This window comes from Streptomyces sp. CB00316 (assembly GCF_001905595.1).
GTDB lineage: Bacteria > Actinomycetota > Actinomycetes > Streptomycetales > Streptomycetaceae > Streptomyces.
Map to the genome: position 1 here is coordinate 115,343 of NZ_LIXI01000015.1, position 56,359 is coordinate 171,701.

Below are 56,359 nucleotides of genomic sequence, written 5' to 3' on the forward strand. Positions count from 1 at the left end.
TCCGGAGCGTTTGCGGTCGGCCAGGGCCCGCAGCCCGCCGCGGGCGAAGCGGCCGCGCCAGACGCGGACCGTGTCCAAGTGCAGGCCCGTCTCGTGGGCGATGCGCGCGTTGGAGCGTCCCTGTGCCGCATGCAGGACGACCTGCGCGCGTATCCGCAGCCGGTGCTCAATCTTGTGGCCGTAAGCCATCCTCTTCAACCGCTCACGTTCGGTGGCGGTCGGGACTATCGGGCAGGCCGGGGCAACGGGCATGGCAGACCGGCCGATCGGGAGAAGCGGATCACGACGGGCCGCAGCCCGCCGAAACCCGTGCCAGGATCCAACAGAACTCAGCGTTCCGCGACCGCCGACTCAAGCAGGGACAGGGTCCGGTTGTCCGCGTCCACGTCTGCGCGGACGCCGAGGGGCAGCGGCAGGTTCGGCGAGGTGTGGCCGAAGTCGACCTGGGCGAGGACGGGGATGTCACGCTGCGCCAGGACGTCGAGCACAACGTCGCGCAGACCGACCTGGTCTCCGCCGCCCTCGTAGGGCGTGACCTCACTCGGGATGCCGACCACCATGCCCGCGATCCGGTCCAGCACACCGGACAGCCGCAAGGTATGCAGGTCGCACCAGATCCGCGTGACCGGCCGCTGTACCTCTTCCCAGAACAAGACGGCGCCGTCGAACCGTTCGGCGGTCAGTGCGAATGGTGTCGCCTGCAACTGGACCAGGCGGTTCAGCAAGCCGCCGACCAGTGGTCCCTGCGCGCGGCCCGGCTGCCAGGTTTCCCAAGTCCCCCTTGCCGGCAGCACGCCCGGCGCCTCGGCCTTGGTAAGCACACGGGCGTAGAGGTCGACGAGTTCGGACCGACGGGCCTCGTCGCCCAACGTGTACCAATCGCTGCCGAAACCGTGGGTGACGATGTCGGCGTGGAAACCGACGAGGCCGGTCTTGGCGTACAACGCCATGTGCAGCAGCGAGATGTCGCTGTAGCCGAGGATCGGCTTCGGGTCGGCCCGGACCGCATCCAGATCGATCAAATCGAGATAACCAATGGTCGCCTGGCCACCGGTGTGCGCGACGATGGCCCGCACCTCCGGATCCCGGAGCAGCGCATTGAGCTCGGCAGCCTGCTCCGCCGGAGCGCCCGCCGCCCACCAGCGGCTCCGCGCGGGGTCGACCATCGGGCTGACCCGCACGCGGAAACCCATCCGCTCCAATATCGCCACACCGCGAGCGAGCAGCGGCTCCTCACCGGGCTCGAGCTGGCCCGAGGGCGCGGTGACGACCACGAGATCGCCGGAACGCAGCGCACGGGGACGACGGATCGTAGGCATAGGGCCTCCTTGTTGATCGACAACGGCGGACAACCACGCAGGTACCGCCGGTATTCCGCCTCCTCAACGCGATCAAGCCAGGCCCCGGAATCCCGACAGGAGGCCAACGGTTGCCGACCACCTCCACGCTGACATGACGGTGACCCAGGGATGGCTGGTGCCGAGGAACGTTCACCGGCACCCCGAGGACGCCCTCGACGGTGCCTGCCAGCCTGACCTCGCCGCCCCAGACCTCTAACGAACCGACACAGAATCGGGCCTCGGAGTCAACCCCCGAAGGATTTCCGGAGCCGACCACTTAGGAAGGACCCTCACCCGGTTCGGTCGGTGGGGGCCTTCTGCTTTACGGCCGGGGGCGCTCGGGAGCCGGCGGCTGCCCCAGTGGTACGGACAGCTGCCGACGGTGGTGCGGTTTGGTGCCAGCCGTCACGAGCGCGCCCGCGAGGACGGTCCCCGGGGGACAGGCGTCCGGTCCGGCACCCTCGCCGCCAGTCCGGCTGTCCCGTCGGAAACTAACTTTCTCGGTTTCTCGTGTCACATTTGGCCGTCTGCGGGACCTTGGGCTGGGTATGACGATCACGCTCAGGTCCAGCGCCCCGGTGCGCGCTCACGCGTTCCGGCTCGCTGCGGGGGTGGCCCGGTGAGCCGCTTCCCTTCCAGTTCGCACCGCCCCGCGGTCAGCCGCCCCGGATCCACCGGGCTCCGGTTCGGGATGTTCGCGGTCTGCGTGACCCGTGATCCCGATCCCGGCCTCAACGCGGGCAAGGCCAAGCCGCTCTACGACCTGCTGGTCTCGTTCGCGGATGTCAGTTCACGGGACACCGGCCAGGGCTACCCCTACCGCGAATCCCTGGCCACGTGCCTGGACTGCTCGAAGCAGACCGTGGACCGGGCGGCCGACTATCTGGAGAACGAGATCGGGCTGGTGAAGGTCCACCGCCGCAAGGTCGAGGGCAGGCCGGAGGAGAACGATGCCAACCTCTACGAGATTTTCGACGCCTGGCTCATCCACGGCGTTCCGCCGCCGGCCCGCACACCTCCGCAGCTGGTAGCCCGCTATGGGTACACCGTGCCCGGCCTGGACGTCATGCCTGGATCGGCGAGCACGCGCCCGACTTCGACCTGCAGGCCTGGCGCTCCGCCCACGAGGAGCGTCAGCAGGCTCAGGCGGCCAAGCGCGAGGAGCAGCGGCGCAAGGAGCGGGCGCGGCGCAAGAAGCCCAAGGCCAGGACACAGGAAGGGGGTGGCGTCATCCATGACGCCACCCCACGGGAGACCGAGTCGCAGGGGGGTGGCGTCATGGGTGACGCCAGGGGTGACGTCACCGATGACGCTACGGGTGGCGTCATGGGTGACGCCCTGTCTAGAGCCTCTAGTCGAGAAACGTCGTCCAGAGAAGATCAAGCGCCTGCGGCGCGTAGCGCTGCTGACGTCCGTAGGACTGGTGCAGGTAGTAGCGCGCGCGGGCCCGCGAAGAGCGGCTGCGCCGCGCCGGATGAGAGTTCGCCGCCGGAAGTGCGGGACGAGTCGGGGCCGGGGACGAGTGTCCCGGCCCAGCGGGTGCAGGGCCTGGAGCTGTCGGGTGAGCAGGTGGCGGTTGTGAAGCGGGTGGTGGCCTCGCTGCCTGCCGAGCTGGTGGCGCTGCTGCCCTACGGCGGTCTGCCGAAGCGCAACCGGCGCCAGGTGCTGGAGGCGATGGCCGGGCGGACCACCCAGCAGGTGATCGAGCGTGCCGCGCGGCGCTGGGTGGAGCACGGATATGCCGACGCGTTCCACTCGGCCGGCGGCAAGGGCATCGGCAGCGCCGTGGGCGTGGTCGTCGCGCTGCTGAAGCCGGGGGAGTGCGCGTACGCCCGGTGTGAGGACGGCACCGACATCGACACCGGCCGCCCATGCCCGGCGTGCGTGGAGCGGCGCGCCGAGCGCCGTGCCGCACAGAGGGCGGCAGCAGAGGCCGGGCAGCGGATGCCGGTGGCCCGCGCGGCTGCCCGCCGGCCGGGGTGGTGGGTGTGCACCGTCTGCGAGAACCCGGGCAAGGGAACTGCTCCCGCCAGGGGCGAGTGCGGCCACTGCCGGGCCGAAGCGGAATCGGCCGCCCACAAGCTGGCCCTTCAGCTGGAGCAGGAGAACGCGGCCCGTCAGGCCGAGCAGGCGAAGGCCGCGGCCTTCGCCGCCGACCTCGACCGGGAGGCCCGGGAGCGTGCCGAGGCAGAAGCTGCCGAGGAGCGGCGCGCTGAGCTGGAACGTGCGGCCCGGCGCCGGTCCGAGGAGAAGGAGACCGCCCGGATCCGTGCGGAGCTCACCGAGCAGTACCCGGAACTCGCCGCGATGTCGGGATCGGTCGCCGAGATCCGGGAGGCTCAGGAAAGCACCCCTGCGCCTTTCTGAGCGCCGATCACTGCCCTGGATGACCCCCACGGCATCCGGGCGGGAATCAGCGCCCATGGGCCCGCTTCTCGATCTTCCTGTTGGCTGGGGACGGGCGCGTCCGGGGCACCGCCGTATCCGATCAGCCGACGGGCTTGCGCCCTCGGTCGGGTCCGCCGGGTCCGGAGGACCGGTGCTCACCCTGCCCGGCTCCATGGTTGTGGGCCGGTGGGCTCAACAGGCCGGTCTCGTAGCCGCGGGCGACGGCGTGGGGCAGCGTCCGGGCCCGCAGGAGGATGCGCGCACGGTTCAGCAGCCGGCCCACAGTCTCCGGCCGGATCCGCAGCGCCTTGGCGATCTCGACCTGTGTACGACCCTGAGCCAAGAGGCGGAGCACGGCCAGCTCGTGCTCGGTGAACAGGTCCTTCACGTGAGAATCGGCCGGTCGACGTGCCGGTGCTCAGTCTCCACGCCGATCCCGGCGGCCAGCAGCCGAGCGGCAAGTTCCTCCGCTACGACGACCGAGCGGTGGCGGCCGCCGCCGCACGTGACGTGGATGTCGACGCGGAACCGGCGGCCGGGCAGGGCCAGGAGAGCCAAGGCGTGGTCCAGGCCGCGCTGGACGATCCGCTCGAAACCGGGGGTGGCACGCACGTACGCCTGGACGTGGGGGTCGAGGCCGGTGGAGTGCAGCATCCGCTCACGCACGTCCGGGTCGGTGGGCGGATTGCGCAGCGGCCGGGTGTCGATACGCAGCGCGTCACCGCGAGGAGTGTCGTGGTGGCCGTCGCCGTAGCTGACGATCACCGTCTGGACCAGGCCGGGGGAGGGCCACCGGGGCCCTAAATGTGTCTGGGACATGACTTCACCTTCCCGCCTGAACCCGCGCTGCGTAAGGGGTTTCATGTTGCGCACCTGACGCCGGTGGCGCGCTCGTTCCGTTTCGCTGGCAGGGCTCCGCGGCTGCACCAGTAGCTCACCGGCCGTACGCCTGACGGCAGAGCTGGGAGACCGCCCCGGATACGACTCCTCCGGCACTCCGGCACAGCGCCCGCATCTGCGGGACGGGGCCAGGGGTGCGGGGCCGTACGGCCGGTCGCCGGGCCGGTGCCGGGCGACGCTGCTGCGGCTGGAGGCGGGGCGGCCCGGGTCGAGGAGCCGGCGCGGCCACGCGACGCTGGGGGACAGCGGCGGGCGGCCGGGACGACGGGCCGCTACGGGCGCGCTCGGCGCGCTCGGGGTGTTCGGATTCGATCCGGACCAGGACGTCCGATCCGCCCGCCGGCTGGACGTCGGGCGCCGGTACGGGCGAAGCGGTCGTGACGGCCTGGTTGGGGCGGGGCGCGGGGGAGCCCGCCGGTACGGACACGCATCCGGTGAGGAGCGCCGCGGCGGCCAGGAGGGCGGGGAGTGGTCCGAGGCTCATCCGGCGGGTGGTGATCACGGTGTCCATGCCCGGTCAACGAGCGGGGTTGGGGTCGGCCACGGAGCTATCCGGCCAACCAGTCGCTTTGCGTCATCATCCGGTGACTGCCGGGCATGGCGGGGCGCGGGCCGGTACACAGGGGGCCGGACCTGACGCGTTGACCTTGGGGGAGCTGTGCTGACGATCAATCTGGGGGTGCTGCTCGCGGTGATCGTGTTCTTCCGGCTGCGTCGCCGTACCGAAGCACGCAGCCGCAACGACGAGAAGTTCACCGTGGTCATCGTCCTCGCCCTGGGTGTCGTGATCGCACCGACGCCGGTCGGCGAGGGAATCCTCGAATTCCTGGGCCAGCTCGCCTCCGGCATCACCGACTCCAGCCGCTGAGCCCATCCCCTTCCGGAGCTACTGACGATGGCGAACCGCCGCCCGCCACCCCGCCGCAGGCCTGCGGCACGCCGCCCCACGCGCCGCCGCACCCCGCGCTACCGCCAGACCCGTACGCGTCGCTCACGCCGGCAACAGCACCGTGACACCCAGGTGCTCCTGCTCGCGGCCGGCACCGCCGCAGGCCTCGCTCTGGTCTGGGCGGTGATCTCCTGGCTCCTGGTGAACTGGTGGATCCTCATCGTGCTCGGCGCGGCCGCGGCCGCGGGCGGGGCGGTGTGGGTCCACCGTCTCCAGCAGCAACGTGCCTGGGACCGCGTACGGCAGCAGGCCCTGCGGTACGGCCTGCCTCAGCTGGATGCCCTGCACCACCGCGACTTCGAGTACGCGATCCGCGACCTGATGCGCCGCGACGGGTGCACCGACGCCCGCCAGATCGGCGGCGCCGGCGACAACGGCGCCGACGTCCTGGCCACCGACCCCCTCGGCCGGACCTGGGTCATCCAGGCCAAGCACCGCAAGGACGGCGACCGCGGGTCCGCCGTCGGCACCCCCGACCTCCAGCGTGTCAACGGCACCGCCCGCCAGCTGTATGGCGCCGATGTCGTCCTCGTCGTCACCAACGGCCGCTTCTCCACCCGCTGCGCGCCCCTCGCCCAGCAGCTGCACATGCACCTCGCCGACCGGCGGGTCCTTGCGACGTGGGCGAGTGGCGGGCGCCCGCTGTGGGAACTGCTCCCGAGGATTCCCGCGCCCCGCAACGGCCGGTAAGGGGCAGCCTCCATCGGGCCAGGTTCGCCCGTACAGGGTCCGGGCGGGCGACCTCGGCGCTACCGTGGGGGCACACGCCAGATGACAGCCAGGAGCCCCCGGATGAGCGAGCAGCCGGCCCTCGTGCCCGACCGCCAGCCCCTCGATGAGCACGCCGCGGCTTCCGCCCGTGCGTACGCGGCCGACCAGCGCGCGCGGGTCGATGTCCTCGCCTCGGTGCTGGAGGACATCGCCGCCAACGGCTACCCGTCCCCCGAGACGGGCGTGCTGTGGGAGGAAGCCCGCGACGCCCACCTGGAGCACCTCGCCGGCGAGCAGCCCCGCCGTGTCGCCTGAGCACGCGCCGCGCCGGTCCCAGGTCGTCCTGGTGGAGCCCGCGCTGAGCCAGCTGCCGAAGCTGTCGGCGAGCGAGACGCACCGCCTGGACCGCGCGATCGTCGCGATCAGCGTCAACCCCGACCTGGGCACCCCGGTGCCTGACACCCTGCTTCGCGACTACTCAGATGACGTGGACGGGGTCCGCGTCATCTACTACGTCACGGCCCTCCGGCAGATCACGATCGTCGCGTACGTTGAGGCGTAGGAGCCTCCCGAGCATCCCTTCAGCGCCCCGGATCGCAAAGGCTTGGGGCGCTGGTGTGCGCTGCTCAACGGTTGGGCGCCGCTGCTTCTGGTGGTGGGTGCGCGTCCCTCCGAGAGGGCTACAACCGCCGGTAGGTACGCCGGCCGTGCCGGGGGAGGACTGCTGGGTGGTCTGCGGCGGCTGCCGCAGACCACGTGACACCACTACCCCTTCCACGGGAGACGGGCGCCCTCCCTCCCCAGCTACGGGGTGTCGTAGACCTGCAGCATCGGGATCTCGCGGATTGTGTGCTGGGCACTTGGTGGCCGAAGTGTCTGGGTGCTGATGATCTGTGTGCCTGTGACGTGGGCGGCTTCGGCCAGTTCTACGAGCGCCTGCTGCACGACGCTGGCGGCGATCCCTTGTTGGTAGGGGTTGTCGAGCAGGAGCAAGCCAGGGAAGGCACATTCCTCGTCGAGGTCCGATTCGAGGAAGAGGGTGGCGTAGCTGTAGGCCAGGAAGAAGAGAACCTTTGCCTCTGCGCCCAGCCCTTGATCCCACGGCTTCGAGCCGACGTAGAAGGTGAGGTCGGTGTCCCTGATCGAGACTTGTCCGGCCACCCACAGTGTGTCGCGGTAGCGGGCGAGAAAGTCGTTCATTCGGTCAGCGAAGGTGGAGCACCGGTTCATGGGACTCAGCCCGGACACCGTTGCGTTCGTCTGTTCCTTCTCGATCTGTTCAACCAGCAGCTGTGCGGACAGCACGCTGCGATGCGCATCAGTACGCCGCTGGAAGATCTCTTCCATCGCGGGAAAGGCCGTCAGCTTGTGCTCCAGCTGAGCGATTTGTGCGGCGAGTCCTTCCAGCGTGGCCATGAAGGGAGCAAGTTCCGCCGCGCGGCGCTGGTTCAGTTCCTGGGCCAGTTGAGCCTGCTGCGCGTGCAGCTGCTGCTGATGGGTTCGCGCGGACTCCAGGTCGTTCCGGGAGCGCGCGATGACGTCGTCGAGATCGTCCAGCTCTGACTTCAGGGATCTGATCTCCACCTGTGCTCTGCGCTGACGCTTGTCGTCGTCCACGGGCTGGAAGCAGAGGTAGCAAGCATCCTCGTCGTGGTCGCGGTGCGGGTCGACGTTCTGCTCGCACGCTGGGCACAGCCGGACCGGGAGAGTGTCGAACACCTCGATGGAGGTCGCCAGGCGCTCCATGCGGCTCACCTCTGCGGTGACCGTTCGAGCTGAGCGCTGGTGCTCCTCCAGCAGATGTCCGAGATTGGACACTTCCTCGGTCGCTTGGCGGAGGAGGTTGGTGACCTCGCTGTACGTGTCCGTCAGAGAGGGGTTGTACCCGGCAGGGGAGCCGGCGGCAGGGGCCCCGGCTGTGAGGCCCTGGATCTCCTCTGTCAGGAGCCTGCGGCGCTCGTACACGGCATCGAGCTCGCGACGGACTTCTCTCCGGGCGCCGGCAACCTCTTCGGTTGAGCGGACGAGGGGGAGACCCAGGTTCTGGGAGATCGCTGTGACGGCCTGGAGCGTGCTTTCCCGGACCTCTCGGTCGACGGCCTCAGCATCGTTCAGGCGCCGTTTTGCTTGCGCCAGGTCGAAGTCCCGGTTCGCCTGAGCAGTCCGTGACCGGACGAATCCCAGGAGCTGGCTGACGACGGCTCGCCGCGTGAACTCATGCTCCTTGTCGGCGAAACTCGTCCAGGAGTCCTCATTCCGATAAAAGTGCCGCAGGGTGTTGCGGAAGGACAGAGGGGTCTTTTCGGTGGCTGAGGTCGCATGGAGGCCTTTGGGGATGAGCAGGTTGGGCCAGCCCAGCTCGTTCAGGATCCAGTCGGAGAAGTCGGCGGCTGCGATCTCGTCGCCGTTGATGCCGATCTTGCCCATTCGCCCACGAGTGAAGTGCCTCGTGAGTGTGAACGGCCGACCATCGACCCGGAGGTCCGTGCTGACTTCGACGTGCTCACTGGCGACGGCGGCCGTGAGGGCATCGGCTGGGCTTCCCCGGTCGCCCAAGCAGTAATCGATCACTTTGAGGGTCGTGGTCTTCGAGCTGTTCCGGACACCGGTGAGGACGTTAAGTTTGCCCGACTCGAAGGCGTACTCGTCCAGCTCGCCGCCGTGACGGACCAAGGACACCTTCTCGATCCGCAGGCCGCGCTCGGTTGTACGGGGCTCACTCATGGTCGGATCTCCTGATGGAACGTCGCGTTGCCGACCTCGTCCGGGAACAGGTCGTAGATGAGTTCTTTCAGATCGGAACCCGACATCGTCGCCAGGTTGCCCTGCATGGCTTCACAGCGGCGTACCAGGGGCTCGAAGTGATCCATTGCCGCGAAGCGTGCTGCTGCGGCCTTGCCGGCCGCGGTGAGCTTCACGCGTTCGGGGTTGTAGGACACGGTGATGGAGACGAGACCGCGGGCGGAGAGGAAGGAAAGAAACTGGCGGTACCGGTGGTCCCAAGGTCCGTATCGGTAGCGCACCATCGGCGCCTCGATCTCGGCAGCGTCCGAGGCGACGTACCCGCCCTGCTGGTCGTTCATCCCGGGCAAGGCGGCGTGAGCTCGCTCAAGGAACCCCGGGTAGCGCAGAAAGAAGTCGAGCTTCGCGAACTTTGTCCGCCCCGCGATGTACGGACCAGAGCCCTCTCCGCACAGGTGGATGAGGAGCAGCAACCGGGAAGCGTGGAAGTCGACCGAATCGTCGGGATCCCAGGCCCTGTGGGCGGGCGGCACAGCCTGCCTGCCGATCTTATGAGGCATCTTCGTACCTGTTCTGACAGCGCGCAGTGATGTCGCTCAGGACCGCCACGGCCTGGCTGAAATCCACTTCCCCGGACTGCACCTCTGGTAGCTGGAAGAGCGCCTCCAGGATGGCTGCGTAGGCCAGCTGACCCGTAGCGATGGAGCCGCTACGCCTTCGGGCCGAGGTCAGCTGACAGACGGCGTAGACCTTGTCTGCGAAGGCGGCAAGGCGTTGACGGCCAAGCCCTACGGTGCTGCGCTGGGCCTGGCGGAAAGCGAGCATCGACTCATGCTGGCGCTCGGCCTCCGCCTCGGGTACGCCGGCGGGACGTAGCTTCTGTTGGAGGGCCATCAGGCGCTCGGTGGAGCCGTCACTGCGCAAGCCGGTGACCTTGCGTATACAGCCGTCCAGGATGGTTCGGAAGTCCTCAGCAGTGTGACTTCGCGGGCGTAGCCCGGCCGCGCTCCGAGCGATGTACTGGACCAGCCCGCTCAGTACCTCGTCGACCTCAGGTATCAAGGGTTCCTGCCCGAGGTAGTCCCTGATGAGCGGGTACAAACGCCGGAAAGCCTCGCTCTCGACGTCCTCCGTGGTGCGGGCCGTGATGAGGACATCAAAGCGATCGACGCACCATCCGACGTCCCGGCCGTCACGCAGACTCAGCCCCGCGAGCTTCCCGACTACCTTGGTGTGGGTCGCGCTGCTCACCGGCTCACGCTTGCCATCGCGCTCGCAAGCGAAGGAGTACAGGTCAGCGAGGGGCGTCTCGTTCACGATGAGGGTGAACCGCGTGCCTTCGGGGAGCGGTTTTCCCATGAACAGCTTGCCGAGGTAGCTCGACTCCGCCGTTCTGTTCGCCTTCTCCTTGGACATGTCGGGACGGCAGACGTCAGCGATGCTGTGGCGCTTTCCGGGGCCTTCCACCGTCTTCACCTGCCGGTAGAAAGGCACGTCTCCGCGAAGGCAGAGGATGTCCTCCAGATCCTCCCAGGAGACCTCCGTCCAGTGGCCATCCAGCATGTCGAGACAGTCCAGCAGGGTGACCGCGTCCTGGTAGAGAAAGCCGCGCCGACTCCGACGCCCCCCATCAGCAGGTGCAAGCGTCACCGGCGCTCCTGCTGCGTCGCCGACCGGCTATAGCCGCAGAAGCGCTGCAAGTTCCTATTCGCATGATGCCCCCAACTACATATGGAGAGTGCAGTAGATCACCCAATGCACACGGATCACAACGATCCGTTCAGATGCATCCGCCCCCCATGCCATCGCCTCGGCCAAGCAACAATCACCGACTCCTCTTGCCGCCCCGCCGCAGGCCTGCGGCACGCCGCCCCCGTAAGCCGCCGCACCCCGCCCTACCGTCGCTCCCGTACGCGTCGATCGCGCAGCAGCAGCGCCGTGATACTCAGGTTCTTCCTGCTGGTGGCCCGGCCGCTCCGCCGCCCGCGCGTTCATCCAGCGGCACCGAGACGCCGACCGCGACCCGAAGGCGCTACCGCAGCTCTTCGAGGACTCGGAGACCGAGAAACGCCACCGTTCTTGTGGCGCGCGTCGGCTGAGGCTCAGGGTGGCCATGTGCGCAGTAGGTGGCGGATCTTCTCTGGTGGGCGTCCGGTGGTCTTGCTGGTCAGGTCCAGGGTGCAGGTGGCGATGTGGTGGAGGACGACGGCTTCGTACTGCAAGCGGCTGGTGGCCGGGATGGGGATCCGGTCGGCGCAGGTATGGACTGCGGTGGTGAAGAGGTCCCATGCGTACGCGGCGGGGTCGGTGCGCAGCATGATCTGTGACCAGTGGGCGGCCAGTTCACCGAAGGCGCGGCCCAGGACCAGGCTGCTGTCGGCCGGGGTGGTGTGGGCGTCGACGTACGCGCGGTAGGCCGGTTCCTGCAGGGTGTGGAAGGCGCGGAACGCCGCAGGCAGGACAATGCTCGGGACGCCGTGGGCGCGTGGCTCGGGCGGCGCGGTCACCCGAAAGCTCCGGCGGAGATGGTGCAGGTGGAGCTGGCGGCAGCGCGGGTGGAGAGCACGGCCGCGCGGGCGGCATTCCACAACGGGCGGATGAGTTCGTGCTGTCCGCGGAGCGCGCTGACGAGGGCCTGGGTGGTGTCCCAGTCCGGGAGGCCCGGGCCGGTGAGTGCATGGTTGATCTGGTCGGTGGTCAGATGGGTACGGGCGGCCAGGGTCTGGACGTCGGGGTGGGCGGCGGCGGTGTGCAGGCCGCGCAGCGCGGCCTGGACGTCGGTGGTGCCGGCCAGGTTGTAGCCGCGGGCTGCCCGCCACAGGGGCAGGATCTCCTCGGGGTCGGTCTCCAGGGCCAGGGCGAGCTTCCGCGTGACGGGCCAGGAGGGGATGCGTTCGCCGCTGACGGCGCGGGAGATGTAGGAGGGGTCGACCCCGACCTCGGCGCCGAGCGCCTTGTACGTAGCGCTGCTGCGGCGGTGCAGGTGGGACAGCGCGCTCGCGAGCGTGGCGGCCGGGCCGCAGCCCGGCGCCGCACCGTCCATGTCCCCGGTGCCGCCCTGGGGCCGGCGGGCGCGGGGCGGGCCGGGCGCCGGGTGCCGCCGGGGCCGGGACTGCTCGGGGATCCGTACGTCGGCTTCGGGGGACAGGCGCCGCTCGCGCCGGCCGGGTGCGCCCTCCAGCGACCTGGCCAGGGTGGTGGTGCTCATGTGGAGCCGCTGCGCGATCTCCGGCATCTTCATCCGCCCGTCGCGGCTCTGGAGGACGACGGCGGACTTGAGGTCCTTCCAGACCTTCTCGCACTCCACGAGCAGGGCCAGGTCCCGCTCGGGACTGTCGCCGCTCAGATCGAACAGAGCGGTGAGGCGGGTGAGTTCGGTCAGGGACGCCTCGGCGAAGGCACCGTTGTCGGCGGCGGGGCGTACCGAGCGGCGGTAGCGGGTGCCGCACGGGTCCGAGCAGTAGTGACGGCGGCGGCCGCGGGGGCTCTGCTTCACCAGGTTGAAGCAGCCGGGACCGCGGCAGGTGGTGGATTCCGACTGGTCGCGCGGGGACACGGGCATGACCCTTCTGAGAATGCGTGTCAGGAAAGGCAGGGGGAAGAAAACGTCAGCTTTCGGCCTGCGGAGCAGGGCTCGGGACAGTGCGCACCATGCGGTACGACATCCCGGGCATCCGGGAGGTGGGCCGGGGCCGGGGGAGGGACGGAAGCGCTCGGCTTCCGCCCCGGCGCGTCAGGTCCGGTGAATGTGCTGGTAGTGGGCGCGGGAGTGGCGCAGGGTGGCGATGGCCAGTACGGCGCACGCCATGATGGCCTCGGCCGCCTCGGGCCGCAGAACCAGCGCAATACCGGCCAGTGGCATAACCACCAGGGGGCCTACCTGAATGCTGACCTGCTTGTCACGCAGCTCACGGGTTTCAATCACCCGTGCCGGAGGGATGCTACGGTCTGGAAGCCCGTTCAGGGGGCCCTCCAAGGCCGTACTGGAGACGTGGTCGGGAGGCATAGAGCCCTCCTTGATCATGGAGCGATGGGTTGAAGCCGGCTCTGGAGATTGGTTGACCGCCGCACCGGAGCCGGCACCTGCCCCGCGAACGTACAGGCTCACTCAACCGGCCCTCCACCGCTACCGTCCGTTAATTGGACGAACGGCGTTGCCGGTCCCACTTCACCCCGCAAGGTGATCCGAGGCGGTCACAAACGGGCCCGTCTCGCTCACGGACGCCCTGATGGTGACGGCTGTGCACATGAACCGGGCCTCTGCCCGACAGGCAGTTCGAAGCGGGCGGGCGGAGAGCTCCGCTGGCCGCACGACCGTACGGCCAGCGGACGCCCGCAGGATGAGCGGAAGCGCCGGTCGACCAGCACGGGCTGACGCCCGCCTCCCCGGATGCCACCACCTGAGATAGATGCGTCCGCACGGTGGCCGAGCCGGGCGGGGTGGCGTCGGCGGCCATGGCTCGTGCGGATTCGCTGGACATCACCCAGGCCACAGACGACTCAATGCCCGCGCCGTACCGCCGCCACGCGGGACGGCGCCCCGTCCGCGTGCGCGCCGGCCGCCGCGCACGCCGACGATCACCACCGCGGCCAGGCGTAGGGCCGTTTCCCCGTCAGGCAATCCTGGATCCGTGGAGCCGAGGGCTTGCAAATTGGTAACCAAAAGCTTACCAATAAGGGGTGGACCCGTTCATCGCCCTGGCCGACCCCATACGCCGTGACTTGCTGCGCGCCCTCGCCTCCGGCCCGGCCCGGGTGGTCGACCTCGCGGCACGGCACCCGATCAGCCGGCCCGCGGTGAGCAAGCATCTGCGGCTACTCACGGAGGCAGGGCTGACCACCGTTGAGGACCGCGGTCGCGAGCGCCACTACGCGCTTGCCCGCCCGGGCCTCGCCCCGGTCCGCGCCCTGCTCGACGAGCTCGCCGGGCGCCGCCCCCCGATCCCCGAGAGCGCCTTCGACGCCCTCGACCTGGAGGTCCGTAGAACCGTCCACGACCGCCGGGCCGGCACAGACGCCGCTCCCGGAAGACCGCAGGAGGAAACGGCATGACCAGCACCCCCACCGGGCGTCGCGTGACCATCGACGGCCTGGACAGCATCGCCTTCGACCGCACTTTCCGGGCTGGCATCAAGGATGTGTGGGCGGCGGTCACCGAACCGGACCGTCTGGCCCGATGGATCGGCGAATGGACCGGCGATCCATCGACCGGCTCGGTCGACTTCCGGATGCTCTACGAGGGCGACGAACACCAGGCCGAGCTCCTCACCATCCAGGAGTGCCAGGCCCCCCACCGTCTGGTCCTGAAGTCGCAGGTGCCCGGCCAGGAACTCATCTGGCACATGACTCTCACGCTCGTCGAGCACGTAGGCACCACCACGCTCACCTTCACCCAGTCCGTCGGCGACGACCCGGCGATGGCGGGCGGAGTCGGCCCCGGCTGGGACTACTACCTCGACCGGCTCGTCGCCGCCGAGACCGGCGGTGACCCGGCATCCGTCGACTTCGGCGACTACCATCCGATCCACGAACAGCACTACCTCGACATGTTCAGCAGTTGAGCCCGACAAGTCACCGAGTACGGCGGTTTCGTTCCTCCGTCCCTCCTCCGAGAAGGGCGGCCTTGTGGGAGGGTGCTGACGGGGTGCGGGCATGACGAAGGGCAAGAGAGCCCGCGTGACGCGGTTCTGATCGGGACGTACCTCAGCCCTCTGTGCTCCCTCGTGGACGGCCGAGCGCCAGCCTCTCGACGAATGTCCTGCGGCTTCCGCCCTGCCTGGAACGTCCGCCCAGCGCACTCAGGCCAGGTCGTCGGGAGTGAGGTCGGGGCGTAGCCGGTGCCAGGAGGGATTGCGCAGGCGTCCGGCGCGGGTGCGGGAGGTGTAGCGAACCTCGCCGACAAGGCGGGGGAGTACCCACCGGGCCCCGGTCACCGGCGGGACCTGCGCGAAGGGGCAAGCATCGATGGCCGTGGCCTGGAGGAGATCGGCGAGACGAGTGCGGTCGGCCTGGCTCCAGCCGGTGCCGACGCTGCCCGCGTAGTGCAGGAGTCCGTTGCGCCGCTCGCCGACCAGGACGGCCCCGGGCAGGCCGGTCAGCCGGCCTCGCCCGGGTACCCACCCGCCGATCACGACGTCGGCGATCCGGTGGACCTTGATCTTCACCCAGGTTTTCGACCGTGCCCCGGGTTCGTACCGTGAGGTGAGTCCTTTCGCGATCAGCCCTTCCAGTCCGGCGTCCCGGGCCATTTCCCACGCCTGGGTCCCGTGTCCGACGATCGCCGAGGGTGTCGACCAGGCGGGCCCGGCCAGCTTGAGTCCTGCCAGACGTTCCCGTCGCTCCGCGTACGGCAGTTTGGTCAGGAGCCGGCCGTCGAGGTGCACGACGTCGAAGAGCATCAGGTGCGCGGGTACACGGGCCGCCATGCGCGCGGCCTCGGCGGGGGAGCCGGCGAGGCCCATTCTCTGCTGGAGGCGCTCGAAGTCGCTGCGGCCCGTCGAGTGCCACGATCTCCCCGTCCAGCACGACGAAGGAGAACAGCATCACCGCGCAGCCGTACCGTGCCGTACCGCCGTGTGGTGGAGGGCGGTGTGCACGGTCGTGGCGTGGGGTCAGGAGACGGGGCGTACCTGGCGGTGTCGCTGGGCGTCGATGGAGGGGCGGCCGACAAGCACATCGGGCCCGAGCGCGTACAAGGGCAGCGAGCGGGTGGCTCGTCCCGCGACACCGCAGCGTCCGGCACGGCACGTCAGCCACCTTCGCCCGCACAGCGATAGTGGAAGCCTGGACGCGCGCGCTGCGGCGCTGGCTGGCGGGAATGGGGCGAGCGGGTTCGGGAGCCCCACCGAGTGGCTACGGTCTGCTTGTGGTCGATCACGCGACGGCGTTTCGGTCCCTGGACGGTACCGCGTTGGTCGGCACGGTCTGCTCGGCGGAGACGTCGGCCGGGATGGCGGTGCTGGTCCACGGGGCAGGGGTGACCCGGGAGGAGGGTGGCTTCTTCACGCGCCTGGCCGTCGGCCTGGCCGCCTCCGGGGTGACCAGTCTGCGGTTCGACCTGCGGGCACACGGGGCCGGCGGCGGGCGGGAGTCGGAGCTGACGATCGCCTCGGTGACCAACGACATCCGCGCGGCCTGTGACCACCTGCGTGCGCACACCGGCCGACCGCGCCCGGTGCACGTGATCGCCGCCTCGTTCTCCGGCGGCGCCGCCGCACTGCACGCCGCCCACCGGCCCGATGATGTCGCCAAGTTGGTGCTGCTGAACCCGCGGCTGGACTACAAGGAGCGGTACATCACCTCCCGGCCGGGCTGGTCGGACGACTACCTGTCCAGGGAGATGGCCGTCCGGCTGGACGAGCACGGTTTCACCGAGAAGTCGCCGTTCGAGCTGAACAGGGCCCTGCTGAACGAGGTCTTCTACCTGAACACCCCGGCGATCCTGGCCGGGGTTCGGGCGCCGGTGCTGATGGTGCACGGCACCGCGGACACCTTCGTGCCCGTCGGGTCCTCCCGCCGTCACCGGCCGATGTTCGGCGGGCCGGTGGAACTGGTGGAGCTCGACGGTGCCCAGCACGGCTTCGCCGTCCACGACGACCCCCAGTACCTGCACCCGCAGTCGCAGGCATGGCAACGTGAGGTGATCGGGAAGGTCAGCGCCTTCCTGGGTTAGGCCACCGCCAGCTCGTCCAGCCGCTGCCGGAATTCGCGTACGGCCGGGCGCTTGGCGTACGGCGTGAGGTCGTCGGCGGTGCGGTGGAGCTCGGAGAGGGCCTGTCCGAAGCGAGCGCCGGCGGCGAGCGCCAGTGAACCCAGCGCGGCGGTGGCGGCTTCGTCCGGTTCGCCGGCCGCGACCAGGGCGCCGGAGTACTGGGCGGTGAAGAACGCGCGGTCGCGGGGCGCGAACACGTCCGTGGCAAGGTGTTCGCCGAAGAGGCCGACGGCCCGTTCGCTGTGGCCGGCTTCGCGGTAGCAGATCGCGCTCTGCACCATCAGTCGCTCTCTGGTGTAGCTGTCGCCGAGCGGGCCGGTGCAGGTGGCGAGCCCGGTACGAACGGTGCTGAACACGCCTTCACGATCTGCTCGATAGACGCTTCGCCCGAAACGCTTCCTGGACAAAACGTTCGCCTCCGGGCCGTCCCTCTGTTCAAGAAGGTGTTCACGGAGAAAGTTAGGGCCGCGTCACCGCTCCTCGACGTACGAACCTTCGCCGACGAGTATCCCGCGACCCGCATGATCACTTCTGGATTCCCGTGAAGACGGCCGGACATGCGGCGTCCTTGCCTTGCTCCTGGTGCTCGGCACGCTGCGGGACAAGCTGCTCACCGACGAGCTCATGCTGATAACGCTGGCCCGCTCTGACGTCCGTGGCGTGCGGCCGCCAGCTCGGCGCGCAGCGCGGCCACGTCGTCCTGGTCGTGCTCGTGCTCCTGGTGGCGCTTGTCTGTCCCGGCCGGGTAGGCCTCGGGGTCGGGACCGGCGGGAGTGTTCAGCCGGGTCCCGGCCGCGAGCAAGCCGCCAACAGGGAGGAGCCACTCGCGCGGACGGGACCCGCGGGGCACAGACGGGCCGACGGCACACATCGAGGCCAGGAAGTCCAGCGGCCGCGGTCAGGGCCGCCAGTAAGGCGCGCACAGCAGGTCCTTGTAATTGCCGTCGTCCAGACAGATACGCACGAGCCGGGCTCCACCGACTAGGTCTGCCGGAACGACGAAACTGAAGGTTCTGGTCGTACCGCAGGCCGTGTCACTGGGATCGGAGCCCTTTGTACCCACTAGCCCACGGTTGGCGTCGTAGGTGCGCCCCCAGGTGAGGCGGCAGTACTCGCGGCCGGCCGAACTCACCGACTTGTGTGTCCCCTCCACGAGGACCGACCGGTTGTACCAGGTCAACTTGCCGTCGGTCCATGTGTTTCCGACCTCGACGCGGAACGGGCTGACGGGGTAGTCGGCTGCCTGGGCGTTGACGGTGGGAGCGCCGAGCAAAGCGCCCGCTGTCAGTGCCACGGCACCGAGGGCGGCGGCGAGTTTCGTACGCAATGTGACCTCCAGGATGTGAGCCGGTTGCGGCTTCACATGTTCCAGGAGGGGGATGCCCGAGGCCCAGGCCCGATCTGGCCAACTCCCCGCCTACAGGGGCGATCCGGACGATCCACGACCAGTGCGGGCGGAGTGTTCGTGGCGGCCCGGGTGGGTGGGGCGTGGAGGAGCCCGCCTGGCCCGCAGCCGTAATCCGTAGACAAGCGAAAATTCGACCTGATTAGCCCTTATAGGGTGGCTTTGACTGTCGAATCATGGGCAGTGCTGGTGCTAGTAGGGCAGCGACTCTGTGCAGTGCTCGCGTGGACGTCGTGGCCTGTGATGTCCCGGCCTGCACGAATTGGAAGGACAGACGAATGAAGCCTTCACGCATCTCACGAGGTCTGGGAGTCGGCGCTGCGGCGTTAGTCCTGGCTCTGAGCGTGACCTCCCCGGCGAGCGCTACGCCGCCGCTCTCCGCCCCACAGGCGCACGACCCCTGCGGAAACCACACCCATCAGGTCCTGGACACCCAGGTCCGATACTGGCGCAACTGCATCACGAAGAGCGAAAAGATCAACATCGACAAAATCTTCTGGCCCGACGAGAAGATCTGCGTGGGGGCCGGCTCCGACACCTACCTCGGCGGAGTGACTGAGGTTCGTGGAGCCTCCCGGGTCGGCGACTGCTGAGACCGTATCGGTTACATGAACTCACGAGCAGGGCCGGACAGGAACCCCCTGTCCGGCCCTGCTGTGCATAACCGAAGCTCGTCAGCCGACTACGTGCAGCGAACCCCGCCTCCTTGCGGCCACGGCCTTCTTCGCGGCGGCGGCTGCGCGCTTCTTACGGTGCTCGGCCAGCTGGTCGTGGTACGCGGCGACGGCCCGGTGGTAGTCCGACACGCAGGTCTGCTGTCCAGCCGGTCAGCATTCGGCATCGCCTTGACGGCGTCCAACGCGTCCTCGCGGCAGTCGTAGCCCGCCAGCATCGGGTTGATCTGGTAGACGCTTGGCCAGCTCCCGCTCCCGCAGTGCGGCGTTCGCGCTGGGGCGGCTGAGCCCCAGGAGCTTCCTGAGGGTCCCCTGGTCCATCGCGATACGGCCACCGGCCTCGCTGGCTCCCCCGCATCTTCAGCAACGCCCGGTAAGCGGCGGCGGCAGATCCAGATCGGCGAGAAGACCGTCGGCGTTGGTCGCCGACCACTGCAAAATACTCACTGGACTGCCCCCTCCTCCTGACGCCGCGCCCAAGCCAACCGGCGTGTTGCGCGTTCCGGAGCGTGTGTGGGCTTGAGTCGCTTGAGTCGCTGGGGTGGTCAGCGACTGAACCTGAGCGACTGACAGCTACTTCGGTCGCTCAGTCAGAAAGCGAAGAAACCACAGCTCAGAAGGGGGGGAGCGCAGTTGAACAGCGACCGAAGCGACCGGACTTCGGCATATATCAGGAACTCCTGTGTGCGCGTGTGCGTCATATATAGCGAGCTTCAGTCGCTTCAGTCGCTGTTGCTGCAGTTGCACGCCCTTGAGCTGCATCTTTCTGGAACCTCGTACGCAGCGACCGAAGCCCCCGGTCGCTGCGTTGCTTATTCAGTCGCTGTTCAAGCAGCAGTGCCAGTAGCTCACCGTCGAGAGACGCGCCCTTCCCGCCTCGGCAGCGCCAGTACCGGGCAGCAGTTCGCTAAGGTGTGTTTGTTGTTCAGTCGCTTCAGTCGCTTTGAGGGGGTGTTGATGCCTGCTGACCTGCATATTTACCCCAGCGACTCACAGGATGAAGGCTTGCTTCCTTCAGTCGCTGATGTGCCACTTGCTACGGCAAGGTGGTGCGCCCGACAGGGCTGGCCTGTGCACCCCCTGGCTCCCGGCCGTAAGACTCCTGCGGCGAACTGTGAAACCTGCCGCCGGCCCGGACACTCCCATGCAGGATGCACCTGCCCGTCCGAGGGGCGCTGGTGCCACAGTTTCCACGCGGCGACGCTGGACCAGCGCCGCATCGACCGCTGGTGGGGCAACAACCCCCAGTTCGGCACGGGCGTTGCCTGCGGCCCCGCAGGGCTGGTCGTCATCGACATCGACGCCCACGCGACGAAGCCTCCCAGCCGCGACAGGATCCTGCCGGGCATCCCCATCAGCGACCAGGTCAACCTGGCCGGCCTCACCAACGGCTTCCACACCATCGCGGTGCTCGCGGCCCTGCGAGACATGCCCAGCCCGGCAGACGACGCCAGCACCCTGCGCGTGCGGACACCATCCGGAGGGCTCCACGTCTGGTACCGCGTAGGGGACAACCGCAGCTGGCAGTGTTCCAGCGGCTCCAGCCCAGGGCGTGCTCTGGCCTGGCAGGTAGACGTCAGGGCCAACGGAGGCTACATCGTCGCGCCCGGCACCACCACGGCCGCCGGGACCTACACTCCGCTCGGCGCTGTCCGGCGTCCTGCAGTCCTCCCCGATTGGCTGGCCCAGGAACTCGAACGCACCGGTCACCTACCTCCCTCGGACGTCCCAGCCCCTCGCGCTGTGCCCCCGCGAGCGCAGCAGGCCGTCATTGCTGCGGGCGGCGGCCACCACCACACTCACAACCTCCTCGCCTCCGTACTCGCCCCCCTAGAAGCCTGCGGCCAGGTCACCGAAGGAGCGGGATTCTCCGACACCCTCAACCGCGCTGCCTACACCCTCGGCGGCCTCGTCGCCGCAGGTCGTCTTCCTCAGCAGGAAGCCGAGGATCTTCTCCTGCAGACGGCTGCCGCCGCCCGTCCCGGCCAGGAACGCCGAGCCGAACAGATCATCCGCAGCGGCATGGCCGCCGGGCTCAAGCGCCCCCTGTACCCCGGGAGCGTCCGATGACATCACCCGGCAACGACAACATGCTCTTCCACTTCGACCCGCAACTCGTCGCCGCACAGATCCGCGAACAAGCCCCCCTGCCGCTGCCGGCCCAAGCCCTCGCACCACCCCCGGCTACTAGCTCAGGGGAAGCGACCAAGCACGGGCTGCTGCCCGACACTCTCACCGACCGAGGCAACGCCAAACTCTTCGTCAAGCTCTATGCCAACGACTACCGGCACGTCCCCGGCATGGGCTGGTACAGGTGGGACACCACCCGCTGGCAAATCGACGAGGACGACACCGTCGTCTGGGCCGCAGGCGACCTCGCCGAAAGCATCGCGTCCAGCGACCCCCGCGGCATCTACACCACCCAAGCCCTTCAGCAGCACCGCCGCCGAGCTCTGTCCACCACCGGCATGAACGCCATGCTCAGCCAGGCCAAAGCAGCCCCGGGCATGGTTCTCAACGCCGCACGGCTCGACGCCGACGCCTACGTCCTGTGCACCCCCGACGGCATCGTCGACCTGCGCACCGGCCTGCTGAAAACCCCCGACCCGAACAAGGACTTCCACTCCCGTTCCACCTCCGTCGGGCCCCGCCCCAGCCCGACCCCCCGATGGAACCGCTTCCTCACCGACACCTTCGGCGACGACGCCGAAGGCACCGAGATGATCGCGTTCCTCCAACTCCTCCTCGGCTACTCCGTCACCGGCGACGTCGGAGGACAAGTCCTGCCCTTCCTCTTCGGTTCAGGAAAGAACGGCAAGTCCGTCCTCCTCGACGTCCTCATGAAGCTCCTCGGCGACTACGCGGACGCCGCACCACCCGGCTTCCTCATGGCACGACCCTACGAAGGGCACCCCACCGACCTCGCCGAGCTCCACGGACGACGCGTCATCGTCTGCTCCGAGGTCAAGCACGGAGACAAGTTCGACGAAGCGAGGGTCAAGCTGCTGACCGGCGGTGACCGCATCAAGGCCCGCCGGATGCGCCAGGACTTCTTCAGTTTCCAGCCCACCCACAAACTTTGGCTCCTTGGCAACCACCGGCCCGAGGTCGGCACCGGCGGATTCGCGTTCTGGCGGCGGATGCGCCTGATCCCCTTCACCCGCGTCGTCTCCGACGACCGCAAAATCGACAACCTCGCCGACATCCTCGTCACAGAAGAAGGCTCCGGCATCCTCGGCTGGCTCATCGACGGCGCCCGCCGCTACCTCGCCGGCGACAAAGACCTCACCGGACCCGAACGCGTACGCATCGCCACCACCGCCTACGCCGAAACCGAGGACCACACAGGCCGCTTCTTCGAAGAATGCTGCACCCTCGGCCCCGAACTGCGGGCCGAGCAGACCGGCCTCTACGCCGCCTACCGCACCTGGTGCCAGGAGGAAGGAGCCCCGGCCATGACCTCACGCGCCTTCGCCGCCCGCGCCCGCGAACTCGCCGGCCTGGCCTCCCCGAAGGAAATGATCCTGTCCAACCAGCGGAAGTACTACCCGGGTATCGGACTGCTCCCCGAGCAGGAGAGGCAGGCGAACGCATGAGCTCCCTGATCACCGAGGACGAGATCAGCCACGAGATCGAACTCGTCTGGCTCGAAGAAACCACCGACCTCGACTACGTCCGCCAGAGCCTGGACCGCCTGCCCACCCGCCGCGGCAAGCCCCCCTACCACCGCGACGGTCGCATGATCGGCTACGCCCTCCTAGGCCCGAAGGCCAAAGCCTCTCGCTCCTCCGGCACCTTCCGCCGACGCGTCTTCTGGCTCCTCCCACACGACCGCGACACCCAGCCCGAAGGCCTCTACGCCACCGGCGCCCCCGCCGAAGCTGTCGATCCCCGCACCCTGGCAGCTGGCACCAAGGGCTACAAGACCGAACGCTCCGAAGGCGGACCACCCTCCACCGCCATGCAAGAACTCGGCATAACCCTTCCACTCTGACCCCCACCACGGACCGTCCCCGTTCCCAGGCTTCGGGCAGCATGTTGACTACGTGTTGGATGTCGGCGGTGGGGGACCGCGACGGCGAGCACAGCAAGCTGTGACCAATTCCGGGATCGCCGTCGTCCCGAACACTCACATGCGTAGCAGGCTTGCCAGGCCGTGTCGACGTCGCTCGGTTACATCGTGCATTGACGCGACTCAACGGCCCAGGGCGGTCACCGGTCGAGCGGCTCCGGGTACCGCTCTCCGTCGGCGGTCGGGGCGTGTCGGTGCCGAGTCGTACAACTCTTCACGAGTCAGGTGCAGGGGCGGAACCGGCTCCCTGGGGGGACGTGTTCAAGTCTCGCTCACGGCCTGGGGCAGCAAGCTCTCAGACGCCGGGGCCCTTGATGCCGGTTGGCCCAGACGTCGACGTCGCAGCCGTTCACGGTGACACCCTTCGAGATGTCGGTCAGGCAGTACCAGGCCGTGATCACGACGGCGTCTGTCTGCGGTTCAAGCGTCGTACGGTGAGGTACCCGCCTGCCAAGGCGGCCCCGGCGACCATGGTGAGGCCTATGCCCTGACTGAGACCGGACGGTCCGGGTGCTCCGCCGACCCCGGCCTGGGTACCGCGACTCGGAACGGTCGGATCGACGGGGGCCGCTCGTTGAAGGGTGGGGACGCTCGGGCTCACCGGCGGTACGCCTGTGGCGCTTGGGCCTACCGGCGGCACCGTGTCCGCGCTGCGGCGGCGGGGCAGTACTTCGCAGGCGATGCCGTCGTCGGGTCCCCGGTCTTCGTCGAGCCGGTTCGGGTCGCTCGGGTCCCGGTTGAATTCGGCCTGGGCGTCTTCCTGGAAACGGAAGTCCGAGCAGTTGAGATCCTGAGCATGGGCGACGCCGGACAACGGAGCGACGGAAACGATCGCCAGGGCTATACCCGCGACGATGCTGCCACTTCTCATCAGAGAACCTCCTCAGTGACCTGCAAGAGCCCTCTCACGCTAAGAGTGTCCTCCGCGCGGAGCGCGTGACGCTAGGCCGAATGGGAACTACGGTGTGTAGCTCAGAGGTCGTTCTCGTCCCGATGTTTCATCCCGGGAGGACAGGTTCTGTGATCTTCTTCGGGTCGCGCCAGGAGATGGTGTGCTCCCTGGTGGGTCGTGAGGTCGGTCGTGGCGATGTGGATGATGGCTTCGAAGTGGGTGGCAGGGTTTCGTAGTCGCGGGCGAGGCGGCGGTGGAGCATGAGCCAGCCGGTTGCCCTCTCGACTGCCCAGCGTTTCGGGATCGGTGGTGGTTTCCATGTCGATGCCGAGGGCGGCTGCATGCTTGACGAGGTGTCGGCGGTAGCCGCCGCCGACCCAGGCCTTTGCGGGTTCCAGGCTGGTCGGCGGCGACCTGGTCGATGAGCCGGGCGGCAGCGACGGAGTCCTGCACGTTGGTCGCAGTGACCAGCACCGCCAGGACAAGACCGAGTGTGGCGGTGAAGATGCTCCGCTTCCAGCCAACTCTCCTTCTCCTGCAGGAGCTGCCTGGTCACCGTTGATCTGGGCGACGTCCTCGTCGGCCCATGGGCATTGGCGAAGTACCCGTAGACGCTGTTCCAGTGCGGGAAGTCGTACGGGAGGTAGCGCCGTCGAACCCCGGCCCGGTCCACGTACAAGATCGCGTCCATTATGTCGCGCAGCTCGTATTCGGACAGCTGGCCCAAGCTCAGAGCCCGGATCCGACGCTCGAGACGCCAGACAGCAAGGACCGGCTCGATCGAGCGGTGCGCGTAGCCCGGCTGCGCCGTCCCTGTGGCGTCGCGCTCCGACTACGGCGAGCGTGGAGACGGCTTGTGGACCCCTGTGGGCCGTCTCGAGGTGAGGAGCAACGATGTCGGAACGCAATACCGTCCTGCGCAGTGTTCATGATCTGGGCCTGGCGGCCTGGTTCGGCGGGTCGTTGATGGGCGCTGTCGGTCTGAACGGCGCTGCCGGGAACGAAGGACCGGGGGAGGCCTCAATGATCGCCAGCGTGGGCTGGGCGAAGTGGACACCGGTGAACGCAGTGGCCATCGGCGCGCACCTGATCGGCGGCACCGGGCTGCTGGCCGCCAACGCCGCCCGGGTGCAGAACCAGCAGGGAGTCGCCGCTTCGACACTGGCCAAAACCGTGCTGACCGGGGCAGCGCTGGCCGCAACCGCCTACAGCCGAGTGCTGGGCAAGAAGATCGAACTTTCCGCTTCCGGCGACCCGGAGGACCTGCAGAAGGCGGGCAGCCACCCCATCGACCTGGAAAAGGCTCACAGCCACCTGACGCTGATGCAGTGGGCCATCCCGGCCCTGACCGGTGCCGTCGTCGTGCTCAACGCCCTGCACGGAGAGCAGCAGCGCCCCCTGCAGCAGAAGGCCGGCATGGTGCAGAGGGTCGCGTCCCAGGTGCACGTGCCTCACCTCGGCCACCGCTGCTAACCCTCTCCCGGCCCGCCGCGCTTGCGCGAGACTAAGACGGAACCGGGCAAGCCCTCGCTCTGTCGGCAGAGCCTGGAAGGCTTGGGCACATGAACAGAAATGAGGAGTTGCCGCGCGGCCGGATCTACGGACAAGACCACCCCCGGTCCGGTCCGGTGCCCGGCCGGAACTACGCCGAACTGGTCGGCGGCCCGCTGGACGGCATCCTGCTCGACATCACCGGCTGGGCAGCCGCTTTCCTCGCAGGGGGCCGTACGTGCCGCAGCGGGCATCGCCATGATCGCGATCGGCGCCACGGCCGGCGGCGCTTGGTGGATCCTGGCCGCCGCGGGACTGCTGCCGTTGGCGGCCGGAGTGTTCGACTTCTGCCTGATCGGCCCGCTGATGAAGCTGCCGCTCAACGGCACCGCCCTGCGCCGGCGCCTGGCCCAGCGCTGACCTCACCACCGCCCGCCCGCCCGACCGGCGTGCGCACGCACCCCCGCGCCGGCCCCGGCCGCGATCGTCACAGCACCGCGGGCCGGGCCGCATCCGACCGGCGCATGGCGGGCTGCTGGCGCCACGTCGCTACCAGGGCGACGGCCAGGAGCAGCTCGGCGATGTCACCGCCGTAGTACATGATCTGAGCGCCGCCCTGGACCTGGTCGACGGGGGCGTGGATGTTGATGCCGAAGCCGCCGTACATGAGCTGCGAGATCACCGCATGTGCGGCGATCGCCACGCCCAGCACCACCAGCCGCACCGGAACACTGGGCGGGCGGGGGCCGGGTCGGGGCCGGCGATGACGTAGGCGAACAGGCACCCGGCGAGCAGGAAGTGGGCGTGCAGCCAGTGCAGCCCCGTATTCGCCGACATCGTGTTGTACAGCGGCGTGAAGTACAGCAGCCCCAGCGTGCCGAGGCTGAGCATCAGCGCGGTGACCGGGTTGGCCAGCACGTGCACCGGCCGGCTCTGGACCAGGCGTGTCAGGCGCCGCCCCTGTTCGGCGGGAAGGTTCCGCAGCAGCGGCGTGACGGGTGCCCCGAGCACCAGTCCCAGCGGCGCGTACATGCCGATCAGCATGTGCTGGAGCATGTGGCCGCGGAAGCCGCCGTGCGCCCACGGCGCGATCGGGGGCGGCAGCAGGGCCGCCAGCAGCGTGCACCCGGCCAGGAACCATCCGGTGCGCCACCAGTTCCACCCGGCCTGCGGATTGCGCCGCCGCGCACGGCCCGCCAGCAGAACGTAGCCGTCGGCCAGCAGCACCACGAACACCGCCGGCAGCAGAACCTCCAACGGCAGGCCGCCGGTTTCCTGGTGGTGATGTGCCGGATGCCCGGTCATGTGCGCCGCGCCTCCCGTACCGGCCCGTCACCCTCCGGGTCGAAGGGCTTGCCCGGCGCTGGATCAGCCAGCCCACCGCGACCAGGATGGCACCCAGCAGCAGGAACCCTAGGTCCCACCAGATCTGCTGGTCACCGGCGTAGACGGCCCGGTTCTCGTATAGCTGCCGCCAGGTGGTATGTAGCGCTGTGTGACTGCTGCGGTCCTCGTTTCCCTGTACTGACCGCCTCGTTGAGCTGAACGAGTGACTCCGAGGGGTGGGTAGATGCGGCAGGACTGGGAGCCGGAAGACCTGATCGAGGTCTGGACGCTGCTTGAAGACGACATGAAGAAGGTGCGAAACAAATCCGGTGCAACCCGGTTGGGCTTCGCACTGTTGCTCAAGTTCTTCGAGGTGGAGGCCCGGTTCCCGGAGTCGCCCAGGGAGATGCCCGCGGCGGCGGTTGAGTACGTGGCCCAGCAGGTGAAGGTTCCCGCCGGTGCGTGGGCGGACTACGACTGGCAGGGCGACCGAATCAAGCGGCACCGCAAGGAGATCCGTGAGGCGTACGGATTTCGGGCGAACACCGAGGAGGACCAAGTGCGGCTGGCCGAGTGGCTGGCCGCTGAGCTGTGCCCGGTGGAGCTGTCGCGGGAGCGACTGGCGGCGGCGGTGGTGGCCCGGTGCCGTAACGACCACATCGAGCCGCCGGCCCCGGGGCGGGTCGGGCGGCTGGTGGGTAAGGCCGTCAAGGACTTCGAGGCCCGGTTCTGCCGCAGCAGGGTGGAACGGATGTCGCACGCGACACGCTCACGCCTGGAGGACCTGGTCGCCGGCAGCGAGGACGACACGGGCGAAGGCGGGGAGAGTGAGGGTGCGGTCTCGGGCGGCGGTCGGTCGCACTTCGCCGAGCTGAAGGCCGACCCGGGGGCGCCAGGGTTGGAGAGCCTGCTGGCGGAGGTGAACAAGCTCCAGCGGGTGCGGCGGCTGGAGTTGCCCGCGGACCTGTTCGCGGACGTGTCGGAGAAGCTGGTGGACGCGTGGCGGGCGCGGGCGTCGAAGGAGTACCCGGCGAACCTGGAACGGATGAAGCCTCCAAGGCGGCTGACACTGCTGGCCGCGCTGTGCCATGTGCGGCAGACGGAGATCACCGACTCGCTGGTGGACTTGTTCATCCAGCTCGTGCTGAAGATCAACACGAGGGCGGAACGGAAGGTCGACAAGGAGCTGAACGCTGAGCTGAAGAAGATCCGGGGCAAGGAAGGCATGCTGCTGCGGGTCGCGGAGGCGGCGCTGTCCGAGCCGTCGGGCACGGTGCGGCGGGTGATCTACCCGGTGGTCGGCGGGGAGAGGACGCTGAAGGCGCTGGCGGCGGAGGCCGCGGCGAACGAGGCCCGCTACAAGGCCCGGGTCCGCACGGTGCTGCGCTCCTCGTACTCAGCCCACTGGCGGCGGATGCTCTCGCCGCTGCTGGGGGCGCTGGAGCTGAAGTGCAACAACACCTCGTACCGGCCGGTGATGGACGCGATCGACTTGCTCCAGCGCTACCTGGACCAGCCTCTGAAAGAGGGTGCGTTCTTCGATCCGGCGGAGAGCGTGCCGCTGGCGGGGGTGGTGCCCGAGCACTGGCGGGTGGCGGTGGTGGATGACAAGGGCCGCATCGAGCGCGTCCCGTACGAGCTGTGCGTGCTGGTCGCTTTGCGGGATGCGGTGCGGCGCCGGGAGATTTGGGTGGTGGGGGCGAACCGGTGGCGTAACCCGGAGGACGACCTGCCGGCGGACTTTGAGGACAACCGGGACGTGCACTACGCCGCGCTGAGGCAGCCGCAGGACGCCGGGGAGTTCATCGCCGCCCTCCAGGGCAAGCTCCGCACCTCGCTGGATCGCTTCGACCGCGCCCTGGCGGAGGGCACGACGGGTGGGGTGGCGATCGTCAAGAAGCACGGTGAGCCGTGGATTCGGGTCTCGCCGCGGGGCAAGCAGGAGGAGCCCGAGTCCCTGGTGGCGATCAAGGGCGAGATCGAGCGGCGCTGGGGCACCATCGACCTGCTGGACATCCTGAAGTACGCCGAGTTCGACACCGACTTCATCTCCGAGTTCACCTCGGTCGCCACAAGAGAGAACCTGTCCAAGGACGTGCTGCGGCGCCGCCTGCTGCTGGTCCTGTTCGGGCTGGGCACGAACATGGGGATCAAACGGGTCGCGGTGACCGGCAAACACGGCGAGAGCGAGGCGACGCTGCGCCGGGTGCGGCACCTATTCGTCAACCGCGCCAACATGCGCGCGGCACTGCGGAAGCTCGTCAACGCCACCTTCGCCGTCCGGGATGAGATGTGGTGGGGCACCGGCACCGCGTGCGCCTCCGACAGTCGCAAGTTCGGCGCCTGGTCCTCGAACCTGATGACTGAGTGGCACCAGCGCTACCGGGGCCCCGGCGTGATGATCTACTGGCACGTCGAGCGGAAATCCGTCTGCATCTACTCCCAGCTCAAGTCCTGTTCGGCCTCCGAGGTCGCCTCGATGATCGAGGGCGTACTGCGGCACTGCACTGACATGGACGTCGACCGGCAGTACACCGACACGCACGGCGCCTCCATCGTCGGGTTCGCCTTCGCGCACATGCTCGACTTCAAGCTGATGCCGAGGCTGAAGAACATTGGCTCCGCGAAGCTGTACCGGCCGGCGGCCGGTCAGGACGACCAGTGGCCGAACCTGGGCCCGGTGCTCTCCACCAAGACCATCGACTGGGACCTGATCGCCCAGCAGTACGACCAGATCGTGAAGTACACCACGGCCCTGCGCCTTGGCACCGCCGAGGCCGAGCAGGTCCTGCGCCGGTTCACCCGCGGCGGCCCCAAGCACCCGACGTACCGGGCGATCGAGGAGTTGGGCAGGGCGGTGCGTACCTCGTTCGTCTGCGACTACCTCGCCGATGTCGAGATGCGCCAGGAGATCCACGAAGGGTTGCAGGTGGTGGAGAACTGGAACTCCGCGAACAAGGACCTCTTCTACGGCAAGGACGGCGACCTGGCCGGTTCGGACAAGGAGTCCCAGGAGGTCAGCATGCTCGCGCTGCACCTCCTCCAGTCCGCTCTGGTGCACGTCAACACGCTGCTGATGCAGGAGGTCCTGGCCGACCCGAAGTGGGCGGACAAACTCACCGACGCGGACCGCCGGGCGCTGTCGCCGCTGTTCTGGACCCATGTGAATCCCTACGGCCGGTTCGAGCTGGACATGAACAGCCGTCTCGATCAGGACCTGTCCATCCGGGCGACGGTGCCCGGCCCGCGCACTCCGCACGGGGAGGCGGCAAGCATCCCGGTGTGACGCTCCGGGCCTGGCCGGAGTCGTGGTGAAGGCGAGTTGCCCAGAACGCTTCACCGTCCTGGGCAACGTCGTGAGCGGCGGCAGGGCTGTGCGAGGAGCGGACCAGGAAACCGGTGTAGCTTTCATACGCGCTCAGCCGGGCAGTGCAACGAGCCCCGTCTCATAGGCGGTGATCACGAGCTGAACCCGGTCCCGGGCGTCCAGTTTGGTGAGCAGGCGGGACACGTGCGATTTGGCGGTGGCCACCGTGATGAACAGGTCCTCCGCGATCTCGGTGTTCGACCGGCCGCGCCCGACCAGGGTCAGGACCTCCCGTTCCCGCTCGGTGATGCCCTCGACTGGCCGTGGGGAGCGCGCCGGTGCGCTCGCGGGGCGACCGGCGAACTCGGCGATCAGGCGGCGCGTGACGCCGGGCGCGATCAACGCGTCGCCGGCGGCGACCACGCGGACCGCCGCGAGGATCTCGTCGAGCGCCATGTCCTTGACCACGAAGCCGCTCGCTCCGGCCCGCAGCGCGCCGTAGACGTGGTCGTCCTCGTCGAAGGTGGTCAGGACGAGGACGCGAGAGGCCGCCGGTCCGGCGGTGATCAGGCGCGTGGCCTCGATCCCGTCCATGCCCGGCATCCGAATGTCCATCACCACGACGTCGGGGTCGATCTCCCCGGCCAGCCGGACCGCTTCCGCGCCGGTGGAAGCCTCGCCGACGACCTCCAGGTCGGGGTGGTGGGCCATGAGCATGCGCAGCCCGGACCGCACCAGCGGCTGGTCGTCGACGAGCAGGACGCGTACGGGACCCCCGCTCATCGGGCCTCCACCGCAACTCCGACGGGCTGCGGCAGTGGGAGTCGTGCCGCCACCCGGAATCCGCCCTCGGGACGCGGCCCGGCGCTGAAGCGGCCGTGGAGCAGGGCGACCCGCTCGCGCATGCCCACGATGCCGAAGCCGTGGGCCGCGTCGTCCCCGGCACCGCCGCCGTGCCCGTTGTCGACGATCTCCACCGACAGTTCCTCGTCCCCGTAGTCGACGGTCACGCGGCACCCCCCGGTGCCCGCGTGGCGGACCACATTGGTCAGCGCCTCCTGGACGATACGGTAGGCCGACAGGTCGATGTCGGCCGGAAGCGGGCGCTGTTGTCCGCTGCGCCGCAGTTCGACCCGTACGCCGGCGTCGGCCGTGGCCGCCGCCAGCCGTTCGAGGTCCGCGAGGCCGGGCGATGGCGCGAGCGCGGCCCGCCCCGAGGCCCCCGTGTCCGGATCGGCCTGACGGAGCGCCGCCACTGTGCGCCGAAGACCCGACAGGGCCTCCCTGCTGGTCACTTCGATGGCACACAGCGCCTCGCGGGCCTCCTCGGGGTGGGTTTGGACCACCCGGCTCCCCGCCCCCGCCTGAATCGCGATGATGCCGATGCTGTGAGCGACCATGTCGTGCAGCTCCCGGGCGATCCGAAGCCGTTCGGCGACGACCGCCTCGGACACCTCCCGTGTGCGCAACGCCACCGCGTGCTCGCGGCGTTCGCGGCTCAACTGGCCGGCGGTGCAGGCCGCGGCCATCGCCAGGACGGTGATCACCACGTTGCCGATCATGTCGCTCCCGTGCGTGAACCCGCCGATCATCAGGAACTGGACGAGGAACGATCCGGCCGCGGCGAGGACCGAAGCCCGCCGCGCGAGCGTGGCGACGACGAACCCGAGGAAGAGGTCCGCCGACAGATACGCCAGGAACAGGCTCGGGTACGCGTCCGAGAGGTCCGCGGGGGCGCCCGCCAGAACGACGGAGGATCCGAGCAGCGCCAGGAGCAGGGTCAGGAGCGGCGCGCGGCGCAGGACGCCGACGAGCAGGGTCGCGGCGAGCATCGCCCCGAGGCCGTGGACCGTGCCCGAAGCCAGCGGCGCACCTCCGATGAGCAGACCCACCGCGAGGAAGTACAAGACGCCCCCCGCCCAGGCCGCGAGGTGCGAGGGCGGCGGGGCGGTCGGTATGTCGCTCATCCCGGGAGGCTATCCAGCCGCCACCCCTGCGGCATCGTCCCGTGGGCTTACGCCCCCGGGCGAACCCGGCCCGGCGATGGTCGCCCACGGCCCCATGACCGGACGGGGGTCCTCCCGGGAGTGTTGCTCCCGTGATCGAAGTCAACGAACTCACCAAGCGCTACGGCGCCAAGACCGCCGTCGACCACCTCTCCTTCACCGTGCGGCCGGGCCATGTCACCGGATTCCTCGGCCCCAACGGAGCCGGCAAGACCACCACGCTGCGGCTGCTGCTCGGGCTCGACGCGCCCACCGGCGGCTCCGCCACCGTCAGCGGGGTCGCCTTCCGCAGCCACGCCCGCGGACTGCGGCACGTCGGCGCGCTCCTCGACGCCGGCCGGGTCCACGGCGGACGCACCGCCGCGGCCCACTTGTCCGCCCTGGCCCGCAGCAACGGGATCTCCCCACGCCGCGTGGACGCAGTGCTGTCCGAAGTGGGACTGGCCGAGGCGGCGAACCGCCGCATCGGCGGCTTCTCGCTCGGCATGAAGCAGCGGCTCGGGATCGCCACTGCCCTGCTCGGCGACCCGCCCGTGCTGATGTTCGACGAGCCCGTCAACGGGATGGACCCGGAAGGGGTGCTCTGGATGCGCCGCCTCTTCCGGCGCCTCGCGGCCGAGGGCCGCACGGTCTTCCTCTCCAGCCACCTCATGTCGGAGATGGAGAACACCGCCGACCGGCTCGTCGTCATCGGCCGGGGCCGGCTCATCGCCGACGAGTCGGTAGGGGACTTCGCGGCCCGCGGCGCCGGCCTCGGCGTCGTGGTGGGCACGCGGCAGGCCGCCGAGCTGGCCGCCGTACTGACCGCCGCGGGCGCGTCGGTCGACCCGGAGGGAGCGCGGGGCACCGAGAGGCTCGCCGTGACTGGGCTGCCCGCCGAGCGGATCGCGGCGCTCGCCTTCGAGCACCGGATCCTGCTGACCGAGCTGACCACCCGAACCGCCTCGCTGGAGGAGGCCTTCATGGAACTCACCGCCGAAAGCGTCGAATACCAGGCAGGACAGCTCCGATGACCTCACTCACCTCCGCCTCCGCCTCGGTCGCGTCCCCCGCCGAGCCGCCCGCCCGGTTCCGCGACCTGCTCGCCTCCGAGTGGATCAAGATGCGGTCCCTGCGCTCCACCCCGTGGACCCTCGCACTCACCACCCTCTTCGTCATCGGATCCGCCGCGGTCTCGGCCCTGGCGGAGAACGACGACCTGCGACGGATGAGCGCGGCCGCGCGGACCAATGAGGGATTTCACGTGTTCGCCGCGTTCCCCCCGGCCGGCTACATGACGCTGATGCTCGTCGCGGGGAGCATCAGCGCCCTCACCGTCGTGAGCGACTACAGCAGCGGCCTGATCGCCACCACCACCGTGGCCGTCCCCGCCCGCGGGGCGGTGACGGCGGCCAAGGCGGTCGTCACCGCCGCGCTCTGGACCGCGCTCGGCACGGTCGTCTCCGCCGGTTCCTTCCTAGTGTCCCAAGCCATCCTGAGCGAAGAGCGGGCCGGGGTCCCGCTCAGCCATCCCGGAGTGCTTCGCGCGCTGATCGCGTCGGCCCTCTTGGCCCCGGTCTGCGCCCTGGTCGGCCTCGGCTTCGGAGCTCTGATCAGGCACAGCGCCGCCACCATGGTCACCACGGCCTTCGTCCTGGTGATGCTGCCGCCGATCTTCTCGCAGAGCGTGCGCTGGTCCGCCGCTGTGAACCACGCGATGCCGGCCGCGGCTTGGCGGCGCCTGGTGCAGACCTGGGAACCGGATCCCCACTCGCTCGGCTACGACGCCACCGTCCCCGGCTCCTGGGCCGTGTACGTCCTCTGGCCGCTGCTCGCGGTCGTCCTCGCGGTGGTCCTCGTACGACGCCGCGACGTGTGAACGTGTCTCCGAGACGCACATATCGCGCCCCGGAGACACAGGGGCAAGGCCCCCGAAGCTTGTCGCAGCCTCGATGAACGTCTCTCAGAAACGACCCTTTACCCGAGCAAGATCAAAAAAGGGCCGGACGAAGGCCATCAAGAAGCGGATCGACTCTCAGAACCCGTTCGCACGCAAAGGTGTCAGGAGGAGGGTTCTGAGACTTGCGTTGTGCGAAAATCCGGGTGCATGACGGGCCTTCAAGAATCCTCCGCCGGACCTGAGTCCGAAGCCGATCTCGTCGAGCGCCATCCGTGCCCGAAGTGCAAGGCCGCCCCCGGCTCACCGTGCCGCTCGCGCAGCGGGGCAGTCACGAGCGCCTACCACACCGGCCGCTTCACCAAGGTGCCGAAGCTGGCGAAGGAGCTGCGGGTGCCGACCCCGGCCAACCGAGGGCCGGGGCAGCCCTGGCGGCCCGGCAAGTCGGTACCCGCAGCCGTCGATCCCAGTCTGCTGAGCGCGGACATCCGCATCGGTTATGCCCGTTGCTCGCACCTCAGCCAGGAGCTCGACTCGCAGCTGGACGCCCTCGCCAAACACGGCATCAGCAGCGACAAGATTTTCAGCGAGTAGATCAGCACCCGGATCAAGGTCCGCCCGCAGTTCGAGGAGGCGCTGAGGACCGCCCGGGAGGTCAAGGCGCATGCCCCGCATTGCCGGGTCATCTTCACCGTGTTCGAGATGAAAAGGCTCGGACGGGACGCGGCAGAGCTCACCGCCCTCGCAGACCATCTGACCGAGCACGGCCTGGTGCTGGAGATGCTCGCCGGGCCGCTGCCCGGCATCTACGACCCCACCGGCCCCGGCAAGCTGCTGTTCGGCTTCTTCGCCGCAAATGGCAGAGACAGAGCGGGAGAACATCCGCGAAGCGAAGCTGGAAGGGCTGGAGACCGCGGCCCGCAAGGGCAAGTACGGCGGCCGGCCCCCGGTCATCACCGACGACATGCTGCACACCGTGCTGCGGCGCAAGGCGCTCGGCGAGTCCGTCGAGCAGATCCAGCCCGACCTGATCATCCCCACCGGCAAGCGCAAGGGACAGAACCCCTCGGCCGCGAGCATCTACCGGGCACTCGCCGACCACGAGAAGACCCAGGCGTACCCGGAGGCAGTCGAGACGGCACACGCCGACTTCGCCGCCCTTCAGCAGCGTGACCGCAGCCCCGTGTAGTCACTCAGCGCTACATGTCCGTTCGCCGTAGCTATACGAGAACAGGGCCGTCGAGGGCATCTCCCGACGGGCAGTCAGCTGCCATGCTGAGTAGCTGAACTGCCCGTCCGATGGTGAGAACACGCTGCGATGAACTCCGGGGAGGGCTCCACGCTGAGTTGGTCCCGAAGGAGCCGAACAAACATCCGGTAGTGGCGTATGGCCTCACCAACGTTGTTCTCAGCGAGGTGCGCCGATATTACTGCGCGGTGCGCGCTCTCTCGCAGCGGCTCGATCCGCACGCTGGCGAGTGCCGCCTCGAGGGCGAGGGCATGCCGGCCCTGGCGCGCGAGTCCCTCGGCCAGCGTGTCCAACGCGTGCAGTCGTAGCTGGCGAATCCGCTCCCGCTCGAACAGGACCCACTCCTCGTCCCACCCAGGCAGCAGGTCTCCTCGGGTAAGCAGCTCGAGCGGCGGCGGGTCAAGGACTCCGCCGGAATTCACCACGTGAAGCGCAGTTTCCTCCAGCTTCCTCACGTCGACGCTCACCGCACAACAGAGGGACAGACACTCTCCGCTGCAGTCGATGACCGCCAGATCTCCGCGCGGAAAGCGCCACAATGTTGTCCGCAGGCTGCCCCGCGCGCGCTCCTCCGCAACCTCCGGCCATAGCGTGCCGGCAGCAACCGTGCGACTCGATCGACCTCGTAGGTACAGAAAAGCAACAAGTCGTTGTGCATTCAAGCACAATTCAACTTCCTCGCTGGAAAGCTCGAGGCCGAAACGACCGAGCAGTCGCAGGCGAGGACGGGTGGCGGGGTTACTCATCTGCCTTCTCGCAAGCCCTCATGCCGAAGCACTGGGTGGAGATGCACCAGGAATCTTTCCGCACGTGTGCTCAATCTCCTCACGGACCGGTTGCATCGGCACCGTTGTACCAGAAGAATTCTCTCTGTCCCTCATTACGGACGCAACTGCTGCCGGAACAAATCGAGGAACAGGTCCGATGCATCGCCCATACCCTTGAAACGACAAGTGCATTTGCCCTGACTCGAGGTTCAGCACCCCGCGTCGGTTTCCCTTGTCCAGACGGACCCGGCTCAGGCCCTGGGCGGAGTGGGCTGGTCGGCGGTGTCCGGACAGCCCCGTTCACCGGGCTTTCCCCTATTCCCGTGCAGGCCGACCACCGGCCGTGCACTACCCCGCAACGCGTCCGACTGCCGACTACCCTGCACGGCCGGGGCACCCGTCACGTGAGCAGGTGGATGTCCATCGCGGTCATGACCCAGTCGATCGGATTGGCGAAGGTGTGCCCTGATGCCACCGAACCCGCGAAGAGCAGGCCCACGGGGTTGCGGTTCTGGTCGCTGGTCCAGATGACCGAACCGGAGTCGCCCCGGTCGCTGAACTGGTAGGCGGGGTTGCGGATCGAGATCTGACGGTCGAAGAAGGCCAGTTGGCCCCCGTAATTGATCTGGCCGCTCCACGATGTGGATTCGACGGCCCCGTACGTCAGCTGGGTGGTGCGGCCGGTCTTGCCGACCGGCAGGCCGAAGGAGGCGGCGCGGGTCACGTTGTTGATCCGGAAGTACTGCGGTACGCCGCCGGACAGGTAGACCAGCTCCCGGCGTACACGATCCGGGAAGCACCACCCGAGGGCTGCATCGACGTAGTTCGGCTTGCCGGACGTATTGATCACGCCGAACTTCTCCAGGATGCCGACCTGGTCGTTCGGAAAGCTGCCGCCGTCGTACTTGCCCGGCTGGATGATGCCGTCCCCGATCGTGGAGTTGTTCACCCGGGCCAGTACGTGGTTGTTGCTCAGGCAGAGCACCTTGTTCGCGGCGGGTCCGCTGCGGCCGAAAGCGAGGCAACCCAGGGTTCCCGCGGCGATGTCCTGGTAGTGGTGCACGGATATCCCGCCCGGTGCGGGCCGGTCCCGGAAACGGTGCGCGAACGCGTCGATGATCCCGCTGTGGATCACTCGGAGCGGCGTCTCGCGTGCGTCCCGCACGCCCATCGAGTCCACCAGTACGGTACGTACCTCGGCCACGGTCATCGGCTCCGCGACGTACACGTGCAGCACCTGCTGGCCAGGCTCGCCCTCGCTGTCCCGCTCGGCCGGCCCGATGGAGACGCCCTGGACGTTGCCCGCGCCGGAGAGGCTCTGGGCAGAGAACGGACCGCCGGCCCCGACGGTCCGCTCCCGTATCAAGTCGGCGACGGCCTCCCTCGTCTCCTTTACGCCCGACGCCACGCCGGCGTCCTCCGGCGCCTGCTGCGACAGGCTGTCGGCGGACGGCTCGAAGGTGATCCCCGCGGCCTCTCCGGAGGTGCCGTGCCCCTGCGGCCCGCCCTCGTCGGGAGTCAGGTAGTCCCTGCTCTCGTTGTCCTGGCTCGTCATGATGCACTCTCCCTCTCGAATCCCCGTCAAACGGTAGGAAATCCCCTATTCGACGCTACGCACCAGGTGTCATCCGGGCGTCATCTCGCCGTCACAGAGGCCCCGTTCAGACGTGCGGGATAGCCGGCTGAAGAGGACGATGGAACCGAGGGCTGGGCACTCTCCGGTGAAGGCGCCCAGGTTCCCGCGAATCCTGGCGGCCGATTCCCGGAAGGGGATGGTGAGCCGTGAACAGGCCACGACACCAGGCGGGACGGCAAGACGAGAGCAAGGGCCGCCGGCCCGCCCACCGGGTGCGGCTCCCCGGCTTCGTCGACGACGAGATCGGACTCGGAGACGTGGTGAAGCATGCGACCCGGACGCTCGGTGTCATGCCCTGCGGCGGCTGTGAGTCCCGTGCCCGCAGGTTGAACCAGTGGATGACCCTGTCGGGTCGAGGCGAGGCCAAAGGGTGAGACCGAGCGCTCTCGGCATATCGGAGTGAAGGAGCAACCCATGGGTTCCGAGGACATCAGGGCAGACACCAAGGACCGGTCGCCGGGTTCGCCGACCGCAGGACAGTGCCACTGCGGGGCGGAACGCGGCGCGGCGGATGTGCACCCGCGCGGAGCGCCCTCGTTCGTCTACGTGATGGGCCAGGTCGACTTCCGCTTCCCTAACCCAGGCGTCGAGCAAGAACTCGCTCAGAGCATGAGCCGTACCGACACCACACGGATGACGGACCGTGAAGCACTCAGCGAAGTCCTCAACCGTCCGGAGAACCGCTACCTGGCGCGGCAGCTCTGCTACGTGCTCACCATCCAGGGGGTGGACACCTACGTCCTGCTACCGCGCGACCCGTCGGACATCGGCCTCCTGGCCGAAGCCGTACGCCCCGCCCACCAGGCGACGGCGATCGACGTGGTCATCGGTGTGCGCGGAGGAGACGCGCCGCCTGGCCTGTGCCCCGGGCTGGCCCTGCCCGTGGTGAGCGTCGACCAGATCTACTCCGCCGACGTGTCCGATCTGCTGTCCGCCATCGAACGGCCCGCATCCATGGATGTCGAGCAGTTCGACCGGTCCTCCGAGGACCTGCTGAGGTCGGTCATGAGGGTTTCGGGAAATGTGGGTGCCACGGACGAGGACCGGTGCTTGAACTTCCTCATGGGGCGCTATTCAACAATTTATCGGAAAGCCTTCGAACGATCGATGGAAGACTATTCGTTGACATCGATAGACGTCCGGCCTTCCAGGGTCAGTGGCCGCCGTCGGATCATGAACGTCATCTTCACCTTCTCCAGCCGCACCACGGACGACGTGGAGAAGTACTTCGTTCCGGTCGACGCCACCTTCCAATTCCTCTACCGCACGGGCGGGTACATGCGTTACTACGACCAGGGCTGAAGCCCGTTTCGGAAGGAGAAGTCCGTGAAGGCGAAAGTGCCAGGATTCCGCGACAACCTGCCGGACTGCGGAGGCGGAAAGGATTACCCCAGCGGCTGGGCCGAGGCCTACTGCCCGTGGGAGTGCGAGACCATGTGCCGCATCTCCTGCAGGGACGAGTCAAACCCTGCGCGGTGTGAGAAGAAGTGCGGTGAGGAATGCATGAACGAGTGCCTCTTCGTCCCGTGCTGCAATAGGTACTCGCTCTGCGACGACGGGTGGGAAATGCAGAGGGAGGAGTGCCAGTACTCCTACTACTCGGGCGTCGCCTCCGCCGTGTGGGTGGCAACGGGCAACATGTGCTGAACCCCGCCGATGCGGCCGGGCCCCCGCTCACCAGCGGTGAGCGACGACCGGCAGTCGGCCGTGCGCCCGTAGATGCACGTATTCGTGAACGTCGTTCAGCCGACCGGCGACGGCCGTGCGCTGGCAGCGAGGATGTCGCCCTCTACGGCTGCCCCGGGCCGCTGGCAGCTGCCGGGCGGGTCTGTGGAGCCTCCCCAGGACGGGGCGGTGCTGGACGAATCGGCACTGGCCGGTCAGGCCGCGCGAGAGCTTGCCGAGGAGTTGGGGAGCAGCGCGGCTGCCAAGGATCTGAGGTTGTGGGTCGTCACCCGCGGCGAGAACGGCAGTGTCGAACCTGACCTACCTTGCCCCTGCACTTCCTGAGGCGGCATTGCGCGCCGCCTTCGCCGCTGCCGCGGGAGCCGAGCGTGCACAGGGCCGTGAACCCGAACTCGACGACATCGCCCTGGTGCGATCCCCGGACGGACTGGCCGCTCTGACGGGCCCGCACGCGGACCACCTGAAACCGGTCGTTCACCGCTTCACCGGGTGCCGCTGAGGTCAGGCGCCGGCGAGGAAGCCGCGTCCGCGTTAGTCGAGATCGGCCACGCACCGCAGGCCACGGGCCCGGAAGCGTGCGAGGTCACCGCGCATACGGGAGACCGCCTTACAGGTGCGGACGGAGCGGACGCCGTCCATGTGGTCGATGGCCCGGTGCCAGGTGACGCACGCCTGCTCGATGCTGCCGCGTTTGAGGTGCATCTCCGCGCCCGCGACCAGGTCCAGGGCGACGATCCGCGCGTAGGTGTCCGCGGGACGGGCCCGTGGCGGCCAGCGCGTACTGCTCGGCGGCGGCCCGGTGGTCTCCTAGGGTCTCGTGGACCTGGGCGGTGCGGGAGTACACCGACGCGGCCGGGCCCCAGGCCAGCGCCCAGAACGGCATTTCGTCGCCGGGGGCACCGGTCAGCAGGGTGCGGGCGTGTCCGGCCTCGGCCAAGGCCGGCACGGCGCTTGCCGCTTTTGGCCGTGCCGGTCATCTTCCACGGCCACAACAACCTGGGCCTGGCCGTGGCGAACAGCGCGAACCCCATGAGCTCCAACACCAGAAGCTCCATTCGACGGCATCGGTCACAGCGTGAACGTGTCCAGGTACGACACCCGCTGGATCACTCCCCGGTCACCGCTCCGGATGTCCTCGACCTCCTGTACGAGCAGGCGCAGAGGCCGGGCCGGCGGGGCTACCGGCAGGTTCAGCGTCCCGGTCCAGCTGGCGAAGGGGCCCGTCACTCCCGTCTGGGGCAGGGTGACCATGGCGGCCGAGGAGCTTCCCACCGTTACCCACTGAGCGGGATCGTCGATGGACGACACGCCTCGATGCTGCACCCCGGCGGTCATCCTGGTCGTGATGTTTCCCTGGCCGGGCGGTGGCACGGGGCCGGTTACCGTCACGGTCGCCGTCCTGTCGACGACGCTCACCGATGCCTGCCGACGGGCGGGAATCTGGACGAACCCGGCGTCCACCCCAGCAGAGAGCCGCAGGTCCTGCGGGGTGCGCAGCGCGTGCTGTTGCAGCCGTGCGACCCTGAGCCGCACGAACGGCTGGTAGACGTTCTGGGCCTGGAACCGCAGGTCGGCGTACCACAGTTGCCGTCCCTCGTCGTACTTCACGGGGTAGCCCATCGCGTGGCCCGGGAGCACCGTTTCGTCGACGGCACCAAGCAGGTCGGCGGGGCGTGGGTAGCCGATCACCGGCGCGGATCCCGGCTGCCGGATGGGGTCACGCCCCCACATGGTGGCCCACTTCTCGGATCCGGAGCCGGGTTGTTCGTTCGGCCCGAGAACGCGCACGGCCAGCATCTCTCCTTCTCCCGAAGCGTGCCAGGGCCTTTGCAGGTAGACCCGGACACATCCGTCCAGGCGCGTGCTGGTCCTCGCCCCCCCGCTCGTGCCGCTTTCCCACTGGAATGCGGGCACCACCGAGTGGACGGCGGGCGCCGGAGGCCGGTCGGCCGAGGGCACGTGCAGTGTGACGGCCGCGCCCGCCCGCGTCACCGGTGGCTCGGTGTACGAGACCTCGACGGTGGCCCCGTCGGGGATCCCGCTTCCGCTGGTGCGTGAGACTTTGCCTCCGACGTCATCTACGGTGAAGTCGCGTTCGAAGGTGTACGTCGGGCCCGGATCGGCCGGGGTACGGGCGGTCGTGAGCGGGTCGACGGCGGCGCGTACGACGACCGTGCCCGGGACGAAGGAGCTCGCCACCGCCACGGGCCCCGTACCGGTGAGCCGTACCTTGCGCCGCTGCGTGAAGTAGGAGACGAAGCGCGAGGTGCCGACGGGGGTGAAGCGCACGGCACGGTGCCGTGTGTCGCCCACGTCATGGCGGGCCCGGAACGGTACCGTCGCGGTGACGGCCGTCGCCGACCCGTCGCTCTCCCCGACGACCGCCGGACGGTGCTCGCCATCGGAACGGACTCCCTCCTCGCCCTGGTGGAGGATCGCCCGTCCGCGCGACTGGCTCGGCTTGTTCTGCGTCACGTCGTCGACGTACTCGGTCCAGGTGGCTTCGGCGTGTACGGACAACGTCGTCGGCTCGTGGATGGTCACCGCTTGGTCGTCCAGGACGTACGCGGTCTCTCCGGGGGCACGTTCGACCTTCGCCCGCCCGAGGACCGGCCCGGTGACGGGGCAGCGGACCGCGTGGATCAGCCGGAGTTCCGCCGAGGGCGTCAGCTGTGCGAGCTGACCGGTGGCGGCCCTGGCGCGCGTCTCGTCGAGCACATCGGACGGCTGATCCTGGAACTCGGTGAACCACTGCCACAGCCCGAGCAGGTCCTCGTCGCCGGGGCTCAGCATGCTGCTGAGCAGTGTCGTCAGGTTCGCTCCCGGACCCAGCGTCACCCGGATCGTCCGGGCCGCGAGATCAACGACCGGAACCGGCGGGGTACCGCTCATCCCACCCGGCACGAGTACGAGCCGCAGCGGGAGCCGCTCGTGCCATCCGCCGCCTTGGGGCCAGGCCGCGAGGAGCTCGGGCATCCCCGGCAGATCGTGCAGCACGACTCCCCTACACAGGGGGTCGGGGGGCCAGGGCAGGGCCATCCTGTCCGAGTCCACGTAGGGGGTGCCCCCGGCGCCCGGGTCGGCCTGGCCCTGGACCGCCCCGCCGTCCAGGCGACTGAGCAGGTCGTGCACCGCCGGGTTCAGTCTGTTCTGCCCGGTCACGTCCAGTACCCCGTGGCGCTCAAGCATCTGTACGGCGGCCTTCGGAGCCAGCAGATGGCGGTCACACGTCGGGCCGGGTGCCGGGGCGACCGCGTTCGCGTTGTCGGTCCGCACGACCAGCACGGTCAGTGACTCACCCGGGGTGACGGGGCGTCGGGGTACGAGGACGGGTGCGGGAACCGGTTCGTAGCGCGAATAGCGCAGCGGAGGTGTCGCCGGCTCGCCGGCGGTCGGCTGGGCCTTGAAGGGGAGGCTGCGGCCCGCCAGGTCAACCAGCCGGGCGCGGAAGCGGTAGGAGCGGCCGTACCGCAGGGACGGCAGTGTGCCGTCGGCGGGCTCGACGACCGACGAGAAGGGGAGGGAAGGGTTGAGTGCGGGGCCCGGATCCTGGAGCTGCTGGCCGGGGTTCAGCATCTTGCCGGGGAGTTCGACCACCGAGCTCCAGCCGCCCCAGCGGATCAAGGACTGGTGCAGCCGGTTGACGGGGCGTCCCTGGCGGTCCTCCCCTCGATGCAGGGCGTCGGCGACCGTGCCCTCGTCGTCGATCGGCAGGGGGCCCGTGTGTCCTCTGACGGTGTAGTGGCCGGTCCGCCGGCACAAGGGGTACCAGCGGCCGGACTCCACGTCGAAGACGTCGACCCGGTAGCCCTGCTGCACGTTGTCCGCGTGCAGCGTGATGGCGTCGCCGGGCTTCTGCGCCGTCTGGAGGTCCGTGTCCAGGGCCGAGGCCTGTTTCAAATTCTCGCGGAAGGTGACCTGCCGGTCCGCCTCGGCGACGAAGATGCCGTCGGAGCGCAGGGCGGGTGCCCGCAACTCCGGGACTTCCCCGTCCCTGGGGAGCCCGGCAAGCATGTCGGCGTACGACTGGAAGGCGAGGGCAGCGGAGTCGACGTCGACGTCGTGGACGGTGTACTTCGCCGTGTCGTCGAGAGGGAGGAGCAGGGCGCCGGCCGTGCCATTGCGGCGCCCCAGGACAAGTCGGCCCTGCCGCACGACGCACTGCGTGAAGGGCTGGTCGACCCGGACGAAAGGGTGGTCCAGCGGCACGGCCTGGATGCTGACGGCGCCGTTCAGCGACGCGGGCAGCGGGACTGTCACCCGGCGTACCAGGCCAAGCCGTTCCATCAGCCCGGGATGGTCGGCGAGCGCCGCGAGCAGACCGTGGAAGTCCGTGTCCGGCAGTTGCAGTGCGCCCGCGGCCTGCGCTTCTCCAGCAGCCTGTTCCGCGTCGGCCTGTTCCCCGTCGGCCTGTGGATGGGCGAACGGCTCATGGAAGTCGGCCACGCGCGTCCATCCGTACGGATCCAGACCGAAGTCGTCGGCCACCACGCCCTGCTGTGTCAGCGTGGTGTACGCGTCGGCAGCCCGGTGCCCGTCGGTCCCACCGACGAGGCGTACGAGACGATCGACCGCCGCCCACCCGTCCTGGTGGCCCCCGGGCTGCTCGTCGCTGGACGGATCAGCCAGGTGGCCTTCGGCGTCGGCGAACAGCCGTCCGTACTCCTCGCGCAGAGAGTCCGCAACAAGGTGGAGGGGATAGGACTGCAGTGGGTCGGTCGCCACGCTGTGGTCGAACACGCACGGCTTGACCTGGGTAGTGGCGAAGAGCTTCGACCAGAGCGTCGGATCCGGGACGGCCTCGATCGTGGCCTGTGAGGTCGAGGAGCCGTCCGGTGTGCGGAACCTGACGCTCAGTTTGAACGGGAACTGCGGCCACTTATGTACAAGGGGGAAGCGGGACAGGGGCAGCAGGCCTGTGCCCGTCTCGTCGCTGGACAGCTGTAGGCCGAACACGAGTGAAAGGTGTGCGAGTCCGTCGGCCACCTGCGCCGCCGAGGGGTCCGGCAGCAACGTCCACACCACTGTCTCTCTGTTCATGCGTCCTCCATTGTGGCGAAGGCAGCGCACCTCTCCTGCCAGGGTTGTGCCGTGGGGAAGGCCTGGGCGTACGTCGGGTCGTCACCGCCCGCGAAGGTACGCTCCAGCTTCATCGTCACCGACTCGGAGAAGAACGCGACGCGGACCCGGACGGTCACCGAAGCCCAGCCGTAGAGCGTCTTGGGTGAGCGGAATTCAAGGGCGAGGTAGAACTCGACGGAGATGTTGACGATGCCGAGGATGTCGAGTTCCCCGAAGGCCCGGAGGAAGCCCCTGATCCGGGAGGCGTCGTTCCTGAGCTCGATGTAGACGCCAGCGGTGATGCTCACCGCGCCACTGGCGACACCGAGGTTCAGGGCGGCTGCGGCACCGAACTCCACTTGGCCCTCCAGGGCGACCACCTTGCCGGTCTCGACGGTGAGCGACAGGAAGCCGCCACCGCCGAAGAGCGAGACGGTGACGAGGAACGGCTGCTGCCGCGAGGACACCGCGAAGGTCGCTCGTACCGGGTCCCCGTTGAACGGCAGTCGGACCGAGGCCGACAGGGCGAGGTTCTGCAGCATGAACACACCCATGCCGACAGTGGGGAGGCCGAGGCTGTAGCCGACGTCTATCCCGCCGGTGTCGACGTTGATCCGCGGTCCGTTCGCGACCGACGGCAGGTACTGGCGCAACCGGTTGAGGAACTCCAGGTCCCCGCTGAACCCCACGGCCCCGACTTTGACGTCGAGGGAGGGCGAGGCCCCGGGCCTGCTTGTGAACGAGACACGCTGGAACCGGACGTCGAGGATGTTGGCGAACGACAGGCTGAAGGAGCGGAGCTCGCCGCGTACCTCCGTCCGGGGTTCACCTCCGCCGATGCTCATGACCGTGGTGCGGCGCATGTCCAACGCCGTCTCGGCCGTCGACACGAGCGGGCCGAACGTGCCCGTCCTCAGCTTGGGGTGCCAGGTGAGTGTGGTCTCCACTGCGTCGGGTGGCTTCCCCTGCTGCCTCCGCACCTTGGTCAGCATCCGGGGAACGTCCTCACCGTCGCCTGCGCCCGCCGGGGGGATGCTGACGTCGGGCACCAGCCTGGTCAGGTCGATGAAGCCCAGGAGCCGCGTCGGGACCGCCGTCGGCTGCGGCGGCGGAGTGAAGTAGCTGCTCGGGGCGAAGGTGCCGCCCTTGAACTTCTCCAGGTCCCCGCCCACCAGGCCCGTGGCGCTCGACAGGCCCGAGACCGGCAGGTCGAGTTTGGCGACCCCACCGGATTCGGTCACGGGGGGTGCGAGGGGTACCGGCGTCTGCAGCCGGGCATAGACCTGTCTGGCGGCCGCCAGGCCCTGCGCGACGTACTGCTTGTCCAGCTCCAGCGTGCGGGCGGCCGATCCGAGGCTGTCGGCACGGGAGGTCGCGTCGCGTGCGACGAGACCGGCCAGAGCGGGAATCCGCGCCCCCACCGCCAGCAGGGTGGGGTGCGCGGCAAGCCGCCCGGCCTCCTCCAGTGCGGTCTGCGAGGCACTCGAAGGCTCCGCTCCGATGCGCAACGCCGCCACGTCAACCGTGGTCGACTCCGGGGCTGAGCCGGTCGCCGGTGCCAGCTCCAGCCGACCCGTGGCGGGAAGCTCCATGTTCTTCGCCTGCGCGTTGAAGGCGGTCAACGCCTGAGACAGGTCGCCGTGCGCCTTGTCACCCTTGACGAAGACGAGTGGTGCCGTGAAGGAGACCACGTGCCCGCGCCGGTCCTCGGCGGTCAGGTTGAACCGCAGTCGCCCGTCGGTGCCCCCCGGTCCCTGCACCCAAAACCCGACGTCCGTGAGCGTGTCGCCGGTCGCGGTGACGTCGACGGCATGGGGATCGTTCAGCCGCACCTTGGTGAAGGGGAAGGCACGGCCCTGATGGGGAAGCGGGGCGACCCCGTCGTACGTGAGCTCCGGCAGCAGGACCGTCAGGACACTCGACCGCACCAGCCCCTGGTCCAGCCGTCGTTCGGTCTGTGTGTCGATCTGCACCGGGAAGCCGAAGGGCAGCAGATAGCCGCGCTGCACCACCTTCACCACGGAGTCACGGCCGCCGACGGACTGGTGACGGTAGCCGGTGACGCCGACACTGGGCAGGCCCTGCCAGTTGCCCGTGAGGTCGACCCGCGCGCCGAGGGCACTGAACGTGAGGTCCTTCGCCAGCGCGGGACGCCGCCTCATCGCGGCGCCGACGTCGCGTCTCTGCGCCGGCGACAGCGAGCTCGTGAAGCCTTCGTCGGAGGCCACGATCTCCGCCGGCTTGACGGGCACCGGCAGCCGGGACGGGGCCCGGGCCGGGTCGGACGGGCTCGGCTCCTGGGCGAGGCGCGTGTGCCAGATCCCGGTCGCCCCCGCGGGCCCGCTCACCGGCTCCGCGGCGTGCAGCCATGTCACCCCGTTCATCGTCTCCGGCGTGAGGACGAGCCCCCAGATACACTCGAGGCGCGCCCCGGAGGGCGCCAGCCCGGCCCAGCCGAGCAGGCCCGCGGCAGTGAGCGGGACCGTCGCTCCCGGGGCCACCCGGAACGACAACTCACTCGGGCCGGACAGCCACACCTGTTTGACCGCGGCGGATGGGCTGCCGGACGGGGTGGCCTCCTCCAGCATCGCCTGCGGGGGCATACGGACGAAGATCGTGCCGGGCGTGGTGGCGGTCTTGGTCTTCAGACGCTGCTCCGAGCCCGAGCCGGTCCGCAGCAAACCGTTGAAGCGGAACTCGAGGACGACCATGTCCTCACGACGCAACAACGCGACGATGGTGTTGTCCATATCCAGGTCGATCGCGGCAGCCGCGTCCAGGTCCTCGATCGTCGCGTAGCCGGAGGCACTCAGCCCCACGGCGACGGGAAGGTCGGCCTGCGGAAATTCCTGCTCGATGTCTTCGTGACCGGTCATCGCCCGATCTCCTCAACTCGACACGCCGCACACAGCACGATGCTTCAAGGCTAGGAGTGGGGCGTCATCGAACCATCAACGTGCACGGCACGGTGCATGCGCTGCAGCGACGGGCGGAGCAGGTGGTTCGACGTCCTCGCTCCGGGTGAGCGTGGACGTGAGGGCGGCGAAGTGGCCCATCAGGCGGTCGCGCGTACGGAGGATCCGCCCCGCTCGGCTGGGACGACCCCAACGGCATGGGCGCCATGTTCTTCGCCGTGCTCGGCGTCGCCGGCCAGATCGAGCGCAACTACATCCGGGAGAAGACCCTCGAAGGCCAGGTCATTGCCGCGTCCAAGGGCAACCATGGCGGACGCCCGAAGGTCATTGACGACGACATGCTCACCTTCGCCGTCGCGCTCAAGGACAAGGGCGTCCCCGTCCCTGAGATCGCCAAGAAGCTGACCATCAAGGTCGGGAAGGACGCGGGAAAGTCTCCGTCGGTCGCCTCGTCGTACCGGGCCCTCGCGGAAGCTGAGGCCGCAGCGGTGGACGACGGCGAGCTGACTTTGCTTGAGCCACTCGGTGAACGCGGCGTTCTGGTCCGCGCCACGGGTGATCACGACCTCACCGGAGGGGACGACGCATATTGCCCGGGACCCCGAAGCGTTCCGGGCAATGTCGTCTCCGCCCTGTCAAAACGTCTGACAGCAACACCGGTTTCCTGGTCCGTTCCTACTCGGACCCCCACCACCGTCGTACGGCGCGACGGGCGCGAGCCGCTCGGGCTGGGCAGTGCGATCAACCGGATGATGACCGAGCGCGGCATGGTCGCCCCGGCCGCCGGCGGGAGCGTCCTCGCGAGCTTCGACACCATCCTCGCGGCGGTCGTGCCCGAGCTCGCCGGGCGGGTCCAGGCCGTGGCCTTCGACGCGGGGACCGGCCGCCTGGACGTCGTCCCCGACGTCCCGGCCTGTGGTACGCAGCTGCGCTGGAGCGCGCCGAAGCTGGTCGCGGAGGCCAACGAGCGGGTGTCCGGCGCGAACGTCCGCGCCCTGCACGTCCTGACGCCCGCACCCGTGACGCCGGCCCCGCTACGGCAGCCGCCGAAGTGGCCCCGCGGCCGACCGCGCCCGTCGCGCCGGTGCAGCGGCGGACTCCGCCGGAGGGCTACCGCCGTGCGATCGAGGCGCACCGCCAGGCCGCGGTGCCGTCCCGGGTCGACCCGGGCATCGAGCAGGCGGTGGAGCGGCAGAACCAGGCGACGCGGGCGCTGTCCCAGCCGCGCGTTCCCCGAGCCGCCCGTGGTGCCGAACGATGCGCCCGCCCCGATCGACCAGGCCCGCGTCCAGCGTCGCCGCCAGGCCGCGATGACCGAGGCCGACGCGCTGCGTCGGGCCCGCGCCGAACGCGCTGGGGCGGTCCTTTCGGCACCTCGCCCCCGGCAGACGGCCGGTGAGGTGGCATGAGCCGGGCTCGTGACGGCGTGGGCACCGCTACCGTGAGCAGCGACTTCCTGGGAGGAACCGTGACTTCGCTTCCGCAGTTCACCGAGCTGGACCGGTTGACATCCGATGAGGTGGAGGCCCTGCGCGATCTGTTCTGCGCGTGCGCGGACCTGAGACACGAGCTCCGGAGCGCCAACACCCTCGGGCACCGCGTCGACCAGACGCTCAGCAACACGAACCGCTACACCGAGGGACAGCGGTTCACCCGTCACACCGGGGCGCTCCTGGAACTTGAGCAGGCCACCGTCGACTACCAGATCGCCGTCGAGAATCTGGCGTGGCAGCACGTCAGCGCCTGCGTGGTGCTTGCGACCGCGCTGCTGGACAGGCTGGCCGCCGATGCCCCCGGCTTTTCGGCAGAGGATCTGGAACAGCTGACTGCCGAGCCGTGGATGAGCACCCTGTGCGCCGTGCTCTCGCTGCCCGGAGAACGGTTGTTGCCCGGGTGCAGCGGCGGTCCGCTCGACCACTTTGAGCAGGACCGGAAGAAGATCCTCGCCCACGCGCAATCCCTCGGAGGATGGGACGTCGCAGACGGCGGCCTGGACCTTCTTCTGAGCGAGGCGAAGACCGGCGGGGCGTTCGGGGACATGGAGCCGTGGTTCGCCTGGGCTGACCACCTGGTCGGACAGGAGATTAGCCACCGCAGACAGAGCGGCGCATCCTAATCAACCGCGTTGGAAGCACCGACAGTTCGCGCCCTGCCGGGCGGCCGAAGCAGTGGCTACGCTGGCGCGCATGTCGAAGCGCGACCGCCAGCAGTTACTGAGGCTGAACTCGTGATGTCATAAGGGCTGACGGCTCGTCGCCTGTGCGGTATCACCGAAGACATGCGGTATCCACAAGGGGGCGGGCTGACCGCCGAACGGCAGCAGTTCCGCGAGGAGTTACGGCTGAAGGCCGCCGAGCGGTTCGCGCAGGGTGAGGCGAGCTCGGTGATCGCGAAGGACCTGCGGGTCAGCGTCCGCTCGGTGCAGCGGTGGCGGCGGACGTGGGATGAGGGTGGTCCGCGGGCTCTGCAGTCACAGGGTCCGGCGTCGCTGCCGAGGCTGAGCGAGAAGCAGTTCGCGCAGTTGGAGGTGGAGCTGGCCAAGGGGCCGGCCGCTCACGGCTGGGAGGACCAGCGCTGGACCCTGAGCCGGGTGAAGACGGTGATCGGTCGGCGCTTCCACCTGACCTACACGATCCAGGGCGTGCGCAAGCTCCTGGTGCGCAATGGCTGGTCCTGCCAGGTTCCGGCCCGACGGGCGGTCGAGCGGGACGACGAGGCGGTGGCCGGGTGGGTCAAGGCGGTGTGGCCCTGCGCGGAAGGCTCGCGGCGGCCCGTGGAGCCTGGCTCGTCTTCGAGGACGAAGCCGGATTCTCCATGACGCCGCCGCACGCGAAGACCTGGTCACAGCGCGGCCGGACCCCGGTGGTGCGGGTCCGCGGCCGTTCCCGCAGACGCATATCCATCGCCGCGCTGACCTGCTACAAGCCCGGCCACCGGTCGCGGCTGATCTACCGGCCACGCCGGGACGACGGTCAGCGCGACGGACGCAAAAGCTTCTCCTGGCGCGATTACCGGGACCTGCTGATCGCCGCCCACCAGCAGCTCGGGGGCCCGATCGTGCTCGTCTGGGACAACCTGAACGTCCACAAGGCCGCCGGCCTGCGGGAGTTCGCCGAAGCCCGGGACTGGCTGACCATCTACTACCTGCCGCCCTACGCACCCGATCTCAACCCCGTCGAAGGGATCTGGTCACTGCTGCGGCGTGGCTGGCTCTCCAACGTCGCCTTCAGCACCCCCGAACACCTCGTCCAGCGCATCCGACGCGGCCTACGGCACATCCAGTACCGCAGCGACCTCATAGACGGCTGCCTCGCCGAGACCGGCCTGACCATCAGACCCACCTGAGCGACCCAGCGACATCACAAGTTCAACCTCAGTAGTACGAGCCCGAGCCCTTGAACAAGCCGCGACGGCGGGGCCTGCTCAACTGAAGGGTTTCAGCACGTTCACTCGCCTACCGGGAGCGAAGCAGTCCTTTCGGCATTTTCGCGGTGAGCACCCTCCCACTCGTCTTCGAGGGTCTTCTCCACTTCCGCCATACGCGCGAGCACACGGGGGTCCTGCGCGATATAACTCGGAAGTGACGTCCGGCTAGTCACCTCCGCCACCAGCACTTGTTCCACTGCCAGCCCGTAGGCGTTCGCCATGTCTGCACCGTCGATGTAGGCATTGGTGAGATCCGCGTCGTCCATCCGGGTCCCGTTGCAGTTCGCCCGATACATCTCAACCCCCGTCAGGTTCGCCCCCTCCAGGCTGGCACCTTGCAGGTATGCCCGAGTCATTCGGGCCCCGCTCAAATCGGCACCGTCCAACCGGACTCCACACAGGTCCGCGCGGTGAAAGTTGGCTCCGGCGAGGTTCAAGTCACCAAGATCGATCTTCCTGCCCGAATCCACGTGCTCAGAGCCCCCGTTCCACTCCCAGATGCTGTTGTCTGGGTGCCCGCCCGGCTGGGTCGGTGGTCCGATGAGTGCGGTCAACGCCTGCTGTACGTCTGCATCGGGCCTTGTGCGTACGGAGGCGGCCGGGATGCTGGCTACCCCACCCCTGCCGCGAGCGGCCCGACGTGCCTCGGCGATGCGCATGGATCGGGCAACCGGAGGTGATGGGGCGGCACCGCGAGCGGCCCGGTCCCGTACGAAGGCTTTCAGTACCTGCGTCGCGTGCTCGGCCTGGCCAGGGGCATCTTGTACGATCTGCTCTAGGGCCAGGAGACCTCCGATTCGTACGTACATCTCTGCCGAGCCGAGGCGTTCCAATGCCTTAGTGAAGCGCTCCGTGACCTGGCCTCGCTGGGTGAGTCGGTAGTTGAATGCGGTGAACAGAAGGGCGATGCCCGCCCCGAAGAGGGCGAACAGCTGCACGACCGAGGTCCGAAAGCCAGTGACCAGTGCGGCCGAACCGGTGCGCAGTTCCTTGTCACTCAGGTACTCGCCGTCAGCCCACCAGGGCCCGCGCCATACAAGCAGCACCGCACCGATGGCAGCCATAGCTATCGCTACGCCTCCCAGAATCACAAGTCCCCGTTGTTTGCGCACGACTCATCTCACCGCACGAGTCCCGCAGAGGCAACGTATTGAGGGGCGGGCTTCCTGATCTTTCCACCGAAGCACGGGGTCCTGGCGCAACTGACTGCGGTAGCGTCCTCGTGTTGTGCTTGCTACGGATCTTCCTCGGATGCTGTGCAGCCATACTGAGACGGTGCGAAAAGAACGTGCCGCCCAAACCGGAAGATCGATAACAGTCGACAACTGACCGCTACCGAGCGTTACCGTTGCCCATGATCACGCGGAAATGTCCAAACGGTGTCCATGATCACGCGGAAATGTCCACGGAATCGCGGAACCTAGAGTAGGTTCCGCAAGTTGGTGAGCATTGGCTTCTGCGGAAACGCTCCGAGTAGCGCGCCATGCCGTGCACCGCACGGACCTGGGGCCACGAAGTCCCGCAACCACAGCATCTCAAGCGGGACTTCACGAGTCGACCCGTCGGTGTAGCGAATGGACGCCGTAGGGGTGTTGTGCTCGCGGCGGCTCTGTCTCGCGTGCTGTCCGGCCATACCTCTGAAGCCATACCGGGGCCTACGCCCGAACCCGGGCCGGCACTGCTGCCCCCTCCGGCCTGCACCGGTCTCAGCGTCGGAGCCGTCCTCTGTACCCGGTGTTTCCCGCAGGCGTCCCCGTCGGCCGCCGCCGGGTCGTAACTCCGAGATGCCGTTCCGGGATCCAGTCGTGCGTCGGCCTCGTCACGCGGCAACTCTAGCGGGCGTACAGGAGGTCGTGGAGAAGCTGTTGCCCGGGCACAATTCGGGGCCAGCGGTCCGTCCCGGTGAAGAGACGGCGGTACCCACTGGCCCCTCCCGTCGGCCCTCCCGAGAGAGAGCGACTGTCGGGCAGTCTATGCCTGCGCGCCCCGCGTCATCGCTTCTCCCGGGGTCGCGGCGGATGTAGTCCCTGGCGGCAGCGAAAAGCGTCGGGCCGAGGAAGGAGTCCCTTCCTCGGCCCGACGGTCTGGAGCGATCATGCAGTTGGTCGGCTCCTAAACGCAACGACCACCTCTCGGCCCGTGGCCTTCTCACCCAGGCGGTAGAACTTCACCTGGCCCTCGCTGTGCGTGTGCTCAAGCCAGCCCTCGGCTTCCAGTTCACGGCGAGCACGGCTGAAATGGGGGGCGGGTACGCCCATGAGGCTGGCCAGAACGGCCGCCGTACGCTCGACGCTGCGTTCCAGGCCGCCCAGGATCGCGTACGTCATGACGATGTTCTGCTTCAGGTGGGAAAGCTCGCTTATGCGCGCCTGCAGAGCTTCGAGTTCGGGGTACTCGCTGGTATGCATGGTCACGCCCTTCGCTTCGCGCCGGTGCGACGGCCCGGCAGAGTCGGAAGATGATATGCGGCCGCTTCTTCGGACTGCTCCGCGCCGGTGAGGCTGGAGACGATGTGCGGGCTCGCCCTGTACTTGATCGTCCGGCCGACACGATCAGCGACCAGCAAGAGCTTGTTCTCGGAGAGTTCCTTGGCGATCCTCCGCGTTGCCTGCGGAGTCAGCTTGAGGTGCTCAGCCGCCTCCTTGGCGCTCGCACCGCCCCGCTTGTACGTCATGATCCCGCAGTACCAGAACACCCTGAAGGCATCCCCGGTGATGCCCGAGTCGCCGTCCAGCATGGCAAGCACGCGTTCGAACGAGAACTGGCCGTGCCTGCCGCCGAGGTTGTAGGTCCGCCGCTGGCCGCCGTCCTCCTCGGGTTCCCACAGCTCATGGACCTCGCCGGTCGAGGTGTTGACCAGCTCTCGGCCTTGCTGTCTTGGCACCTTACGTCCCCTGACCTGGGATTTTCTCTGACGCCAAAAGATTACCATGGGCGACATGTCGTCAGTGGTAAGCGAAGGAACTCGGCGATTCCTTCAGTGACTGCTGACGACATGTCGCCCGCGGTAGGCGAAGGAACCCTGCGATTCGTTCGCCTACCAATCGCGACATGTAGACAGCGGCCACTGAAGGAACCCTGGGGTTCGTTCGATGACCACTGACGACATGACCCCAGTGGTCATGGATGGGCATCCTAGGATGCCGATATAGGCATTCCAGGATGCCGATAGCTTGATCGTTTTCGCAGGTCAGAGGCCTGCGGAGGTTTCGTCCTCTCTATGCATCGAAAACGTCCTCAACTGACGGTGCGTTGGGACAGCCCTGCGGTTCTCGCGCAAGCGCTCCGGTCCTCGGGGACCCGTGTTACGTCGCCCTAACGCTGCGGCAAACGCTGGCTGATGAGGAACGCGGCAAACAGTGGCTGATGTCCGCTCCGCTTGCGCTGGCAACTGATGCCTGACCGTATCCACCACTCGTACCTGGTTAACGTGCCGTGGCTGATGGCTCATCAGGGGTGTGTGGTCGCTCAGGAATTCTTCAGCAGCAGGGGTTCATCGGCCCACCCGCAACACAGGCGCACCAGCCATACGATGGCCCGTCACGACAACTGCGTCCCAGGACCACATTGCTTGGGAACGATCTGACCGACCGGGGCACTGAGGGCTACGCACCCCCAGACCCACCGCCAGCGCCAAGGGTGCGCTGGACCGCCCTTTCCTGCGGGCGCCTCCCCCAGACCCCCACCAGCGCCTTTCGGCCGCGCAGATGACGTACCGGTCGACCGGGCCGCTCGTGTCGGACTGGTCGATCGCCGGGGTGCCCCTGCTGCCCGCAGCCGCCCGCCCCTGGGATGAGCTGACCCTGACCCGCGCCTCGTAGGCTGAGCCCATGCCAGAGTGAGATTCCCGAGACGTTGCTCGTCGTGGCTCACCGATCACGGGCACGGGCCCACGGTCCGGGAGATCGGGGAGCGGGTCGGCCTCTCCAGCACCGGCTCGGTCGCCCACCAGCTTGGCCAGCTCGAAGAGCGTGGGCTGATCAGGACTGGAGCACGTGTGTCCTGGGCGAGGAGCAGCCCGCCCGCCAACCCGGGCTGCGGAGCCGGGGAACCGGCATAGGAGCGGATCAGCGGATCAGTATGGACGACGACCTCCCGCCTGACCTGGAGCGACTGCGGACGCTGGAGACCTGGGCTCAACCGGCAGAGGACCGCCCTTCTCCGCACTCATCTCTCGCGTCTACAGCGCTACGAGACCGGATGCGACCTGGGGGAGGCTGGCTGCACCAGGGAGTTGCGTTGCCCCTGAGCCTGAAGGAGGTCACCGGCGGGTGAAAGGGTGCGGTCAATTGTTCACGGGAGCCTGCGGGGGGACCTCGACTGGGGACGCCGGTCGGCTGCGGGTCCCGGTTTGCTTTCCACGAGCTCGCCGGGCCGGCTCGGGGACCTCGGCGCCGAGCTGATTCAGCTCGGCGCCCGACCAGCCGGCGGCTTCGGCCCTTGTGTAGGCCTTCCGGTAAGGGGCTTCCGTCTCGGCGAGGGCGGCTTCGAGCTGCTTGCGCTCGGCCAGGATCGTAGCGAGCGGGCCGATCGCGTCCTTCCGAGCGGCCTGCCGTGCCGCCTCGATCTCGTCGGCCTTGGTGAGGATCTTCTGAGCGTCCATGAGGGGCATCATGCCTGCGAATCCGCAGCGTCGGGGTCTCTCTGGGATCTCGGCAGCGTGAATACCACCGAAGGGGGAAACAGAAGTGCACGATTGACTGGCGGACAGCACGGCTTGTGGAGCCTCCGGCCCGGCCGGAAGCCAAGCGGAGGTTCTTAGGCCAGGACGTCGATGCGCGCCGCGCATGCGTTAAGGATCATGCGGAGTTCGCGCTGTGCGCGGCTGACGGCTTCAGGGTCGGCGACTGCAGCCGATACTGTTTTTTCTAGATCGGTTATCACGTTGTCTGGGAGAAACGGCATAGCGAACAGGCGGTAGCCGCTGTCCATAGTGGTGCGAAGGTCGAGCTGGAGACTGTCCCAGCTCCGGTGGACTGCCTTCTCCCTTTCGGGCCGATTGTTGTTCGTGTGTGACTTCAGTTGCCACCTCCCTAAAGTTCTGCCGACGCTTTGTGTATCAGCGAGATCGTCCAGGTTTCGAAGCAACTCCTGAACGTCTATATAGATTTGTGTGCATAGTTTGCGCACTCGGGCGAAGGTCTTGTGAGTGACGACGGCCATGGCGACCATAAGGGTCAAGGTGATGGAAATTAGTGGTGCAGGATAGGTGGCCAAGAATCGCAAACTGAGGAGCGCGGCAACAGCGCCAATACCGGCTCCGTTCGCTATGGTCCTGAATATCGCAGCCCGCCGAATTCGACTGGAGAGTCGCTGAAGATGGAAATCTTTCGGCTCCACCCAGAGCATGGCCTTGGGTAACGCAAAATACACGGACCCTAGGTAAAAGGCGGCCAGGGTTAAACCGTAATTGTCAACTCTCCTGCCCAGTAGGATGTCGACCGCTAGGAGTGTGGGCGTTAAAGCGGCGCTGCATAGCAAGACGATCAGCATGCCCACATTGTCATTTCCTTTACGCATCTCACTCTCGCCCACGAAGCGGCCAAGTGCTGGTATGCCGCAACAGCCAATAATGAAACCAGCGATGATGAAAAGTATGCCGATGGGGTTGAGTCCGATACCGAACGCCGCTATCGTCGCCATCATCAATCCGATAGCAATAAAAGAGACTCTCCAGTGGGGCCGCCAGGCTCGTAGGCGTCCGATGGCCTGTTTCCAATCTTCCATGGACTCAACTATGTATGTGCGGGGATCAGTTCCGGCAGCGACTTGATGAAGATCAGAGGGTGCTGTACTTGGTCATGATCAGAAAGGAGGATGCTGCGCCTC

At 68.4% G+C, this 56,359-nt stretch carries 54 protein-coding genes and 3 pseudogenes (1 of these 57 only partly in view); 28 read left to right on the plus strand and 29 right to left on the minus strand.

Annotation, left to right across the window (positions count from 1 at the left end):
• Positions 1–189, minus strand: partial view of an IS630 family transposase gene (locus AMK21_RS31550; protein WP_073882574.1) — the start only. Its footprint begins 915 nt before the window's first position; 189 of the gene's 1,104 nt are visible here — the first part of the coding sequence; it begins with the start codon at positions 187–189; its stop codon lies beyond the left edge, outside the window.
• A gap of 140 nt (positions 190–329) precedes the next feature.
• A complete protein-coding gene (locus AMK21_RS31555; protein WP_073882575.1) occupies positions 330–1,319 on the minus strand; it encodes a S66 peptidase family protein in 990 nt (329 codons plus the stop codon).
• A gap of 1,515 nt (positions 1,320–2,834) precedes the next feature.
• Here AMK21_RS31555 and AMK21_RS31565 point away from each other — a divergent pair.
• Positions 2,835–3,707, plus strand: coding sequence for a hypothetical protein (locus AMK21_RS31565; RefSeq protein WP_073882577.1), 873 nt, complete (start codon positions 2,835–2,837; stop codon positions 3,705–3,707).
• A 121-nt stretch (positions 3,708–3,828) separates the two neighbouring features.
• Here AMK21_RS31565 and AMK21_RS35605 read toward each other — a convergent pair whose 3' ends face one another.
• The 3 genes from AMK21_RS35605 to AMK21_RS34955 all read right to left on the minus strand — a co-directional run bounded on the left by AMK21_RS35605 (position 3,829) and on the right by AMK21_RS34955 (position 5,139).
• Positions 3,829–4,116, minus strand: a complete 288-nt coding sequence (locus tag AMK21_RS35605; protein WP_073882578.1) for a response regulator transcription factor — start codon at positions 4,114–4,116, stop codon at positions 3,829–3,831.
• Complete coding sequence (locus tag AMK21_RS36430; RefSeq protein WP_234422097.1) at positions 4,113–4,547, minus strand: RNase adapter RapZ; 435 nt, start codon at positions 4,545–4,547, stop codon at positions 4,113–4,115. The genes AMK21_RS35605 and AMK21_RS36430 overlap by 4 nt, the downstream gene beginning before the upstream one ends.
• Positions 4,548–4,662: 115 nt before the next feature.
• The gene (locus AMK21_RS34955) at positions 4,663–5,139 is read right to left on the minus strand and encodes a hypothetical protein (RefSeq protein WP_143194895.1); all 477 of its coding nucleotides are present in this window, start codon (positions 5,137–5,139) and stop codon (positions 4,663–4,665) included.
• A 147-nt stretch (positions 5,140–5,286) separates the two neighbouring features.
• Between AMK21_RS34955 and AMK21_RS31580 the strand changes: the two genes are divergently transcribed.
• The 4 genes from AMK21_RS31580 to AMK21_RS31595 all read left to right on the plus strand — a co-directional run bounded on the left by AMK21_RS31580 (position 5,287) and on the right by AMK21_RS31595 (position 6,850).
• Positions 5,287–5,496, plus strand: a complete 210-nt coding sequence (locus AMK21_RS31580) for a hypothetical protein (RefSeq protein WP_073882579.1) — start codon at positions 5,287–5,289, stop codon at positions 5,494–5,496.
• A 27-nt stretch (positions 5,497–5,523) separates the two neighbouring features.
• A complete protein-coding gene (locus AMK21_RS31585) occupies positions 5,524–6,267 on the plus strand; it encodes a restriction endonuclease (RefSeq protein ID WP_107430021.1) in 744 nt (247 codons plus the stop codon).
• 102 nt (positions 6,268–6,369) lie between these two features.
• Entirely contained in the window at positions 6,370–6,603 is a 234-nt protein-coding gene (locus AMK21_RS31590) for a hypothetical protein (protein WP_073882581.1), read from the plus strand.
• Entirely contained in the window at positions 6,593–6,850 is a 258-nt protein-coding gene (locus AMK21_RS31595) for a hypothetical protein (RefSeq protein ID WP_073882582.1), read from the plus strand. The genes AMK21_RS31590 and AMK21_RS31595 overlap by 11 nt, the downstream gene beginning before the upstream one ends.
• A 242-nt stretch (positions 6,851–7,092) precedes the next feature.
• On the opposite strand, the gene AMK21_RS31600 is transcribed toward AMK21_RS31595, so the two are convergent.
• From AMK21_RS31600 to AMK21_RS31625, 6 genes are all read right to left on the minus strand, one after another.
• A complete protein-coding gene (locus tag AMK21_RS31600; RefSeq protein WP_073882583.1) occupies positions 7,093–9,012 on the minus strand; it encodes a hypothetical protein in 1,920 nt (639 codons plus the stop codon).
• Entirely contained in the window at positions 9,009–9,590 is a 582-nt protein-coding gene (locus AMK21_RS31605; protein WP_073882584.1) for a hypothetical protein, read from the minus strand. The genes AMK21_RS31600 and AMK21_RS31605 overlap by 4 nt, the downstream gene beginning before the upstream one ends.
• The gene (locus AMK21_RS31610) at positions 9,580–10,680 is read right to left on the minus strand and encodes a dsDNA nuclease domain-containing protein (protein WP_073882585.1); all 1,101 of its coding nucleotides are present in this window, start codon (positions 10,678–10,680) and stop codon (positions 9,580–9,582) included. The genes AMK21_RS31605 and AMK21_RS31610 overlap by 11 nt, the downstream gene beginning before the upstream one ends.
• A gap of 452 nt (positions 10,681–11,132) precedes the next feature.
• Positions 11,133–11,537, minus strand: a complete 405-nt coding sequence (locus AMK21_RS31615) for a hypothetical protein (RefSeq protein WP_079181291.1) — start codon at positions 11,535–11,537, stop codon at positions 11,133–11,135.
• Positions 11,534–12,592 carry a helix-turn-helix domain-containing protein gene (locus tag AMK21_RS31620; RefSeq protein ID WP_073882586.1) on the minus strand — a complete coding sequence of 353 codons (1,059 nt, stop codon included), beginning with the start codon at positions 12,590–12,592 and terminating at the stop codon, positions 11,534–11,536. The genes AMK21_RS31615 and AMK21_RS31620 overlap by 4 nt, the downstream gene beginning before the upstream one ends.
• 171 nt (positions 12,593–12,763) lie before the next feature.
• Positions 12,764–12,955: a hypothetical protein gene (locus AMK21_RS31625; RefSeq protein WP_143194896.1), complete on the minus strand. Its 192-nt coding sequence runs from the start codon at positions 12,953–12,955 to the stop codon at positions 12,764–12,766.
• Between the two features lie 755 nt (positions 12,956–13,710).
• Here AMK21_RS31625 and AMK21_RS31630 point away from each other — a divergent pair.
• Together AMK21_RS31630 and AMK21_RS31635 are read left to right on the plus strand one after the other, a co-directional pair.
• On the plus strand, positions 13,711–14,082 hold the full coding sequence (locus AMK21_RS31630; RefSeq protein WP_073882588.1) for an ArsR/SmtB family transcription factor: 372 nt from the start codon (positions 13,711–13,713) through the stop codon (positions 14,080–14,082).
• The gene (locus AMK21_RS31635; RefSeq protein ID WP_073882589.1) at positions 14,079–14,591 is read left to right on the plus strand and encodes an SRPBCC family protein; all 513 of its coding nucleotides are present in this window, start codon (positions 14,079–14,081) and stop codon (positions 14,589–14,591) included. The genes AMK21_RS31630 and AMK21_RS31635 overlap by 4 nt, the downstream gene beginning before the upstream one ends.
• A 237-nt stretch (positions 14,592–14,828) precedes the next feature.
• On the opposite strand, the pseudogene AMK21_RS31640 reads toward AMK21_RS31635, so the two are convergent.
• Positions 14,829–15,555 (minus strand): annotated as a pseudogene (locus AMK21_RS31640) (ATP-dependent DNA ligase); the annotation flags it as partial.
• Positions 15,556–15,895: 340 nt separating this feature from the next.
• Between AMK21_RS31640 and AMK21_RS31645 the strand changes: the two are divergent.
• Positions 15,896–16,702 carry an alpha/beta hydrolase gene (locus AMK21_RS31645; protein WP_073882590.1) on the plus strand — a complete coding sequence of 269 codons (807 nt, stop codon included), beginning with the start codon at positions 15,896–15,898 and terminating at the stop codon, positions 16,700–16,702.
• Here the strand turns inward: AMK21_RS31645 and AMK21_RS31650 are convergent.
• Both AMK21_RS31650 and AMK21_RS31655 read right to left on the minus strand, forming a co-directional pair.
• Entirely contained in the window at positions 16,699–17,097 is a 399-nt protein-coding gene (locus AMK21_RS31650) for a hypothetical protein (RefSeq protein ID WP_073882591.1), read from the minus strand. The two genes, AMK21_RS31645 and AMK21_RS31650, sit on opposite strands and share 4 nt — an antisense overlap.
• A 542-nt stretch (positions 17,098–17,639) precedes the next feature.
• Positions 17,640–18,104, minus strand: coding sequence for a hypothetical protein (locus AMK21_RS31655; RefSeq protein WP_234422098.1), 465 nt, complete (start codon positions 18,102–18,104; stop codon positions 17,640–17,642).
• Positions 18,105–18,490: 386 nt separating this feature from the next.
• Here AMK21_RS31655 and AMK21_RS34960 point away from each other — a divergent pair, with 386 nt between their 5' ends.
• Positions 18,491–18,739, plus strand: coding sequence for a hypothetical protein (locus AMK21_RS34960; protein ID WP_143194897.1), 249 nt, complete (start codon positions 18,491–18,493; stop codon positions 18,737–18,739).
• Between the two features lie 81 nt (positions 18,740–18,820).
• Here AMK21_RS34960 and AMK21_RS36760 read toward each other — a convergent pair whose 3' ends face one another.
• A complete protein-coding gene (locus tag AMK21_RS36760) occupies positions 18,821–18,952 on the minus strand; it encodes a hypothetical protein (protein ID WP_267893947.1) in 132 nt (43 codons plus the stop codon).
• 939 nt (positions 18,953–19,891) lie between these two features.
• Here AMK21_RS36760 and AMK21_RS31665 point away from each other — a divergent pair.
• Genes AMK21_RS31665 through AMK21_RS31675 form a run of 3 tightly spaced genes read left to right on the plus strand, consistent with a single transcriptional unit; the run spans position 19,892 to position 22,814 of the window.
• Entirely contained in the window at positions 19,892–20,890 is a 999-nt protein-coding gene (locus tag AMK21_RS31665; protein WP_234422099.1) for a bifunctional DNA primase/polymerase, read from the plus strand.
• The gene (locus tag AMK21_RS31670) at positions 20,887–22,416 is read left to right on the plus strand and encodes a DNA primase family protein (protein WP_073882594.1); all 1,530 of its coding nucleotides are present in this window, start codon (positions 20,887–20,889) and stop codon (positions 22,414–22,416) included. The genes AMK21_RS31665 and AMK21_RS31670 overlap by 4 nt, the downstream gene beginning before the upstream one ends.
• On the plus strand, positions 22,413–22,814 hold the full coding sequence (locus tag AMK21_RS31675) for a DUF6009 family protein (protein ID WP_014158408.1): 402 nt from the start codon (positions 22,413–22,415) through the stop codon (positions 22,812–22,814). Before AMK21_RS31670 ends, AMK21_RS31675 begins: the two co-directional genes overlap by 4 nt.
• Before the next feature lie 1,076 nt (positions 22,815–23,890).
• On the opposite strand, the gene AMK21_RS31685 is transcribed toward AMK21_RS31675, so the two are convergent.
• Complete coding sequence (locus AMK21_RS31685; RefSeq protein WP_234422100.1) at positions 23,891–24,511, minus strand: transposase; 621 nt, start codon at positions 24,509–24,511, stop codon at positions 23,891–23,893.
• 167 nt (positions 24,512–24,678) lie between these two features.
• On the opposite strand from AMK21_RS31685, the gene AMK21_RS31690 reads away from it, so the two are divergent.
• Complete coding sequence (locus AMK21_RS31690) at positions 24,679–25,257, plus strand: hypothetical protein (RefSeq protein ID WP_073882596.1); 579 nt, start codon at positions 24,679–24,681, stop codon at positions 25,255–25,257.
• Positions 25,258–25,533: 276 nt separating this feature from the next.
• Positions 25,534–25,695, plus strand: coding sequence for a hypothetical protein (locus AMK21_RS31695; RefSeq protein ID WP_079181293.1), 162 nt, complete (start codon positions 25,534–25,536; stop codon positions 25,693–25,695).
• A gap of 67 nt (positions 25,696–25,762) precedes the next feature.
• Here the strand turns inward: AMK21_RS31695 and AMK21_RS31700 are convergent.
• Positions 25,763–26,580, minus strand: a pseudogene (locus tag AMK21_RS31700) (cytochrome c oxidase assembly protein).
• A gap of 265 nt (positions 26,581–26,845) precedes the next feature.
• On the opposite strand from AMK21_RS31700, the gene AMK21_RS31705 reads away from it, so the two are divergent.
• Positions 26,846–29,887: a Tn3 family transposase gene (locus tag AMK21_RS31705; protein ID WP_073882597.1), complete on the plus strand. Its 3,042-nt coding sequence runs from the start codon at positions 26,846–26,848 to the stop codon at positions 29,885–29,887.
• A 132-nt stretch (positions 29,888–30,019) separates the two neighbouring features.
• Here the strand turns inward: AMK21_RS31705 and AMK21_RS31710 are convergent, their stop codons facing one another.
• A complete protein-coding gene (locus AMK21_RS31710; protein ID WP_073882598.1) occupies positions 30,020–30,691 on the minus strand; it encodes a response regulator in 672 nt (223 codons plus the stop codon).
• Positions 30,688–31,875 (minus strand): sensor histidine kinase, encoded by a 1,188-nt coding sequence (locus tag AMK21_RS31715; protein ID WP_073882599.1) that lies wholly within the window; start codon positions 31,873–31,875, stop codon positions 30,688–30,690. The genes AMK21_RS31710 and AMK21_RS31715 overlap by 4 nt, the downstream gene beginning before the upstream one ends.
• 131 nt (positions 31,876–32,006) lie before the next feature.
• Here AMK21_RS31715 and AMK21_RS31720 point away from each other — a divergent pair, with 131 nt between their 5' ends.
• The 5 genes and pseudogenes from AMK21_RS31720 (at position 32,007) to AMK21_RS36450 (ending at position 34,979) form a co-directional block, all read left to right on the plus strand.
• Positions 32,007–32,927 carry an ATP-binding cassette domain-containing protein gene (locus AMK21_RS31720; RefSeq protein ID WP_073882600.1) on the plus strand — a complete coding sequence of 307 codons (921 nt, stop codon included), beginning with the start codon at positions 32,007–32,009 and terminating at the stop codon, positions 32,925–32,927.
• The gene (locus AMK21_RS31725) at positions 32,924–33,772 is read left to right on the plus strand and encodes a hypothetical protein (protein WP_073882601.1); all 849 of its coding nucleotides are present in this window, start codon (positions 32,924–32,926) and stop codon (positions 33,770–33,772) included. Before AMK21_RS31720 ends, AMK21_RS31725 begins: the two co-directional genes overlap by 4 nt.
• Positions 33,773–34,000: 228 nt before the next feature.
• Positions 34,001–34,384 carry a hypothetical protein gene (locus tag AMK21_RS36440; protein WP_234422101.1) on the plus strand — a complete coding sequence of 128 codons (384 nt, stop codon included), beginning with the start codon at positions 34,001–34,003 and terminating at the stop codon, positions 34,382–34,384.
• A 42-nt stretch (positions 34,385–34,426) separates the two neighbouring features.
• Positions 34,427–34,585, plus strand: a pseudogene (locus AMK21_RS36445) (recombinase family protein); the annotation flags it as partial.
• 61 nt (positions 34,586–34,646) lie between these two features.
• Positions 34,647–34,979, plus strand: a complete 333-nt coding sequence (locus tag AMK21_RS36450) for a recombinase family protein (protein WP_234422102.1) — start codon at positions 34,647–34,649, stop codon at positions 34,977–34,979.
• Positions 34,980–35,053: 74 nt separating this feature from the next.
• Here the strand turns inward: AMK21_RS36450 and AMK21_RS31735 are convergent, their stop codons facing one another.
• Entirely contained in the window at positions 35,054–35,785 is a 732-nt protein-coding gene (locus AMK21_RS31735; protein ID WP_073882602.1) for an AfsR/SARP family transcriptional regulator, read from the minus strand.
• A 421-nt stretch (positions 35,786–36,206) separates the two neighbouring features.
• Complete coding sequence (locus tag AMK21_RS31740) at positions 36,207–37,361, minus strand: hypothetical protein (protein ID WP_073882603.1); 1,155 nt, start codon at positions 37,359–37,361, stop codon at positions 36,207–36,209.
• 495 nt (positions 37,362–37,856) lie between these two features.
• Between AMK21_RS31740 and AMK21_RS31750 the strand changes: the two genes are divergently transcribed.
• The 4 genes from AMK21_RS31750 to AMK21_RS35615 all read left to right on the plus strand — a co-directional run bounded on the left by AMK21_RS31750 (position 37,857) and on the right by AMK21_RS35615 (position 39,627).
• Positions 37,857–38,744 carry a hypothetical protein gene (locus tag AMK21_RS31750; RefSeq protein WP_199863319.1) on the plus strand — a complete coding sequence of 296 codons (888 nt, stop codon included), beginning with the start codon at positions 37,857–37,859 and terminating at the stop codon, positions 38,742–38,744.
• A 24-nt stretch (positions 38,745–38,768) separates the two neighbouring features.
• The gene (locus tag AMK21_RS34970) at positions 38,769–39,089 is read left to right on the plus strand and encodes a hypothetical protein (RefSeq protein ID WP_143194898.1); all 321 of its coding nucleotides are present in this window, start codon (positions 38,769–38,771) and stop codon (positions 39,087–39,089) included.
• 132 nt (positions 39,090–39,221) lie between these two features.
• On the plus strand, positions 39,222–39,452 hold the full coding sequence (locus tag AMK21_RS37240; protein ID WP_420712534.1) for an NUDIX hydrolase: 231 nt from the start codon (positions 39,222–39,224) through the stop codon (positions 39,450–39,452).
• On the plus strand, positions 39,415–39,627 hold the full coding sequence (locus AMK21_RS35615; RefSeq protein WP_199863324.1) for a hypothetical protein: 213 nt from the start codon (positions 39,415–39,417) through the stop codon (positions 39,625–39,627). The genes AMK21_RS37240 and AMK21_RS35615 overlap by 38 nt, the downstream gene beginning before the upstream one ends.
• Before the next feature lie 32 nt (positions 39,628–39,659).
• On the opposite strand, the gene AMK21_RS35620 is transcribed toward AMK21_RS35615, so the two are convergent.
• From AMK21_RS35620 to AMK21_RS36455, 3 genes are all read right to left on the minus strand, one after another.
• Positions 39,660–39,830, minus strand: a complete 171-nt coding sequence (locus tag AMK21_RS35620) for a hypothetical protein (protein ID WP_199863320.1) — start codon at positions 39,828–39,830, stop codon at positions 39,660–39,662.
• A gap of 366 nt (positions 39,831–40,196) precedes the next feature.
• Positions 40,197–44,168, minus strand: coding sequence for a hypothetical protein (locus AMK21_RS31760; RefSeq protein WP_073882605.1), 3,972 nt, complete (start codon positions 44,166–44,168; stop codon positions 40,197–40,199).
• Positions 44,165–47,065, minus strand: coding sequence for a hypothetical protein (locus tag AMK21_RS36455; RefSeq protein WP_234422103.1), 2,901 nt, complete (start codon positions 47,063–47,065; stop codon positions 44,165–44,167). The genes AMK21_RS31760 and AMK21_RS36455 overlap by 4 nt, the downstream gene beginning before the upstream one ends.
• 236 nt (positions 47,066–47,301) lie before the next feature.
• On the opposite strand from AMK21_RS36455, the gene AMK21_RS35625 reads away from it, so the two are divergent.
• The 3 genes from AMK21_RS35625 (at position 47,302) to AMK21_RS37245 (ending at position 50,449) form a co-directional block, all read left to right on the plus strand.
• Entirely contained in the window at positions 47,302–48,513 is a 1,212-nt protein-coding gene (locus AMK21_RS35625; protein ID WP_234422104.1) for a DciA family protein, read from the plus strand.
• 32 nt (positions 48,514–48,545) lie between these two features.
• Positions 48,546–49,220, plus strand: a complete 675-nt coding sequence (locus tag AMK21_RS31780; RefSeq protein WP_143194899.1) for a hypothetical protein — start codon at positions 48,546–48,548, stop codon at positions 49,218–49,220.
• Positions 49,221–49,382: 162 nt separating this feature from the next.
• A protein-coding gene (locus tag AMK21_RS37245) for an IS630 family transposase (protein WP_420712533.1) occupies positions 49,383–50,449 on the plus strand; the annotation gives its coding sequence in 2 pieces (ribosomal slippage) (positions 49,383–49,826 and positions 49,829–50,449; 1,065 coding nt in all).
• Positions 50,450–50,550: 101 nt separating this feature from the next.
• Here AMK21_RS37245 and AMK21_RS31795 read toward each other — a convergent pair.
• The 3 genes from AMK21_RS31795 to AMK21_RS31805 form a co-directional block, all read right to left on the minus strand.
• Positions 50,551–51,594, minus strand: a complete 1,044-nt coding sequence (locus AMK21_RS31795) for a pentapeptide repeat-containing protein (RefSeq protein WP_073882609.1) — start codon at positions 51,592–51,594, stop codon at positions 50,551–50,553.
• Positions 51,595–52,623: 1,029 nt separating this feature from the next.
• A complete protein-coding gene (locus AMK21_RS31800; protein WP_073882610.1) occupies positions 52,624–52,938 on the minus strand; it encodes a hypothetical protein in 315 nt (104 codons plus the stop codon).
• 2 nt (positions 52,939–52,940) lie between these two features.
• The gene (locus AMK21_RS31805; protein WP_234422106.1) at positions 52,941–53,471 is read right to left on the minus strand and encodes a MarR family transcriptional regulator; all 531 of its coding nucleotides are present in this window, start codon (positions 53,469–53,471) and stop codon (positions 52,941–52,943) included.
• An 897-nt stretch (positions 53,472–54,368) separates the two neighbouring features.
• Between AMK21_RS31805 and AMK21_RS36460 the strand changes: the two genes are divergently transcribed.
• The gene (locus AMK21_RS36460) at positions 54,369–54,590 is read left to right on the plus strand and encodes a hypothetical protein (protein ID WP_079181298.1); all 222 of its coding nucleotides are present in this window, start codon (positions 54,369–54,371) and stop codon (positions 54,588–54,590) included.
• A 225-nt stretch (positions 54,591–54,815) separates the two neighbouring features.
• On the opposite strand, the gene AMK21_RS31815 is transcribed toward AMK21_RS36460, so the two are convergent.
• On the minus strand, positions 54,816–55,133 hold the full coding sequence (locus AMK21_RS31815; RefSeq protein WP_143194900.1) for a hypothetical protein: 318 nt from the start codon (positions 55,131–55,133) through the stop codon (positions 54,816–54,818).
• A 155-nt stretch (positions 55,134–55,288) separates the two neighbouring features.
• Positions 55,289–56,257 (minus strand): hypothetical protein, encoded by a 969-nt coding sequence (locus AMK21_RS34975; RefSeq protein ID WP_143194901.1) that lies wholly within the window; start codon positions 56,255–56,257, stop codon positions 55,289–55,291.
• Between the last annotated feature and the right edge of the window lie 102 nt (positions 56,258–56,359).

Excerpts from the sequence above, each read along its gene's own strand:
- AMK21_RS31750 (WP_199863319.1), top strand. The coding sequence starts at position 37,857 with ATGGGTTCCGAGGACATCAGGGCAGACACCAAGGACCGGTCGCCGGGT.
- AMK21_RS31795 (WP_073882609.1), bottom strand. The coding sequence starts at position 51,594 with ATGGCTGCCATCGGTGCGGTGCTGCTTGTATGGCGCGGGCCCTGGTGG.
- AMK21_RS31695 (WP_079181293.1), top strand. The coding sequence starts at position 25,534 with ATGATCGCGATCGGCGCCACGGCCGGCGGCGCTTGGTGGATCCTGGCC.
- AMK21_RS31740 (WP_073882603.1), bottom strand. The coding sequence starts at position 37,361 with ATGACGAGCCAGGACAACGAGAGCAGGGACTACCTGACTCCCGACGAG.
- AMK21_RS31585 (WP_107430021.1), top strand. The coding sequence starts at position 5,524 with ATGGCGAACCGCCGCCCGCCACCCCGCCGCAGGCCTGCGGCACGCCGC.
- AMK21_RS31635 (WP_073882589.1), top strand. The coding sequence starts at position 14,079 with ATGACCAGCACCCCCACCGGGCGTCGCGTGACCATCGACGGCCTGGAC.
- AMK21_RS35625 (WP_234422104.1), top strand. The coding sequence starts at position 47,302 with ATGGGCGCCATGTTCTTCGCCGTGCTCGGCGTCGCCGGCCAGATCGAG.
- AMK21_RS31555 (WP_073882575.1), bottom strand. The coding sequence starts at position 1,319 with ATGCCTACGATCCGTCGTCCCCGTGCGCTGCGTTCCGGCGATCTCGTG.
- AMK21_RS31690 (WP_073882596.1), top strand. The coding sequence starts at position 24,679 with ATGTCGGAACGCAATACCGTCCTGCGCAGTGTTCATGATCTGGGCCTG.
- AMK21_RS37240 (WP_420712534.1), top strand. The coding sequence starts at position 39,222 with ATGTCGCCCTCTACGGCTGCCCCGGGCCGCTGGCAGCTGCCGGGCGGG.
- AMK21_RS31805 (WP_234422106.1), bottom strand. The coding sequence starts at position 53,471 with ATGTCGCCCATGGTAATCTTTTGGCGTCAGAGAAAATCCCAGGTCAGG.
- AMK21_RS31675 (WP_014158408.1), top strand. The coding sequence starts at position 22,413 with ATGAGCTCCCTGATCACCGAGGACGAGATCAGCCACGAGATCGAACTC.
- AMK21_RS36450 (WP_234422102.1), top strand. The coding sequence starts at position 34,647 with ATGGCAGAGACAGAGCGGGAGAACATCCGCGAAGCGAAGCTGGAAGGG.
- AMK21_RS34975 (WP_143194901.1), bottom strand. The coding sequence starts at position 56,257 with ATGGAAGATTGGAAACAGGCCATCGGACGCCTACGAGCCTGGCGGCCC.
- AMK21_RS31705 (WP_073882597.1), top strand. The coding sequence starts at position 26,846 with ATGCGGCAGGACTGGGAGCCGGAAGACCTGATCGAGGTCTGGACGCTG.
- AMK21_RS31715 (WP_073882599.1), bottom strand. The coding sequence starts at position 31,875 with ATGAGCGACATACCGACCGCCCCGCCGCCCTCGCACCTCGCGGCCTGG.
- AMK21_RS31670 (WP_073882594.1), top strand. The coding sequence starts at position 20,887 with ATGACATCACCCGGCAACGACAACATGCTCTTCCACTTCGACCCGCAA.
- AMK21_RS31710 (WP_073882598.1), bottom strand. The coding sequence starts at position 30,691 with ATGAGCGGGGGTCCCGTACGCGTCCTGCTCGTCGACGACCAGCCGCTG.
- AMK21_RS36440 (WP_234422101.1), top strand. The coding sequence starts at position 34,001 with ATGACGGGCCTTCAAGAATCCTCCGCCGGACCTGAGTCCGAAGCCGAT.
- AMK21_RS31620 (WP_073882586.1), bottom strand. The coding sequence starts at position 12,592 with ATGCCCGTGTCCCCGCGCGACCAGTCGGAATCCACCACCTGCCGCGGT.
- AMK21_RS35620 (WP_199863320.1), bottom strand. The coding sequence starts at position 39,830 with ATGCACCTCAAACGCGGCAGCATCGAGCAGGCGTGCGTCACCTGGCAC.
- AMK21_RS34955 (WP_143194895.1), bottom strand. The coding sequence starts at position 5,139 with ATGGACACCGTGATCACCACCCGCCGGATGAGCCTCGGACCACTCCCC.
- AMK21_RS36455 (WP_234422103.1), bottom strand. The coding sequence starts at position 47,065 with ATGACCGGTCACGAAGACATCGAGCAGGAATTTCCGCAGGCCGACCTT.
- AMK21_RS31725 (WP_073882601.1), top strand. The coding sequence starts at position 32,924 with ATGACCTCACTCACCTCCGCCTCCGCCTCGGTCGCGTCCCCCGCCGAG.
- AMK21_RS31815 (WP_143194900.1), bottom strand. The coding sequence starts at position 55,133 with ATGGACGCTCAGAAGATCCTCACCAAGGCCGACGAGATCGAGGCGGCA.
- AMK21_RS31800 (WP_073882610.1), bottom strand. The coding sequence starts at position 52,938 with ATGCATACCAGCGAGTACCCCGAACTCGAAGCTCTGCAGGCGCGCATA.
- AMK21_RS36430 (WP_234422097.1), bottom strand. The coding sequence starts at position 4,547 with ATGTCCCAGACACATTTAGGGCCCCGGTGGCCCTCCCCCGGCCTGGTC.
- AMK21_RS31590 (WP_073882581.1), top strand. The coding sequence starts at position 6,370 with ATGAGCGAGCAGCCGGCCCTCGTGCCCGACCGCCAGCCCCTCGATGAG.
- AMK21_RS31760 (WP_073882605.1), bottom strand. The coding sequence starts at position 44,168 with ATGAACAGAGAGACAGTGGTGTGGACGTTGCTGCCGGACCCCTCGGCG.
- AMK21_RS31735 (WP_073882602.1), bottom strand. The coding sequence starts at position 35,785 with ATGAGTAACCCCGCCACCCGTCCTCGCCTGCGACTGCTCGGTCGTTTC.
- AMK21_RS31605 (WP_073882584.1), bottom strand. The coding sequence starts at position 9,590 with ATGCCTCATAAGATCGGCAGGCAGGCTGTGCCGCCCGCCCACAGGGCC.
- AMK21_RS31600 (WP_073882583.1), bottom strand. The coding sequence starts at position 9,012 with ATGAGTGAGCCCCGTACAACCGAGCGCGGCCTGCGGATCGAGAAGGTG.